Source organism: Lentzea sp. NPDC060358 (assembly GCF_042725365.1).
GTDB lineage: Bacteria > Actinomycetota > Actinomycetes > Mycobacteriales > Pseudonocardiaceae > Lentzea.
Window position 1 is genome coordinate 1 of record NZ_JBHXCW010000043.1, and the last position, 44,142, is coordinate 44,142.

The 44,142-nt window shown below is 71.3% G+C and carries 47 protein-coding genes; 19 read left to right on the forward strand and 28 right to left on the reverse strand.

The genetic code is table 11. The features are described from left to right. Positions 1–34: 34 nt before the first annotated feature. Entirely contained in the window at positions 35–1,261 is a 1,227-nt protein-coding gene (locus ACFWGZ_RS12460) for a cytochrome P450 (RefSeq protein ID WP_382451574.1), read from the reverse strand. Positions 1,262–1,387: 126 nt separating this feature from the next. Here ACFWGZ_RS12460 and ACFWGZ_RS12465 point away from each other — a divergent pair, with 126 nt between their 5' ends. Then, complete coding sequence (locus tag ACFWGZ_RS12465) at positions 1,388–2,515, forward strand: steroid 3-ketoacyl-CoA thiolase (RefSeq protein WP_382451575.1); 1,128 nt, start codon at positions 1,388–1,390, stop codon at positions 2,513–2,515. On the opposite strand, the gene ACFWGZ_RS12470 is transcribed toward ACFWGZ_RS12465, so the two are convergent. The 3 genes from ACFWGZ_RS12470 to ACFWGZ_RS12480 are packed head-to-tail and all read right to left on the reverse strand — an operon-like array spanning position 2,499 to position 5,072. Next, the gene (locus ACFWGZ_RS12470) at positions 2,499–3,449 is read right to left on the reverse strand and encodes a hypothetical protein (protein WP_382451576.1); all 951 of its coding nucleotides are present in this window, start codon (positions 3,447–3,449) and stop codon (positions 2,499–2,501) included. The two genes, ACFWGZ_RS12465 and ACFWGZ_RS12470, sit on opposite strands and share 17 nt — an antisense overlap. 10 nt (positions 3,450–3,459) lie before the next feature. Further along, on the reverse strand, positions 3,460–4,314 hold the full coding sequence (locus tag ACFWGZ_RS12475) for an SDR family oxidoreductase (RefSeq protein WP_382451577.1): 855 nt from the start codon (positions 4,312–4,314) through the stop codon (positions 3,460–3,462). Beyond that, a complete protein-coding gene (locus ACFWGZ_RS12480; protein WP_382451578.1) occupies positions 4,311–5,072 on the reverse strand; it encodes an SDR family oxidoreductase in 762 nt (253 codons plus the stop codon). The genes ACFWGZ_RS12475 and ACFWGZ_RS12480 overlap by 4 nt, the downstream gene beginning before the upstream one ends. A gap of 63 nt (positions 5,073–5,135) precedes the next feature. On the opposite strand from ACFWGZ_RS12480, the gene ACFWGZ_RS12485 reads away from it, so the two are divergent. Genes ACFWGZ_RS12485 through ACFWGZ_RS12500 form a run of 4 tightly spaced genes read left to right on the forward strand, consistent with a single transcriptional unit; the run spans position 5,136 to position 8,431 of the window. After that, entirely contained in the window at positions 5,136–5,903 is a 768-nt protein-coding gene (locus tag ACFWGZ_RS12485) for an enoyl-CoA hydratase family protein (protein ID WP_382451579.1), read from the forward strand. Next, positions 5,878–6,675, forward strand: coding sequence for a CoA transferase subunit A (locus ACFWGZ_RS12490; protein WP_382451580.1), 798 nt, complete (start codon positions 5,878–5,880; stop codon positions 6,673–6,675). Before ACFWGZ_RS12485 ends, ACFWGZ_RS12490 begins: the two co-directional genes overlap by 26 nt. Then, the gene (locus tag ACFWGZ_RS12495) at positions 6,672–7,385 is read left to right on the forward strand and encodes a CoA-transferase subunit beta (protein ID WP_382451581.1); all 714 of its coding nucleotides are present in this window, start codon (positions 6,672–6,674) and stop codon (positions 7,383–7,385) included. Before ACFWGZ_RS12490 ends, ACFWGZ_RS12495 begins: the two co-directional genes overlap by 4 nt. Further along, a complete protein-coding gene (locus tag ACFWGZ_RS12500; RefSeq protein WP_382451582.1) occupies positions 7,382–8,431 on the forward strand; it encodes an NAD(P)H-dependent flavin oxidoreductase in 1,050 nt (349 codons plus the stop codon). Before ACFWGZ_RS12495 ends, ACFWGZ_RS12500 begins: the two co-directional genes overlap by 4 nt. Here the strand turns inward: ACFWGZ_RS12500 and ACFWGZ_RS12505 are convergent. From ACFWGZ_RS12505 to ACFWGZ_RS12520, 4 genes are read right to left on the reverse strand one after another with little or no spacing between them, the layout of a single operon-like run. Further along, the gene (locus ACFWGZ_RS12505; protein ID WP_382451583.1) at positions 8,415–9,560 is read right to left on the reverse strand and encodes an acetyl-CoA C-acetyltransferase; all 1,146 of its coding nucleotides are present in this window, start codon (positions 9,558–9,560) and stop codon (positions 8,415–8,417) included. The two genes, ACFWGZ_RS12500 and ACFWGZ_RS12505, sit on opposite strands and share 17 nt — an antisense overlap. A 14-nt stretch (positions 9,561–9,574) precedes the next feature. Continuing rightward, positions 9,575–10,186 (reverse strand): TetR/AcrR family transcriptional regulator, encoded by a 612-nt coding sequence (locus ACFWGZ_RS12510; protein WP_382451584.1) that lies wholly within the window; start codon positions 10,184–10,186, stop codon positions 9,575–9,577. Then, a complete protein-coding gene (locus tag ACFWGZ_RS12515; protein WP_382451585.1) occupies positions 10,183–10,926 on the reverse strand; it encodes an SDR family oxidoreductase in 744 nt (247 codons plus the stop codon). The genes ACFWGZ_RS12510 and ACFWGZ_RS12515 overlap by 4 nt, the downstream gene beginning before the upstream one ends. Continuing rightward, a complete protein-coding gene (locus ACFWGZ_RS12520) occupies positions 10,923–11,996 on the reverse strand; it encodes an acyl-CoA dehydrogenase family protein (protein ID WP_382451586.1) in 1,074 nt (357 codons plus the stop codon). Before ACFWGZ_RS12520 ends, ACFWGZ_RS12515 begins: the two co-directional genes overlap by 4 nt. 50 nt (positions 11,997–12,046) lie before the next feature. Here ACFWGZ_RS12520 and ACFWGZ_RS12525 point away from each other — a divergent pair, with 50 nt between their 5' ends. Genes ACFWGZ_RS12525 through ACFWGZ_RS12545 form a run of 5 tightly spaced genes read left to right on the forward strand, consistent with a single transcriptional unit; the run spans position 12,047 to position 17,187 of the window. Continuing rightward, a complete protein-coding gene (locus ACFWGZ_RS12525; RefSeq protein WP_382451587.1) occupies positions 12,047–13,516 on the forward strand; it encodes a FadD3 family acyl-CoA ligase in 1,470 nt (489 codons plus the stop codon). After that, a complete protein-coding gene (locus ACFWGZ_RS12530) occupies positions 13,513–14,343 on the forward strand; it encodes an enoyl-CoA hydratase (protein ID WP_382451588.1) in 831 nt (276 codons plus the stop codon). Before ACFWGZ_RS12525 ends, ACFWGZ_RS12530 begins: the two co-directional genes overlap by 4 nt. Then, positions 14,343–15,434, forward strand: coding sequence for an acyl-CoA dehydrogenase family protein (locus ACFWGZ_RS12535; RefSeq protein WP_382451589.1), 1,092 nt, complete (start codon positions 14,343–14,345; stop codon positions 15,432–15,434). The genes ACFWGZ_RS12530 and ACFWGZ_RS12535 overlap by 1 nt, the downstream gene beginning before the upstream one ends. After that, the gene (locus ACFWGZ_RS12540; protein ID WP_382451590.1) at positions 15,431–16,234 is read left to right on the forward strand and encodes an acyl-CoA dehydrogenase family protein; all 804 of its coding nucleotides are present in this window, start codon (positions 15,431–15,433) and stop codon (positions 16,232–16,234) included. The genes ACFWGZ_RS12535 and ACFWGZ_RS12540 overlap by 4 nt, the downstream gene beginning before the upstream one ends. Next, positions 16,231–17,187: an acyl-CoA dehydrogenase family protein gene (locus ACFWGZ_RS12545; protein WP_382451591.1), complete on the forward strand. Its 957-nt coding sequence runs from the start codon at positions 16,231–16,233 to the stop codon at positions 17,185–17,187. The genes ACFWGZ_RS12540 and ACFWGZ_RS12545 overlap by 4 nt, the downstream gene beginning before the upstream one ends. On the opposite strand, the gene ACFWGZ_RS12550 is transcribed toward ACFWGZ_RS12545, so the two are convergent. After that, entirely contained in the window at positions 17,184–17,564 is a 381-nt protein-coding gene (locus tag ACFWGZ_RS12550) for a helix-turn-helix domain-containing protein (protein WP_382451592.1), read from the reverse strand. The genes ACFWGZ_RS12545 and ACFWGZ_RS12550 overlap by 4 nt on opposite strands. A gap of 42 nt (positions 17,565–17,606) precedes the next feature. Here ACFWGZ_RS12550 and ACFWGZ_RS12555 point away from each other — a divergent pair, with 42 nt between their 5' ends. Further along, positions 17,607–18,422, forward strand: coding sequence for a class I SAM-dependent methyltransferase (locus ACFWGZ_RS12555; RefSeq protein WP_382451593.1), 816 nt, complete (start codon positions 17,607–17,609; stop codon positions 18,420–18,422). Here the strand turns inward: ACFWGZ_RS12555 and hsaB are convergent. From hsaB to ACFWGZ_RS12595, 8 genes are read right to left on the reverse strand one after another with little or no spacing between them, the layout of a single operon-like run. Then, complete coding sequence (hsaB, locus tag ACFWGZ_RS12560; RefSeq protein ID WP_382451594.1) at positions 18,408–18,962, reverse strand: 3-hydroxy-9,10-secoandrosta-1,3,5(10)-triene-9,17-dione monooxygenase reductase subunit; 555 nt, start codon at positions 18,960–18,962, stop codon at positions 18,408–18,410. The two genes, ACFWGZ_RS12555 and hsaB, sit on opposite strands and share 15 nt — an antisense overlap. Then, complete coding sequence (gene hsaC, locus ACFWGZ_RS12565; protein ID WP_382451595.1) at positions 18,959–19,861, reverse strand: iron-dependent extradiol dioxygenase HsaC; 903 nt, start codon at positions 19,859–19,861, stop codon at positions 18,959–18,961. Before hsaC ends, hsaB begins: the two co-directional genes overlap by 4 nt. Continuing rightward, positions 19,861–20,670, reverse strand: a complete 810-nt coding sequence (hsaD, locus tag ACFWGZ_RS12570) for a 4,5:9,10-diseco-3-hydroxy-5,9,17-trioxoandrosta-1(10),2-diene-4-oate hydrolase (RefSeq protein WP_382451596.1) — start codon at positions 20,668–20,670, stop codon at positions 19,861–19,863. The genes hsaC and hsaD overlap by 1 nt, the downstream gene beginning before the upstream one ends. Positions 20,671–20,679: 9 nt before the next feature. Beyond that, a complete protein-coding gene (gene hsaA, locus ACFWGZ_RS12575; RefSeq protein WP_382451597.1) occupies positions 20,680–21,846 on the reverse strand; it encodes a 3-hydroxy-9,10-secoandrosta-1,3,5(10)-triene-9,17-dione monooxygenase oxygenase subunit in 1,167 nt (388 codons plus the stop codon). Further along, on the reverse strand, positions 21,843–22,856 hold the full coding sequence (dmpG, locus tag ACFWGZ_RS12580) for a 4-hydroxy-2-oxovalerate aldolase (RefSeq protein WP_382451598.1): 1,014 nt from the start codon (positions 22,854–22,856) through the stop codon (positions 21,843–21,845). Before dmpG ends, hsaA begins: the two co-directional genes overlap by 4 nt. Further along, complete coding sequence (locus ACFWGZ_RS12585; protein ID WP_382451599.1) at positions 22,819–23,700, reverse strand: acetaldehyde dehydrogenase (acetylating); 882 nt, start codon at positions 23,698–23,700, stop codon at positions 22,819–22,821. Before ACFWGZ_RS12585 ends, dmpG begins: the two co-directional genes overlap by 38 nt. A 4-nt stretch (positions 23,701–23,704) precedes the next feature. Next, positions 23,705–24,481 carry a 2-keto-4-pentenoate hydratase gene (locus ACFWGZ_RS12590; RefSeq protein ID WP_382451600.1) on the reverse strand — a complete coding sequence of 259 codons (777 nt, stop codon included), beginning with the start codon at positions 24,479–24,481 and terminating at the stop codon, positions 23,705–23,707. Further along, a complete protein-coding gene (locus ACFWGZ_RS12595) occupies positions 24,475–25,932 on the reverse strand; it encodes an FAD-binding protein (protein ID WP_382451601.1) in 1,458 nt (485 codons plus the stop codon). Before ACFWGZ_RS12595 ends, ACFWGZ_RS12590 begins: the two co-directional genes overlap by 7 nt. Positions 25,933–26,046: 114 nt before the next feature. On the opposite strand from ACFWGZ_RS12595, the gene ACFWGZ_RS12600 reads away from it, so the two are divergent. The 5 genes from ACFWGZ_RS12600 to ACFWGZ_RS12620 are packed head-to-tail and all read left to right on the forward strand — an operon-like array spanning position 26,047 to position 30,843. After that, a complete protein-coding gene (locus tag ACFWGZ_RS12600) occupies positions 26,047–27,618 on the forward strand; it encodes an FAD-dependent oxidoreductase (RefSeq protein ID WP_382451602.1) in 1,572 nt (523 codons plus the stop codon). Further along, on the forward strand, positions 27,615–28,754 hold the full coding sequence (locus tag ACFWGZ_RS12605) for a Rieske 2Fe-2S domain-containing protein (protein WP_382451603.1): 1,140 nt from the start codon (positions 27,615–27,617) through the stop codon (positions 28,752–28,754). Before ACFWGZ_RS12600 ends, ACFWGZ_RS12605 begins: the two co-directional genes overlap by 4 nt. Continuing rightward, positions 28,751–28,990: a hypothetical protein gene (locus ACFWGZ_RS12610; RefSeq protein WP_382451604.1), complete on the forward strand. Its 240-nt coding sequence runs from the start codon at positions 28,751–28,753 to the stop codon at positions 28,988–28,990. Before ACFWGZ_RS12605 ends, ACFWGZ_RS12610 begins: the two co-directional genes overlap by 4 nt. Then, complete coding sequence (locus ACFWGZ_RS12615) at positions 28,983–29,945, forward strand: 2Fe-2S iron-sulfur cluster-binding protein (protein ID WP_382451605.1); 963 nt, start codon at positions 28,983–28,985, stop codon at positions 29,943–29,945. Before ACFWGZ_RS12610 ends, ACFWGZ_RS12615 begins: the two co-directional genes overlap by 8 nt. 10 nt (positions 29,946–29,955) lie before the next feature. Continuing rightward, entirely contained in the window at positions 29,956–30,843 is an 888-nt protein-coding gene (locus ACFWGZ_RS12620; RefSeq protein ID WP_382451606.1) for a MaoC/PaaZ C-terminal domain-containing protein, read from the forward strand. Here the strand turns inward: ACFWGZ_RS12620 and ACFWGZ_RS12625 are convergent. From ACFWGZ_RS12625 to ACFWGZ_RS12650, 6 genes are read right to left on the reverse strand one after another with little or no spacing between them, the layout of a single operon-like run. Next, entirely contained in the window at positions 30,769–31,911 is a 1,143-nt protein-coding gene (locus ACFWGZ_RS12625) for a lipid-transfer protein (protein WP_382451607.1), read from the reverse strand. The genes ACFWGZ_RS12620 and ACFWGZ_RS12625 overlap by 75 nt on opposite strands. Further along, complete coding sequence (locus ACFWGZ_RS12630; RefSeq protein ID WP_382451608.1) at positions 31,908–32,291, reverse strand: MaoC family dehydratase; 384 nt, start codon at positions 32,289–32,291, stop codon at positions 31,908–31,910. Before ACFWGZ_RS12630 ends, ACFWGZ_RS12625 begins: the two co-directional genes overlap by 4 nt. Further along, positions 32,278–33,162 carry a bifunctional MaoC family dehydratase N-terminal/OB-fold nucleic acid binding domain-containing protein gene (locus ACFWGZ_RS12635; RefSeq protein WP_382451619.1) on the reverse strand — a complete coding sequence of 295 codons (885 nt, stop codon included), beginning with the start codon at positions 33,160–33,162 and terminating at the stop codon, positions 32,278–32,280. The genes ACFWGZ_RS12630 and ACFWGZ_RS12635 overlap by 14 nt, the downstream gene beginning before the upstream one ends. Continuing rightward, entirely contained in the window at positions 33,162–34,289 is a 1,128-nt protein-coding gene (locus ACFWGZ_RS12640) for an acyl-CoA dehydrogenase family protein (protein WP_382451609.1), read from the reverse strand. The genes ACFWGZ_RS12635 and ACFWGZ_RS12640 overlap by 1 nt, the downstream gene beginning before the upstream one ends. Beyond that, positions 34,279–35,244, reverse strand: coding sequence for an acyl-CoA dehydrogenase family protein (locus ACFWGZ_RS12645; protein ID WP_382451610.1), 966 nt, complete (start codon positions 35,242–35,244; stop codon positions 34,279–34,281). Before ACFWGZ_RS12645 ends, ACFWGZ_RS12640 begins: the two co-directional genes overlap by 11 nt. Continuing rightward, the gene (locus tag ACFWGZ_RS12650) at positions 35,244–37,136 is read right to left on the reverse strand and encodes an acyl-CoA dehydrogenase family protein (RefSeq protein ID WP_382451611.1); all 1,893 of its coding nucleotides are present in this window, start codon (positions 37,134–37,136) and stop codon (positions 35,244–35,246) included. Before ACFWGZ_RS12650 ends, ACFWGZ_RS12645 begins: the two co-directional genes overlap by 1 nt. Before the next feature lie 159 nt (positions 37,137–37,295). Between ACFWGZ_RS12650 and kstR the strand changes: the two genes are divergently transcribed. The 3 genes from kstR to ACFWGZ_RS12665 all read left to right on the forward strand — a co-directional run bounded on the left by kstR (position 37,296) and on the right by ACFWGZ_RS12665 (position 38,789). Next, positions 37,296–37,871 (forward strand): cholesterol catabolism transcriptional regulator KstR, encoded by a 576-nt coding sequence (gene kstR, locus ACFWGZ_RS12655; protein ID WP_382451620.1) that lies wholly within the window; start codon positions 37,296–37,298, stop codon positions 37,869–37,871. Positions 37,872–38,112: 241 nt separating this feature from the next. Next, positions 38,113–38,328, forward strand: coding sequence for a hypothetical protein (locus ACFWGZ_RS12660; protein ID WP_382451612.1), 216 nt, complete (start codon positions 38,113–38,115; stop codon positions 38,326–38,328). Positions 38,329–38,387: 59 nt separating this feature from the next. Then, positions 38,388–38,789 (forward strand): hypothetical protein, encoded by a 402-nt coding sequence (locus ACFWGZ_RS12665; protein ID WP_382451613.1) that lies wholly within the window; start codon positions 38,388–38,390, stop codon positions 38,787–38,789. Here the strand turns inward: ACFWGZ_RS12665 and ACFWGZ_RS12670 are convergent. The 5 genes from ACFWGZ_RS12670 to ACFWGZ_RS12690 are packed head-to-tail and all read right to left on the reverse strand — an operon-like array spanning position 38,782 to position 44,065. Further along, positions 38,782–39,492, reverse strand: a complete 711-nt coding sequence (locus tag ACFWGZ_RS12670; RefSeq protein WP_382451614.1) for a type 1 glutamine amidotransferase domain-containing protein — start codon at positions 39,490–39,492, stop codon at positions 38,782–38,784. The two genes, ACFWGZ_RS12665 and ACFWGZ_RS12670, sit on opposite strands and share 8 nt — an antisense overlap. A 58-nt stretch (positions 39,493–39,550) precedes the next feature. Beyond that, positions 39,551–40,918, reverse strand: coding sequence for a cellulose binding domain-containing protein (locus ACFWGZ_RS12675; RefSeq protein ID WP_382451615.1), 1,368 nt, complete (start codon positions 40,916–40,918; stop codon positions 39,551–39,553). Next, positions 40,903–42,306: a beta-N-acetylhexosaminidase gene (locus ACFWGZ_RS12680; RefSeq protein WP_382451616.1), complete on the reverse strand. Its 1,404-nt coding sequence runs from the start codon at positions 42,304–42,306 to the stop codon at positions 40,903–40,905. Before ACFWGZ_RS12680 ends, ACFWGZ_RS12675 begins: the two co-directional genes overlap by 16 nt. Further along, a complete protein-coding gene (locus tag ACFWGZ_RS12685) occupies positions 42,303–43,124 on the reverse strand; it encodes a carbohydrate ABC transporter permease (protein WP_382451617.1) in 822 nt (273 codons plus the stop codon). The genes ACFWGZ_RS12680 and ACFWGZ_RS12685 overlap by 4 nt, the downstream gene beginning before the upstream one ends. Beyond that, entirely contained in the window at positions 43,121–44,065 is a 945-nt protein-coding gene (locus ACFWGZ_RS12690) for a carbohydrate ABC transporter permease (protein WP_382451618.1), read from the reverse strand. Before ACFWGZ_RS12690 ends, ACFWGZ_RS12685 begins: the two co-directional genes overlap by 4 nt. Positions 44,066–44,142: the final 77 nt, after the last annotated feature.

Here is a 44,142-nt window from a genome sequence, read left to right on the forward strand (position 1 = left end):
CGCCCTGCATCCGGGCGTGGCGCGGCTGGGTCTTTCAGGCGTACTGGACCTGGAACTCCTTGATGCCGTTCAGCCAGCCCGAGCGCAGGCGGCGCGGTTCGGCCACCTGTTTGATGTTCGGCATGGCGTCCGCGATCGCGTTGAAGATCAGGTCGATCTCCAGCCTCGCCAGGTTCGCGCCGATGCAGAAGTGGGCGCCGCTGCCGCCGAAGCCCAGGTGCGGGTTCGGGTCGCGGGTGATGTCGAAGATCTCCGGGGAGGTGAAGACCTCCTCGTCGAAGTTCGCCGACGAGTAGAACATGCCCACCCGCTGGCCCTGCTTGATCTCCACGCCGCTCAGCACGGTGTCGGCCATGGCCGTGCGCTGGAACGAGACCACCGGGGTGGCCCAGCGGACGATCTCGTCGGCCGTGGTGGCGGGGCGGTCGGACTTGAAGAGCTCCCACTGCTCCGGGTGGTCGAAGAAGGCCTTCATGCCGTGGGTGATGGCGTTGCGCGTGGTCTCGTTTCCGGCGACGGCCAGCAGGAGCACGAAGAAGCCGAACTCCTCCGACGCCAGGCCTGCGCCGTCGACGTCGGCTTGGACCAGCTTCGTCACGATGTCGTGCCGTGGGCACTTGCGGCGGTCTTCCGCCATCGTCCACGAGTAGCCGAGGAGCTCGGTGGCCGCGGCCAGCGGTTCGATCTCGAACTCGGGGTCGTCGTAGGCGATCATCTGGTTGGACCAGTCGAAGATCTTGCGGCGGTCGTCCTGGGGGATGCCGATGAGCTCGGCGATCGCCTGCAGCGGGAGTTCGCAGGCCACGTCGGAGACGAAGTCGCCGGTGCCCTTGGCCAGGGCCTCGGACACGATCTTCTCGGCGCGCACCGTCAGGGCCTCGCGCAGGGCGTTGACCGCCCTCGGGGTGAAGCCGCGGGAGACGATGCCGCGTTGCTTCGTGTGGGTCGGGGGGTCCATGTTGAGCAGCAGCAGGCGTTGCATCTCGATGTTGTCGCGCGGCATGTCGTCCTTGAAGCGGATGATCGCCGTGTTCTCGCGGCTCGAGAACAGCTCGCTGTTGCGTGAGATCTCCTTGACGTCGTGGTGCCTGGTCACCACCCAGTAGCCCTCGTCCGGGAAGCCGCCCTTGCCCAGCGGCTGGGAGTTCCACCAGATCGGCGCGGTCTTGCGCAGCTCCGCGAACTCCTCGTGCGGCAGCCGGCTCGCGTACATGTCGGGGTCGGTGAAGTCGAAGCCTTCCGGGATGCGCGGCGTGCCCACAGTGACCTCCTAGGTAGAACGCGTTCTATCCGATTCAAACACGCTTGCGGCTTGTGTTGAAGCCCCCATGCGGCCAATCTGGTGATGCACAGGAACGTGTTCTAGTTTCCGGCCTAGGAGGCTCGCGTGGGCAGTCCGGTGATCGTGGGAGCGGTGCGCACGCCCATCGGCAGGCGCAACGGCTGGTTGTCCGGCCTGCACGCCGCCGAGCTCCTCGGTGCGGCGCAACGAGGTCTGCTCGACCGCACGGGCGTTGACCCGGCCGCCGTCGAGCAGGCCATCGGCGGCACGGTCACGCAGGCGGGCGAGCAGTCCAACAACATCACGCGCACCTCCTGGCTGCACGCCGGGCTGCCGCAGACCACGGGCTGCACGACGGTGGACGCGCAGTGCGGCTCGGCCCAGCAGTCCACGCACCTGGTCGCGGGCCTGATCGCCACCGGCGCCATCTCGTGCGGCATCGCCTGCGGCGTCGAGGCCATGAGCCGGGTCCCGCTGCGCAGCAACATCGGCGAGACCGGCCTGCCGCGCCCCGACTCGTGGACGATCGACCTGCCCAACCAGTTCGTGGCGGCGGAACGGGTGGCGGCCCGCCGCGGCATCGGCCGCGAGGAGGTGGACCGCTTCGGCGTGCAGTCCCAGAACCGCGCCCGCGCGGCCTGGGCGGCGGGCCGCTTCACCGCCGAGGTCGTGCCCGTGAAGGTGGGCGAGGACCTGGTGGACACCGACCAGGGCCTGCGCGAGACCTCACTGGAGGCGCTGGCCGCGCTGAAGCCCGTCGTGCCGGACGGCGTGCACACCGCGGGCACGTCGTCGCAGATCTCCGACGGCGCCTCGGCGGTGATGGTGGTGGACGAGGACTTCGCCCGCGCCCACGGGTTGCGCCCCAGGGCCCGCATCGTCACGCAGTGCCTGGTCGGCTCGGACCCGTACTACCACCTCGACGGCCCGGTGGACGCCACGGCGCGGCTGCTCGAACGCAGCGGCATGAAGATGGCGGACATCGACCTGTTCGAGGTCAACGAGGCGTTCGCGTCGGTCGTCCTGTCGTGGGCGGCGGTGCACCGGCCGAACTGGGACCGGGTCAACGTCAACGGGGGCGCGATCGCGCTCGGCCACCCGGTGGGCAGCACCGGCACGCGGCTCATCACGACCGCGCTGCACGAACTGGAGCGCCGGGACGCGACGACGGCGCTGATCACGATGTGCGCGGGCGGGGCGCTGGGCACCGGCACGATCATCGAACGGATCTGAGGTCCTCGGCGGGGTACGGGGTTCGCCGGCTTTCGTGCTGGAAGCGCCGGTAGAAGTCCTTCATCACGGCGGCGACGTCGTTGTGGCGGTCGAGGACCGCGGCGATCCGCGGCGGAACCCCTTGCGAGCGCAGGGCGTGGGCGAACCACGCGACCAGGTGCGTCGCGGTGTAGTGGCGGTCGTAGTCCCGGTTCTCGGCGAAGAACGCGATCTCGTCCTCGGACAGGTCGAACCGGGAGGAGATCGCGAGGCCGTAGTCGGCGAAGTAGAGGTGCTCACCGTCGGTCAGGACGTTCTGGAAGTGGCCGTCGAAGTGCAGCAGGCCGCGGGAGTTCATGAACCCCACCCCCGCCTCCAGCTCCCGTTCGACCATCTCACAGGCCGGTTCGAGGTCGTCCTGGAGGGTCAACCAGTCGTGCAGGTTGTGCGGGAAGTGCTCGAGGAACAGCGCGATGCTCGCTCCCGACGCGCGGAGGTCCTCGATCCGGGGACCGATCTCCGGCCCCCAGTAGCCGACTGCGTGGTCCAGCTCGGAGGGCAGCGCCTGGGCCGGATGCGGAAGGACGCGCCAGTGGTGCAGCAGCGGGAAACCGATGTGCTCGCCTTCCAGCACCCAGTTCGTGGTCATGGTGTGCACGGCCAGCTCACGCCACCCGCCGAAGCCCACCGCCCCGACCAGCCCGACGCCGTAGTGCAGGTGCGCCGGCAGGTCGTAGAGGTTCGCGGTCGACCCGACGTTCTCCGGCCGCAGCTCCAGGTCGGTCAGCGGCACCCGCTTCACGAACACCCGCGTGCCCGAGACGTCCAGCAACGCGGTCGGTCCGCCGATCCCCGCTCCGGCCGGCACGGCCCGGTCCAGCAGGTCGCCCAGCTCCCGGTCGCCGAGCCGTGCCAACGCGGCCGAGACGGTGGCGTGGGTGTCGAGACGGGTCACATGATCGACGCTACTCGGCCCCGTAGACCGGCACCGGGTGGTCGTCCGCCACCAGCGCGCGCACGACGTCGCCCAGATCCTCGGGCGACCACCGCGCCCCCTTGTCGACCTCCGGCCCGCGCCGCCACCCGTGCACCACGCACACGCGGCCCCCGTCGACCTCGAACATCCGCCCGGTGACGTCCCCGGCCTCCTCGCTCCCCAGCCACACCACCAGCGGCGAGACGTTCTCCGGAGCCATCGCGTCGAAACCCTCCTCGGGCGCGGCCATCATCGACGCGAACGTCGTCTCGGTCATCCGGGTGCGGGCGGAGGGCGCGATCGCGTTCACCGTCACCCCGTACCGGGCCAGTTCCGCGGCCGCCACCAGCGTCAAGGACGCGATGCCCGCCTTGGCGGCCGAGTAGTTCGCCTGCCCCACGCTCCCGAACAGCCCGGCGCCGGACGACGTGTTGATGACACGGCCGGTCACCGCGCCACCTGCCTTTGCCACCCCACGCCAGTACGCCGCGGCGTGGTGCAGAGGAGCGAAGTGGCCCTTCAGGTGCACACGGACGACCTCGTCCCACTCGTCTTCGCTGCACCCCACGACCATGCGGTCGCGCACGATGCCCGCGTTGTTCACGAGCACGTCCAGCCCGCCGAAAGCCTCGACGGCGGCCTCGACCACCCGCGATGCGCCGGCCCAGGTGCCCACGTCGTCGGTGTTCACGATCGCGCGCGGCCCGATGAGCTCCGCCACCTCGCCCGCCACGGCCTCGGACAGGTCGTTCACCACCACGCGCGCACCGGTTTCGGCGAACGCCAGCGCGTGGGCGCGGCCGAGACCCCGCCCGGCTCCCGTCACGATCACGACCCGGCTCATCGGGATCCCTCCTCGGCAGCGGTCAGGAACGCGGGTGTCTCTCCCCCGCCGTGCACGACCAGCGTCGCGCCGGTCACGTAGGACGCCAGCGGTGAAGCCAGGAACACCGCGCACGCGCCGACCTCGTCCGGCGAGGCGAGGCGCCCCAACGGCACGGTGCGCGCCACGGCCTCGATACCCGCCTCCGAGCCGTAGTGCAGGTGCGACTGCTCGGTCCGCACCATGCCCACGGCCAGTGCGTTCACCCGCACCCGTGGCGCCCATTCGACGGCCAGCGACGCCGTGAGGCTGTCCAGACCTGCCTTGGCGGCGCCGTAAGCGGCGGTGCCGGGAGACGGGCGGCGGCCGGAGATGCTGCTGACGTTCACGATCGCGCCGCCCGCCGGCTGCGTCTGCATCACGGCGTTCGCCGCCTGCGCCACCAGCAGCGGTGCCAGCAGGTTCAGCTCCACGATCTTCGAGTGGAACCGCGGCGACGCCCTGTCCGCCAGTGCGAACGGGGCTCCGCCGGCGTTGTTGACCAGGACGTCCAGCCGCCCGAAGCGGTCCACGACCCCGGACACCAGCGCCGAGACCTGCTCCGCGTCCCGGACGTCGCACCGCGCGAACGACGCGCCGGGCACCTCCGCGGGCCGCCGGGCACAGGTCAGCACCTGCGCCCCGGCCGAGAGGAACGCGCGGGTGATGCCGAGACCGACACCCCGCACCCCGCCCGTCACGAGGACCACTGCTCCGTCGAGGTCCAGTTCCACCAGCACCTACCCCGGTCGCTCCGGCACTGCTAAGTTACCAAGCAATCGCTTGGTTCGGAAGGCGGCGCGATGGGAATCTCCAGCAGCCACACCGAAAACGGCATCATCGAAGTCACCATCGACTATCCCCCGGTCAACGCCCTGCCGGCGCAGGGCTGGTTCGAGCTGGCCGAGGCGATCACGGGTGCCGGGCGGGTGCCGCAGGTGCGGGTCGTCGTCCTGCGGGCCGAGAACCGCGGGTTCTGCGCGGGCGTCGACCTCAAGGAGATCCAGCGCTCGACCGGGTACGAGGCGCTCATCGCCGCGAACCGGGGCTGCGCGAGGGCCTTCGCCGCCGTCTACGACTGCGAGGTGCCGGTCGTCGTGGCGGTGAACGGGTTCTGCCTCGGCGGCGGGGTCGGGCTGGTCGGCAACGCGGACGTCGTCGTCGCCTCCGACGACGCCACGTTCGGGCTGCCCGAGGTCGACCGCGGGGCGCTCGGGGCCGCGACGCACCTGGCCCGGCTGGTGCCGCAGCACCTCATGCGGACGCTCTACTACACGGCCCGCACCGTCAGCGCCCAGACCCTGCACCACCACGGCAGCGTCGTCGAGGTGGTGCCGCGGCAGGAGCTCGACGAGGCGGCGCGCGAGATCGCCCGGGAGATCGCGAAGAAGGACCCCAGGGTGATCCGGGCGGCCAAGGAGGCGATCAACGGCATCGACCCGCAGCGCGTGCACCAGAGCTACCGCTTCGAGCAGGGCTTCACCTTCGAGCTCAACCTCACCGGTGTGTCGGACCACGCCCGGCAGGCCTTCCTGGACGGAGACCATGCGCGACAAGCGAATGACGGCTGACGAGGCCGTCGGTCACATCGAGGGCGGGATGACGGTCGGCATCGGCGGCTGGGGCTCGCGCCGCAAACCGATGGCCCTGGTCAAGGCGCTCCTGCGCAGCCGGGTCACCGACCTGACCGTGGTCACCTACGGCGGCCCGGACGCCGGGTTGCTGTGCGCGGCGGGCAAGGTCCGCAAGCTGGTCTACGGCTTCGTCTCGCTCGACTCGATCCCGTACGACCCGTGGTTCAGGCGGGCCCGCGAGACCGGTGCGATCGAGGTGCTGGAACTGGACGAGGGCATGCTCCAGACCGGGCTGCGGGCGGCGGCGCACCGGTTGCCGTTCCTGCCGATCAGGGCGGGCCTCGGGTCGGACGTGCTCACGTACGCGCCTGAGCTCAAGACGGTCCGCTCCCCCTACGACGACGGCGAGGAGCTGGTCGCCATGCCGGCGTTGCAGCTCGACGTCGCACTGGTGCACCTCAACCGCGCCGACAAGCACGGCAACGCCCAGTACCTCGGGCCCGACCCGTACTTCGACGACCTGTTCTGCCTGGCGGCCGAACGCCGGTACGTCTCGTGCGAGCAGGTCGTGGAGACCTTCGACGGGCCACCGCAGACGTTGCTGCTCAACCGCATGATGGTCGACGGGGTGGTGGAGGCACCGGGTGGCGCGGGGTTCACGAGCTGCGTGCCCGACTACGGCCGCGACGAGGCCTTCCAGCGCGAGTACGCGACCGCGGCCGCCGACCTGGACGAGTGGCCCGGCTTCTACGAGAGGCTGCTGGGATGAGCGACATCACGAGGGCCGAGGTCTGCGTCGCCGCCTGCGCCGACCTGTTCGCCGGTGCCGGGGAGACGCTCGCCAGCCCGATGGGCCTGGTCCCGTCGCTCGGCGCGCGGCTCGCGCGCCTCACCACCGAGCCGGACCTGCTGCTGAGCGACGGCGAGGCGTTCCTGCTCACACCCGAGTCCACAGTGGAGGGATGGCTGCCGTACCGGAAGGTGTTCGACGTCGTCGCGCACGGCCGGCGGCACGTCGTGATGGGCGCGAACCAGGTCGACCGGTTCGGCAACCAGAACATCTCCGCGATCGGCGACCACGCCCGGCCGACCCGGCAGCTGCTCGGGTTCCGCGGCGCGCCCGGCAACACCGTCAACCACCGCACCAGCTACTGGGTGCCGCGCCACAGCCCGCGCGTGTTCGTCGAGGCGGTCGACGTGGTCTCCGGCGTCGGGTACGACAGGGCCGGCGGGCCGTTCCACGACGTCCACCGCGTCGTCACGAACCTCGCCGTGCTCGACTTCGCCACCGACGACCACTCGATGCGCATCGTCTCCGTGCACCCCGGCGTCTCGGTCGACGAGGTGCGGAGGCAGACGTCGTTCCCGCTGACGGCGGTCGGCGTCGCCGAGACGCGGGTGCCGACCGGTGAGGAGCTGGAGCTGATCCGGACCAGGCTCGACCCGGAGGGCAGGCGGGACGGGGAGGTGCCGTCGTGAGGACCGCGCTGACCGACCTGGTGGGCGTGCGGCACCCCGTCGTGCAGACCGGCATGGGCTGGGTCGCCGGACCGCGGCTCGTGTCCGCGACCGCCGAAGCCGGTGGGCTCGGCATCCTCGCCTCGGCCACCATGACCTACCCGGAGCTCGAAGCCGCGATCAGGGAGACCCGCGCCCGGACGACGGCGCCGTTCGGGGTGAACCTCCGCGCCGACGCCCACGACGCTCCCGAGCGGATCGACCTGCTCATCCGCGAGAAGGTCGGAGTCGCGTCCTTCGCGCTGGCCCCGAAACCGGACATGATCGCGAAGCTGACCGACGCCGACATCGTCGTCATCCCGTCGATCGGAGCGGCCCGGCACGCCGAGAAGGTCGCGAAGTGGGGCGCGCACGCGGTGATCGTCCAGGGCGGCGAGGGCGGCGGCCACACCGGCGGCGTCGCGACGACGCTGCTGCTCCCGAGCGTCCTGGACACCGTCGACATCCCGGTGGTCGCGGCCGGCGGCTTCTTCGACGGACGGGGGCTCGCCGCCGCGCTCGCGTACGGCGCGGCGGGCATCGCGATGGGCACGAGGTTCCTGCTCACGCGGGAGAGCACCGTCCCGGACGCGGTGAAGCAGGCCTACCTGCAGCGGGACCTCAACGGCACCGTCGTGACCACGTGCGTCGACGGCCTGCCGCACCGGGTGCTGCGGTCCGACCTCGTCGAGCACCTCGAGAAGACGGGCCGCGTCAGCAGCCTGGTCAGGGCGGTCGCCAACGCGGCCCGGTTCCGCAGGCACACCGGCCTGTCCTGGCCCGCGATCCTCCGCGAGGGCCTCGCGCTCAAGCACGGCAAGGACCTCACCTGGTCGCAGGTGGTCATGGCCGCGAACACGCCCATGCTGCTCAGGGCGGGGCTCGTCGAGGGCAGGACCGACGCCGGCGTGCTCGCGTCCGGTCAGGTCGCCGGGATCCTCGACGACCTGCCGACGTGCGCGGAGCTGATCACCGCGATCGTCTCCGACGCCGAGAAGGCCCTCGACCGGCTCAGAGACGTTCGATGATCGTCACGTTCGCCTGACCCCCGCCCTCGCACATCGTCTGCAACCCGTACCGGCCCCCGGTCCGCTCCAGCTCGTGCAGCAGCGTCGTGAACAGCTTCGTGCCGGTCGCGCCGATCGGGTGGCCGAGCGCGAGCGCTCCCCCGTTCACGTTGACCCGGCCGAGGTCGATCCCGAGCTCCTTGGCCCAGGCCAGCGCGACGGACGCGAACGCCTCGTTGATCTCGAACAGGTCGATGTCGGCGAGCGACATCCCGGCGCGGTGCAGGGCGTGCTTCGTCGCGCGGATCGGCGCGGTGAGCATGTAGATCGGGTCCGAGCCGCGGGCCGACATGTGGTGCACCCGCGCCCTGGGCACGAGGTTCCGCTCGCGCACCGCCCGTTCCGACACCACCAGCACCGCCGACGCGCCGTCGGAGATCTGCGAGGACAGCGCGGCCGTCGTGCGCCCGCCCGGTCGCATCGGCGGCAGCTTCGCCATCTTCTCCGCCGACGTGTCCGGGCGCGGGCACTCGTCGGCCGCGACGCCGTCGACGGGCGCGATCTCGCGGTCGAAGCGGCCCTCCTTGATCGCGGTGATCGCCCGGAGGTGGCTCTGCAGCGCGAAGTCCTCCATCTCGCGCCGCGACAGGTCCCAGCGCACGGCGATCAGGTCGGCCGCGCGGAACTGGCTGACCTCCTCGTCGCCGTAGCGGTGCCGCCAGCCCGCGCAGCCCTCGAACGGGCTGCCGCCCTGCGGACCGGCCGTCATCGCGGACCCGATCGGCACCTGCGACATGTTCTGCACGCCACCGGCGACGACGACGTCCGCGGTGCCGCTCATCACCGCCTGCGCCGCGAAGTGCAGGGCCTGCTGGCTCGACCCGCACTGCCGGTCCACGGTCACGCCCGGCACCTGCTCGGGGAACCCCGCGGCGAGCCACGAGGTGCGCGCGATGTCGCCCGCCTGCGGGCCGATCGCGTCCACGCACCCGAAGATCACGTCGTCCACGTCGGTCGGGTCGACGTCGACCCGGTTGAGCAGCGCCGTGATCACGTGCGCGCCGAGATCGGCCGGGTGGACGTGGCTGAGCTCGCCGCCACGCCTGCCCGCCGGAGTTCGCACAGCCTCGATGATGTACGCCTCGGCCACGAAGGCCCTCCCTGTCAGGTCTTGGTTCTCCGGCGCCCCGTCGCGATGCCGTCGAGCAGGATGGCGAGGTACTGGTCGGCGACGGCCTCCGCCGACAGGCCGCCCTCCGGCCGGTACCAGCGCACGGCCACCCACACCGTGTCGCGGATGAACCGGTAGGTCACGTCCACGTCGAGGCCGGCGCGGAACACGCCCGCGCTCATGCCCTCCTCCAGCAGCACCGTCCACAGCTTGCGGAACTCGACGCTGCGGTCCTCGATGTAGGCGAACCGCGGCAGCGGCGTGAGGTGCTTCGACTCGTTCTGGTAGATCGCGACGGCCGCGTGCCGGGTGTCGATCGCCTCGAACGACGCGACGACCAGCGCCTTGAGCGCCTGCTTCGGCCCGAGGCCCGCCTCCACGATCTCCCGGTAGCGGGTGAACAGCTCGTCCAGGAACGTCCGCAGGATCTCGTCCACCATCGACTCCTTCGAGTCGAAGTGGTGGTAGAGGCTGCCGGACAGGATGCCCGCCGCGTCCGCGATGTCGCGCACCGTCGTCTGCCCGTACCCGCGTTCGGCGAACATCCGCGCCGCCAACGCGAGCAGTTCCTGCCTTCTGCTGCTCACCGGTCGTACCTTCCTCATGGGTGCTGACTGCTCACCGAGACGACCTCGCCCGTCAGGTAGGACGAGTAGTCGCTGGCGAGGAACACGATCACATTCGCGACCTCCCAGGGCTCGGCGGCGCGCCCGAAAGCCTCCCGGGACGCCAGTTCCGTCAGCAACTCCTCACTGGTGACCTTGGCCAAGAACGGGTGCGCCGCCAAGCTCGGCGCGACCGCGTTCACCCGGATGCCGTGCTCGGCGACGTCCATGGCGGCGCACCTCGTGAGCGCCATGACGCCCGCTTTCGCTGCGGCGTAATGGGCTTGACCCCGCTGGGCCCGCCAGCCGATCACACTCGAGTTGTTGACGACGACACCGCTTCGCCGGGCGACCATGTGGCGCAACGCCGCTCGCGTGCAGCGGAACGTGCCGTTCAGCGTCACGTCCAGCACGCGCGCCCACTCGTCGTCGGTCATCTCGGTGATCGGCTTCTCGCCGCCGAGACCCGCGTTGTTGACCATGACGTCGATCCGGCCGTGCCGTTCGACCGTCTCGTCCACGAGCCGCTGGACCTGCTGCTCGTTCGTGACGTCGCACGCGATCGCGTGGTCGGTGCCGAGCGCCTCGTGGGTCTCCTCCAACCGGCGCTCGTGCCAGTCGCTGATGACGACCGTGGCGCCCTCCTCCAGGCAGCGCCGGGCGGTCGCGGAGCCGATGCCGGTGCCCGCCGCGGCCGTGACGACGACGACCTTGTCCCTGAGCAGGTCGTGACCGGTCATCGCGGCAGCCCCAGGATCCGGTGGGCGATGATCTCGCGCTGCACCTCGTCCGAGCCGCCGTAGATCGTCTCCGCGCGGCTGAACAGGAACATCCGCTGCCACTCGGTGTCGTCGAGCATCGACTCCGGGCCGAGCGAGTCCATCGCGAGCTCTCCCAGCCGGCGGTGCCAGCCCGCCCAGAACAGCTTGAGCACGGACGCCTCCGGGCCGGGTTCGTCGTTCAGGGTGCGCAGCGTGTGCGAGCGCATGACGTGCAGCTCGAGCCACGCCCTGGTGAGCCGTTCGTCGCCGGGCGCGGCTTTCCTGATCGCGTCGAGCTGGCGGCGGAAGCTCACCTGGTGGCCGAGCATCGCGGTGCCGCGCTCGAAGCCGAGGGTGGCCATGGCGATCTTCCAGCCCTCACCCGGCTGCCCGACCACGTTCTCCTCCGCGGTGACCGCGCCGTCGAAGAAGACCTCGTTGAACTCGGACGTGCCGGTGAGCTGGCGGATCGGCCGGACCTCGACACCCGGCTGGTCCATCGGCACGAGCAGGTACGACAGGCCGTGGTGGCGCCGCGACCCCGGTTCCGTGCGGCACAGCACGAAGATCCAGTCGGAGTAGTGCGCGTTGGACGTCCAGATCTTCTGGCCGTCGACCACCCACCGGCCGTCCTCGAGCCGCGCCTTCGTCTGGACGGACGCGAGGTCCGAGCCCGCGCCCGGTTCGGAGTAGCCCTGGCACCACAGCTCGTCGAGACTGCGGATCTTCGGCAGGAAGCGCTCTTTCTGGGCGGGCGTGCCGAACGCGAGGAGCGTCGGCCCGAGCAGGCCCTCCCCCACGATGTCGACCTTCGCCGGGGCCCGCGCCTCGGCGTACTCCTCGTGGAAGACCACCTGCTCCTCGACGCTGCGCTCACCGGGCCAGCCGAGGCACGTCCACCCGTGCGCCGCCAGGTGCCGGTGCCAGCGCAGCCGCCCCTCGAACGCCTCGTGCTCGCGGCCGGGCCCACCCAGGCCGCGCAGCTCAGCGAACTCACCGACGAGGTTGGCGGACAACCATTCCCGCACCTCGCGCCGGAAGGACTCCATGCGCCATACTCTAACCTACCAAGCACTTGCTTTGGGGGGGCGTTGTGGCCGTGGATCCAAGCAGGCAAACGGTTTCAGCCGTGCTCGACGGTGCCGCTGCTTCGTACATCGACGCGGAGGCGTTGGTGGACGGGGACGTCCGGCTCACCTACCCGCAGCTCCGCGCGGCCGTGCGCGACGCGGCCCTCGCACTCGCCGGGATGGGTGTGCGGCAAGGTGATCGGGTCGCCCTGTGCGCGCCCAACTCCGCGCGCTGGGTGGTCGCGGCGCTCGGCGTCCTGGACGCGGGCGGGGTGCTGGTGCCGATCAACACCCGGTTCACCGCCACCGAGTCGCTCGACGTCATCCGGCGCAGCGCCGCCCGCGTGCTGATCGTCGAGAGCTCGTTCCTCGGGCGCGACCGGCTGGCCGAGCTGGAGGCGCTGACCCCGGACCTGCCCCCCGCCGTCCGGTTGCCCGCCGAGTGGGTGCCCGCGGACGTGGAACTCCCCGTCGTCACACCGGATCAGCTCTGCGACGTGATGTTCACGTCCGGGACGACCGGGCGCAGCAAGGGCGCGATGAGCGCGCACCGGCAGTCGCTCGGGGTGGCGCGGGCGTGGGCCGCGTGCGCCGAACTGACCCCGGCGGACCGCTACCTGGTCGTCAACCCGTTCTTCCACACCTTCGGCTACAAGGCGGGCATCCTCGCGTGCCTGCTGTCCGGCGCGACGATCGTGCCGCAGCCGGTGTTCGACGTCGCCGAGACCATGCGCCTGGTCGAACGGGAGCGGATCACCGTGCTGCCCGGCCCGCCCACGATCTACCAGGCGCTGCTCGACCACCCCGGCCGCGCGTCGGCCGACCTGTCGAGCCTGCGGATCGCGGTGACCGGTGCCGCCGTGGTGCCCGTGGCGTTGATCGAACGCATGCAGGCGGAGCTCGTCCCCACCGTCCTCACCGCCTACGGGCTGACGGAGGCCGTGGTCGCCACGATGTGCCGGCCGTCGGACTCGCCGTCGACGATCGCGCGCACGTGCGGGGTGCCGATGGCGGACTTCGAGCTGCGCCTGGGCGAGCGCGACGAGGTGCTGCTGCGCGGCCCGAACGTCATGCTCGGCTACCTCGACGACCCCGAGGCCACCGCGGCAGCCGTCGACGCCGACGGCTGGCTGCACACCGGTGACGTCGGCGAGGTCGACGAGCACGGGTACCTGTCGATCACCGACCGGCTCAAGGACATGTACATCTGCGGCGGGTTCAACGTCTACCCGGCCGAGGTCGAGCAGGCGCTCGCGCGGATGCCGGGGATCACCGAGTCCGCCGTCGTCGGGACGGCCGACGCACGGCTCGGCGAGGTGGGCGTCGCCCACGTCGTGACGTCGCCCGGTGCCTCGGTGACCGCCGGCGAGGTGATCGCGTTCTGCCGGGAGCGCCTCGCGAACTACAAGGTGCCGCGCGCGGTCGAGTTCCACCCCGCGCTCCCCCGCAACGCCATGGGCAAGGTCCTCAAAACCCGACTGCGCAAGGAGAACGCGTGACTGTCTCGTACGAGCGGCGGGACGCGGTCGCCGTCGTGACCATGAACCGGCCCGAGTACCGCAACGCGCAGAACTCGGCCATGACCTACGCGCTGGACGAAGCGTTCACCCGCGCGGTCGACGACGACGAGGTCAAGGTGATCGTGCTGGCCGGCGCGGGCGACCACTTCTCCGCCGGGCACGACATCGGCTCGCCCGGCCGCGACGTGGACACGTCGTTCGAGCGCAAGGCCGTGATGTGGTGGGACCACGTGGGCCGCGAGGGCGGCGACCTGCGGTTCGCCCGCGAGATGGAGGTCTACCTCGGCATGTGCCGGCGGTGGCGGGAGATCCCGAAACCGACGATCGCGATGGTGCAGGGCGCGTGCGTCGCCGGTGGCCTGATGCTCGCCTGGGTGTGCGACCTGGTCGTCGCCGCCGAAGACGCGTTCTTCGCCGATCCCGTGGTGCGCATGGGGATTCCGGGCGTCGAGTACTTCGCCCACCCGTGGGTGCTCGGCCCGCGCGCGGCGAAGGAGGTGCTCTTCACCGGCGACCGGTTCTCGGCCCAGCGCGCCTACGAGTGGGGCATGGTGTCACGGGTCGTGCCGCGCTCGTCGCTGGAGCAGACGACGTTCGAGCTGGCGAACCGGATCTCCTCGATGCCGCGGTTCGGGCTGGCGCTCGCGAAGAAGGCCGTCAACCAGTCCGAGGACCTCATGGGGATGCGGGCCGGGATGGACTCCGTCTTCGGGCTGCACCACTTCGCGCACGCGCACAACGCCGAGGTGAGCACCGACGCGCTGGCCGGGATGGACGCCCGCGCGATGAAGAAGGCCTCCGGCTGATGGACCTCTCGCTGGACGCGGAGACCCTGGCGTTCCAGGCCGAGGTGCGGTCCTGGCTGGCCGCGCACGTGCGGCCGCTGGCCTCCCTGGACACCGCCGCCGGCTTCGAGGAGCACCGCGGGTGGGAACGCCTGCTGGCCGCGGAACGGCTCTCGGTGGTGTCGTGGCCCGCTGCCTTCGGCGGCCGGGACGCGTCGCTGTTGCAGTGGCTGGTGTTCGAGGAGGAGTACCACGCCGCCGGGGCGCCCGCCCGCGTCTCCCAGAACGGCATCTTCCTGCTCGCGCCGACGTTGTTCGCGCACGGCACTCCCGAGCAGTGCGACCGCGTCCTGCCGCCGGTGGCGCGTGGTGACGTGGTGTGGGCGCAGGCGTGGTCGGAGCCGGAAGCGGGGTCGGACCTCGCGTCGTTGCGCAGCACCGCCACCCGGTGCGAGGGCGGCTGGCTGCTGCGGGGCCAGAAGACGTGGAGCTCGCGGGCGGCGTTCGCGGACCGGGCGTTCGGGCTGTTCCGCTCCGGTCCCGGCGAACGGCACCGCGGCCTGACGTACGTGATGTTCGGCCTGCGGGCGCCGGGCGTGACCGTGCGGCCGATCGACCAGCTCGACGGCGAGCCGGGGTTCGCCGAGATCTTCCTCGACGACGTGTTCGTGCCGGACGAGGACGTGATCGGCGAGGCCGGTGACGGCTGGCGGGTCGCGATGAGCACCGCCGGCAACGAACGCGGCCTCACCCTGCGCAGCCCCGGCCGGTTCACCGCCGCCGCGGCGCGACTGGTGGAGCTGTACCGCGAGAACCCGGACCCGGCGCTGCGGGACCGGGTCGTCGACGCGTGGATCGGCGCCCAGGCCTACCGGCTGCACACGTTCGGGGCACTGGCCGCGCCGCTGTCGGGCCCCGCCGCCAGCGTGACCAAGGTGTTCTGGTCCGAGCTCGACGTGGCGATCCACGAGACCGCACTGGACCTGCTGGGCGAGGCCGCGCCGGGGTGGCGCGACGGGTGGCTGTTCTCGCTGTCCGGCCCCATCTACGCGGGCACCAACGAGATCCAGCGCAACGTGATCGCCGAACGACTCCTGGGGCTGCCGCGATGATGTTCACGCCGTCCGCCGAGCAGACGGACTTCGCCGGGGTGCTGCACGAGTACCTGGGAGCCGGGAAGCGCGACCTCGCCGCGCTCGGGGTGGACGAGGTGACCGACCCGGTCGACCTCGCCGTGGTGTTCGAGGAGCTGGGGCACCACGCCGTGCGGGGTCCGCTGGTCGAGTCGCTGGCCGTGCTGCCGGCTCTCGGTCTCGGCCCCGGGTCCATCGCGTTCCCGCCGGAAGTGCCCCACGCGGTCGAGGCGGAGCGCTACTTCCTGGTCGAGGGAGACACGGTGCGCGAGGCTTCCCCGGTCTCGGTCGTGTCCTCCGTGGACCCCGGCCGGCGTCTGGTCGAACTCGCCGCGGGCCCGGTGGTCGCCACCGGCGCACCGGCCGGGCGCGCGTTCGACCTCGGTGTCCTCACCTGCTCGGCGCACCTGCTCGGCCTGGGCCGCGCGATGCTGGAGATGACCACCGCGCACGCCGCGGCGCGCACCCAGTTCGGCAAGCCGATCGGCTGGTTCCAGGCGGTGAAGCACCACCTGGCGACCGTGCTGATCGGCCTGGAGATGGCCCGCCCGCTGGTGTTCGGCGCGGCCGTGACGATGACGGCGCGGGACGTCTCGGCCGCGAAGGTCGCCACCTCCGACGCCGCCTGGGCCGCCGCCCGCACCGCGCTGCAGGTCCACGGCGCCATCGGCTACACCGCCGAGCACGACCTGGGCCGGTTCCTGCTGCAGACCAGAGCCCTGCGCACCGCGTGGGGAAGCCCGTCGATGCACCGCGCACGCGTGTGGGAGGCGTTGTGACCCCGGAACGACTCGCGCTCAGGGACGCCGTCCGCAGCCTGCTGGACCGGCACTCGGACGTCCGCGCCGCCATCGAGACCCCGCACGGCCACGACAAGGGCGTGTGGGCCCGCCTGTGCGAGATCGGCGTCCTGCCGATTCCGGAGCGGTACGGCGGTTCCGGCGCCACGCACGACGACACCAGGGTGGCTTTGGAAGAACTGGGCCGCACCCTCACCCCGTCCCCGCTGCTGGGCTCGGCGATCGCGGTGGAGGCCCTGCTGGCGTCCGGCGACGACGAGGCCTGCGCGAGGCTGCTGCCGCGGATCGCCGGGGGTGCGGTGGCCGCACTCGTGTGGCCCTGGGCCGACGAGGAGATCGGGGGCACGGCCCGCTACGTCGTGGACGGCGACCTCGCCGACGTCCTCCTCGTCACCGACGGCACCGACCTGCACGAGGTCGACCTCGCGTCCGTGACCCGCGAACACACCCCCACGATGGACGCGACCCGCCGCCTGGCCACCGTCGACCTGACCGCCGCCGCGACGACCCGCCTGGGCCCGTGGTCACCGCACGTCCGTTCCGTCGCCATCGCCGCCCTCGCGGCGGAACAGGTGGGCGCCGCCGCCAGGGCGCTCGAACTGACCGTCGAGTACACGAAGACCAGGGTCCAGTTCGGCAAGCCCATCGGGTCGTTCCAGGCGCTGAAGCACCGCATGGCCGACCTCCACGTGCTGGTGGAGACCGCCCGCTCCGCCGCCGGCGCGGTGACCGACGAGGTGTCCGCGGCGGTGGCGAAGGTGTACTGCTCGGAGGCGTTCTTCACGGTGGCGGCGGAGATGGTCCAGCTGCACGGCGGAATCGCGATCACGTGGGAGCACGACGCCCACCTCTACTTCAAGCGGGCGCACGGGAGCCGCCAGTTGTTCGGCAGCCCGCAGGTCCACCTGGAGCGCCTGAGCCGGCTCGTCTAGACGCCGAGCACGCGGCGGAACGTCGGGCACTCCAGGTGGGACGGTGCCGGGCACGCCGCCGCGTGCCGCAGGTCGTCGCGCACGACGACGAGCCTGCTGATCGTCGCGTCCAGCTCGTCCGCCTTCGCCGCGAGCATCGCCCGGTCGGGGCTCGGCCTGCCGTCCGGGTCGAACATCAGCGCGATCTCGTCCAGCGAGAACCCGGCGGTGCGGCAGCGGGCGATCAACGCGAGCTGGTGCAGCACGTCCGGCGTGAACACGCGGGTCAGGCCCTGTCTGCGGACCGGGGCGATCAGGCCGCGTTCCTCGTAGTAGCGCACCGTGGAGGCGGGCACGCCCGAGCGGCGCACCACCTCGCCGATTCCGATCTCGTCCACGACACTTGACCTCAAGCCGACTTGAAGCAGGACGGTAGGAGCATGACAGCGGAGACGAACAGCGAGCAGGCGGCCTTCTGGAACACCGCGGGCCACGGGTGGGCGCACGTCCAGGACGTCGTGGCGCGGGTGCTGCGGCCGTACCAGGACCTGCTCGTGGAGGCGGCGACGCGCCGGCCGCGTGAGAGGGTCCTCGACGTGGGGTGCGGCACCGGCGGCACGACCAGGGCGATCGCGGAGGCCACGGGCGCGCGGTGTGTTGGCATCGACATCTCCGAGTCGATGCTGGCCGCCGCGCGCGAGCACGGCCAGGCCGAGTTCCTGCGCGCCGACGCGCAGGTCCACTCCTTCGACCGGACCTTCGACCTGGTCGTGTCCCGGTTCGGGGTGATGTTCTTCGACGACCCGGTCGCCGCGTTCGCCAACCTGCGGCGCGCCACCGCGGCCGGTGGCGAGCTGTGCTTCATCACCTGGCGGACGGCCGGGGAGAACCCGTTCATGACGACCGCGTCCCGGGTCGCCGCCTCGCTGCTGCCCGACGCGCCCGCACCGGACCCGGACGGCCCGGGGCCGTTCTCGTTCGCCGTCCCGCAGCGGACGCGCGAGATCCTCGAGGGCGGCGGCTGGACCGGCGTCGAGATCGAGGCGCAGGACCGGACCTGCACGATGCCGGAGGAGCTGCTGACGCCGTACCTGAGCAACATGGGGCCGGTCGCCCGCGCCCTGCGCGCGGCGCCGGAGGCCGAGCGCGGGCCGTTGCTGGAGTCGGTCCTCGGCGAGTTCCGCGAGTTCGTGCGCGACGGCGAGGTGCACATCCCGGGCGGTGTCTGGAGGGTCACGGCGTCAGCTCCACTCTGACTGCCGCTGCCAGGTCATGAGGTTGTCGAGCACCTCACCGGACCAGCCGCGCGGGTCCAGCTCGGCGTGCACGGCGTAGCGGCCGCGGTAGAACAGCAGCGGCTGCGCGTCGCGCACGGGTCCGAGCTCCACGACCGAGCCGATCACCAGGTGGTGGTCGCCCGCGTCGTGCACGGCCGAGACCTGGCAGTCGACCCACGTGAGGGAGCCGTCGAGCACCGGGGCACCGGTGGCCGACGGCGTCCAGGGCACGCCCGCGAACTTGTCGGCGCCCGCCTTGCCGAACACCGTCGACACCTCGCGCTGGTCCTCGGCCAGCACGTTCACGCAGAACGCACCGGCGCCCGCCATCGCGGCCCAGCTGCGCGACGTCCGTTGCGGGCAGAACAGCACCAGCGGCGGGTCGAGCGACAGCGCCGCGAAGGCCTGGCAGGCGAACCCGACCGGGCCGTCCGGCGACATGCCGGTCACCACGGTCACCCCGGTGCAGAAGTGGCCGAGGACCGACCGGTAGCGGGCCGCTGCTTCCGGCCGCGTCACTTCTGGTGGCCAACGCTGAAGTCGTGTCCCCACAGGCTCACCGCCGTGCTCTCCCGGGCGATCCAGTCCTCGTCGTCCACCTGCCGGCCCTCGCAGCCGAACTCCACGTCGAACCCGCCGGGCGTCTTCATGTAGAACGACAGCATCAGGTCGTTCACGTGCCGGCCCAGAGTCGCCGACATCGGCACCTTGCGCCGGATCGCCCTGTCCAGGGTCAGTCCGACGTCGTCGGTGTTCTCGACCTCGACCATCAGGTGCACGATCCCGCTCGGCGTCGGCATCGGCAGGAACGCGAGGCTGTGGTGGCGCGGGTTGCAGCCGAAGAACCGCAGCCACGCCGGGGGGCCGTCGGCCGGCCTGCCGAGCAGCTGCGGCGGCAGGCGCATCGAGTCGCGCAGCCGGAAGCCGAGCACGTCGCGGTAGAAGTGCAGCGCGGCCTCGTCGTCCGAAGTGGACAGCACGACGTGCCCGAGGCCCTGTTCCTGCGTCACGAACCGGTGCCCGTACGGCGAGACCACCCGCCGGTGCTCCAGCGCGGCGCCGTGGAAGACCTCCAGCGCGTTGCCGGACGGGTCCTCGAACCGGATCAGCCCGGTCACCCGGCGCTCGGCGAGCTCCTGCGCCGTGCCCTCGACGTAGGCGACGCCGGCCGAGGCCAGCCGTTTCGCGACCTCCTCCAGCTCGGCCTCGGTCGCGGCCTCCCAGCCGGAGGCCTGCAACCGGTCCCGCTCGCCCGGCACGATCACGAGCCGCGCCGGGAAGTCGTCCATCCGCAGGTACAGCGCGCCGGGGGTGGACTCCTTGCCCTCCACCATGCCGAGGACCTTCAGCCCGAACTCGCGCCACCGGCCGAGGTCGGTGGCCTCGATCCGCAGGTACCCCAGTGATCGGATGCCCATCACGCCTCCGTCAGGAAATCGAGGGCGAGCCTGTTGAACTCGTCGAACTTCTCGAGCTGCGCCCAGTGCCCGCACCCGCCGAACACGTGCAGCTGCACGCGCGGGATCAGCTTCGTCGCGAGCAACGCGCCGTCGAGCGGGTTCACGCGGTCCTCGCGGCCCCACACCAGCAGCACCCGCTGCCGCAGCCTGTAGGCCTCGCGCCAGAGCATGCCCTGCTCGAAGTCGGGGCCGGAGAACGACCTGCCGAGCGCGGCCATCGCCCGCAGCGACTCCGGCTGCCGCGCCGCCTCGAACCGTTCGTCGATCAACTCCTCGGTGATCAGCGACTGGTCGAACACCATGATCCGCAGGAACTCCTCGATCTTCTCCCGCGTGGGTGTCCTCGCGAACGCGCTGAGCTTGCGCACACCCTCGGTCGGGTCGGGCGCGAACACGTTCACCGACAGCCCGCCCGGTCCCATCAGCACGAGCCGGCCGGCGCGTTTCCCGTTGTCCAGCGCGAACCGGACCGCCGTGCCGCCCCCGAGCGAGTTGCCGAGGACGTGGGCCCGTTCGACCCCCAGCTCGTCGAGCAGGTCCTTCAAAGCCCGTGAGGCGAAGGAGAAGTACTGGTCGTGCTCGGCTGGCTTGTCGGACTGGCCGTAGCCGGGCAGGTCGACGGCGAGGACGCGGAACGACTTGGCGAACACCGGGACGTTCGCACGGAAGTTGCTCATCGCCGACGCGCCGGGCCCGCCGCCGTGCAGCATGACCAGCGTCTCGGCGTTGCCCGCGCCCGCTTCGTGGTAGTGCAGTCGCACGCTCATCAACGCTCCTCAGAAGAGCCCGTCGCGGACCTGGATGCCGAGCTCGTTCTTGCCGTACAGCACGAGAACGCGCTCCGGGTCGTTGCCCGCGTGCACCCGTGCGGCGTGCGCGTCGCGCCAGAACCGGGGCAGCGGCAGGCCCGCGTTGATCGCCTTGCCGCCCGCGCTCTCGAAGAGCAGGTCGATCGCGCCGAGCGCCCGCCCGCTGCCCAGCACCTGGTCGCGCCGGGCCCGCAGGCGCAGGTCGACCGGGATCTTCGTGCCGGCCACGGCGTGCGCCCACTCCTCGGTGATGTCCTTCTCCAGCGTCCACCAGGCGACGTCGATGTCGGCCGCCGCGTTCGCGATCCTGACCTGCGCGAACGGGTCCTCCACCGACTTCTCGCCCAGGTAGGCGGCGCGCACGCGCTCGCGGGTGGCGTCGACGTGCAGGGCGTACGCGCCGGTCGCCATGCCGATGATCGGCGCGGTGACGGCGTACGGGTGGATCGTGCCGTACGGCATGCGGAACAACGGGCCCGGGTTGACCTCCTGGCCGGGGCAGACGCACCGCGCGGTGTGCGCCATGCTCAGCGCCCGGTGCTCGGGCACGAACACGTCGTCCACGACGATGTCGTTGCTGCCCGTGCCGCGCAGCCCGACCGTGTCCCACACGTCGTTGATCGTGTAGTCGGAGATGGGCAGCAGGAACGTGCGGAAGTCGACCGGCTTGCCCTCGTCGTTCATCACGAGGCCGCCGAGCAGCACCCACGTGGCGTGGTCGCAGCCGGAGGAGAAGCTCCACTTGCCGCTGAACCGGAACCCGCCCTCGACCGCCGTCGCACGACCCGTCGGCGCGTAGGAGGAGGAGATCCGGGTGTCCTGGTCCTCGCCGAAGACCTCCCGCTGCGCGCGGTCGTCGAACAGGCCGACGTGCCACGGGTGCACGCCCAGCACGGACGCGACCCAGCCCGTCGACCCGCACGCGCTGCCGATCAGCCGGACCGCGGCGTAGAAGTCGAGCGGGTGCGACTCGAACCCGCCGTACCGGGCGGGTTGCAGCATCCGGAAGAAACCGGTCTCCTGCAACGCCTTCACCGTCTCCGGCGGCACCCTGCGCAGCTCCTCCGCCTCCGGCGCGCGGTCGGCGAGCGCGGGCAGCAGTTCCCGCACCTTGCCGAGGATCTCCTCGCTCATCGGACCTTCTCCCTGCTCAGCTCCAGTGCGATGTCGATCAGCTGGTCCTCCTGGCCGCCGACGAGCTTGCGCTCGCCCGCGCGGACGAGGATCTGCGCGCCGGACACGCCGTAGCGCTCGGCCTGGGTGTAGGCGTGTTTGAGGAAGCTCGAGTAGACGCCCGCGTAACCCATCATCAGCGCCATCCGGTCGAGCAGGCACTCCTCGGGCATGACGGGCCGCACGACGTCCTCGGCCGCGTCCACGATCTTGAAGAAGTCGACGCCGGTGGAGAACCCGAGCTTGTCGCAGACGCCCACGAACGCTTCCAGCGGCGTGTTCCCCGCTCCCGCACCGAACCCGCGCACGCTGCCGTCGATCTGCTTCGCGCCGGCCCGGGCGGCGGCCACGGAGTTCGCGACGCTCAGCCCGAGGTTCTCGTGCCCGTGGAAGCCGACCTGGGCGTCGTCGCCGAGCTCGGCCACCAGCGCGGCGACCCGGTCCGACACCTGTTCCAGGACGAGGGCTCCGGCCGAGTCGACGACGTAGACGCACTGGCAGCCGGCGTCGGCCATGATCCGCGCCTGCTTCGCCAGCGCCTCCGGTGGCTGCGAATGCGCCATCATCAGGAAACCGACGGTTTCCAGGCCGCGGTCCCGTGCCAGCTGGAAGTGCTGCACGGACACGTCGGCCTCGGTGCAGTGCGTGGCGATCCGGACGATCGAGGCGCCGTTGTCCTGCGACACCAGGATGTCGTCCTTCACCCCGACGCCGGGCAGCATCAGCACGGCGATCCTGGCCTGCCGGGCGGTCGCCACCGCGACCTTGATCAGTTCCTGCTCGGGTGTGCGGCTGAAGCCGTAGTTGAACGACGACCCGCCCAGCCCGTCGCCGTGCGTGACCTCGATGACCGGCACCCCGGCGCCGTCGAGCGCCGCGACGATCGAGCGCACGTCCTCGGCCGTGAACTGGTGCCGCTTGTGGTGCGAGCCGTCACGCAGTGACGTGTCGGTCAGCCGCAGCTGCTGCACGGGCGATCTCCTCCCCCACCTTGGTCGCGGCGGCCGTCATGATGTCGAGGTTCCCGGCGTACTCCGGCAGGAAGTCGCCCGCTCCCGCGACCTCCACGAAGATCGCGACCCGGCCGGTGTCGTACTGGGGCTCGCGCAGCAGCCGGAAACCGGGCACGTAGGCCTGGACCTCCGCCTCCATCCGCGCGATCGAGTCGGTGACCGGGTCCGGGTCGATGTGCTCGGGCACGGCGCAGAAGATGGTGTCGCGCATGATCATCGGCGGGTCGGCCGGGTTGAGCACGATGATCGCCTTGCCGCGTTCCGCGCCGCCGATCGCCTCGATGCCGTGGCTGGTCGTGCGGGTGAACTCGTCGATGTTCGCGCGCGTGCCCGGTCCGGCCGACACCGACGCCACGCTCGCGACGATCTCCGCGTACGACACGGGGACGACCCGCGACACCGCGTGCACCATCGGGATCGTGGCCTGGCCGCCGCACGTGATCAGGTTGATGTTGGGCGCGTCCGCGTGCTCGCCGAGGTTGACGGGCGGCACGACGTACGGCCCGACCGCCGCCGGTGTCAGGTCGACCGCCCGGATGCCCGCCTCGGCGTAGCGCGGGGCGTTGGCCCGGTGCACCGCCGCGGACGTCGCCTCGAACACGATGTCGGGCAGTTCGTCCTGGCGCAGCAACCACTCCGCGCCGTCGACCGAGACGTCGAGCCCCGCCGACGCCGCCCGCCGCAGGCCCTCGCTGGCCGGGTCGATGCCCACCATCCAGCGCGGTTCCAGCAGGGACGAGCGCTGGAGCTTGTGGAGCAGATCGGTGCCGATGTTGCCGGAGCCGACGATGGCCGCCTTCACGCAGTCACCCCTGTTCGAACTTCAGGTCTACGACACCGAGTCCGGCGAACTCGGCGTGGAACTCGTCCCCGGGCCTCGCGTCGATGGCGCGCGTGCACGACCCGGGCAGCACGATGTCGCCCGCGAGCAGCCGGACGCCGAAGCCCGCGACCTTCTCCGCGAGCCACGCGACGGCGATCGCCGGGTCACCCAGCACGGCGTCGCCCCGGCCCTCGGCGACCACCTCACCGTTGCGGCGCAACGTGGCCTCCACCGCGCCGATGTCCAGTTCGGACGGACGCACGCGCTCGTGGCCCAGCACGAACCCGGCCGACGAGGCGTTGTCCGCGATGGTGTCCTGCAGGCCGATCCGCCAGTTCTCGATCCGGCTGTCGATCAGCTCGATGGCCGGGGCGACGAAGTCGGTCGCGGCGAGGACGTCCTCGACCGTGCAGCCCTCGCCGGGCAGGTCGTGGGCCAGCACGAACGCGATCTCCACCTCGACCCGCGGGAACAGGTACGCCGAGGCGTCCGCGGTGCCGTGCAGCTGCATGTCGTCGAGCAGGTGGCCGTAGTCGGGTTCGTCGACGCCCATCATCTTCTGCATCGCGAGCGACGACAGGCCGACCTTGTGGCCGATCACGTCGCGGTTGCGGTGCCGGACGTTGAGCAGCTGGATCTCGTACGCGTCGACGACGTCGATCCCGGGGTACAGCTCGACGAGCGGCTTGATCGGCACGCGGTCGCGTTCCGCCGTCCTCAGCAGCTCGGCGGCCGCCTCCCGGTTCTGCGTGGTCAGCACCTCGCCTCCTTCACAACGTGATGTCCTGCCCTGCGGCCGGAGAAGACGCAGTCGGCGAGCGCGAGGCCGCTGACGTAGGACTCCGAGCACACCCCCACCGCGGACCGCCCCGCCGCGTACAGCCCGGGAACGCCGCGCACCCGGCCGGTGTCCTCGTCCACGACGAGTCCTCCGAGCGTGAGCATCGGGCAGGGGTAGCCGAAGCCGGCGCGCACGGACACGTCGATCAACGAGTACGGCGGCACGCCCACCGGTTCGGGCACGCCGATCCCGGCCTTGGCGGCGACCTCCTCGACGGTGGGCGCGGTGACCAGGCCGCGGTGCAGCAGGTGGCGGACCTGCCACCGCTGGAACGGCGCCGTCTGCGACTTCACCTGCGCCCGCGCCACGCGCAGGACGTCGTCGTCGACGAGCAGCCACGCCCTGCCGCCGCGCCGGACGATCTCGTCGCCGATGGCCGCGCCGTACCGGGTCGCGTCGCCGAACGACCTGCCGTCGGCGTCGACCAGGACCCCGCGCTGCAACGCGCTGGGCGGCGTGACGAACCGCCACACCGAGACCTTGTCCATCCGCGCGGTCGTCCCCCCGGCGGCGACGCCGAGCTGGATCCCGGCGCCGTCGTCGCCGGGCGTGCCGAGGGCGAGGCCACCGCGGTGCATCGGCGCGTTCTCGTGCACCAGCGGCCGGTTGGCGATGAAGCCGCCGGCGCAGATGATCACGCCCTTCCGCGCCGTCACCGTCAGCGGGCGGCTGAACCGTTCCACCCGGGCCGCCAGCCCGAACAGCCTCCTGCCGAGCGGCGGGTGGTAGAGCCACGGCTTGGCGCCGGCCCTGGACAGCAGTCCGTGCACGGCCTTCGGCAGCCCGGTGAGCGTGCCGCACCGGACGCCCGTCACCCGGCCGTCCGTCGTGATCAGCCCGGTCGCCCGCGTCTGCGACAGGACTCGCACACCCGCCCTCCGGGTGGCTTCGGCCAGCCGGGCGAAGAAGAGCTTGCCGGACGTGCCCTTCGCCCTGGTCCGGTGCCCGCGCGGGGCCGGGTCGGGCCACGCGTCCTCGCTGCCGGACTGGTAGAGGTAGAAGTCGTCGGTCGGGTAGGAGGTCTTGAACGGCGCCAGGCGGCTGTCGAACGGCACGCCCTGGTCCTCGAGCCAGGCCAGCATCGCCGCGCTGTCCTCGCAGAACCGGCGCAGCGTCGCCGCGGACACCGCGTCGCGCACCTCGGTCCGCAGGTAGGCCTCCATCGCGTCGACCGAGTCGGCGACACCGGCCTCGACCTGCTGCCGCGTCCCGCCGCCCGCGTACACGACACCGCCGGACAGCGCGGTCGCGCCTCCTCCGGCGAACCGGTCCAGCACGACCACGGACGCACCGGCCGCCGCGGCCTCGATGGCGGCGCACGCGCCGGCCGCACCGAAGCCGACGACGACCACGTCCGCGGTGACCTCCACGCAACCCTCCAGAAACAGGTTCTCGGCGTCCTGACTTGCCTGGAACTCCTACACCATAGCGCCAAACCCGCTCGAAACTATAACCTGTTCTAGTCCGAGCATCGGGGAGGTGCGATGTACGACGTGATCGTCGTCGGCAGTGGCGCGGCAGGTATGACAGCCGCACTCTGCACCGCTCAGCACGGCCTGCGGACCCTCGTCGTCGAGAAGGCCGCGCACTACGGCGGGTCGACGGCGCGCTCCGGCGGCGGCATCTGGGTGCCGAACAACGCCGTCGTGGCGGCGAACGGCGTGCCGGACTCGCCGCAGCAGGCCAGCACGTACCTGGCGCACATCGCCCCGGAGGTGCCGGCCGAGCTGCGGGAGGCGTTCCTGCGGGGCGGCCCGGACATGCTCGCGTTCGTCGTCGAGCACACGCCGCTGAAGTTCCGCTGGGTCCGCGAGTACGCCGACTACTACCCCGAGGCGCCGGGCGGGCAGCCGCGCGGCCGCTCGGTCGAACCGCTGCCGTTCAACACGAAGCTGCTGGGCGAGGAGGTCGAGGACCTCGAACCGCCGTACGTGCCCACCCCGGCGGGCATCGTGATCACCCAGACCGACTACCGCTGGCTCACCCTGATCGGCCGCCACCCGCGGGGCCTGCTCACCGCGGCCAAGGTCTTCGCCCGCCGCTTCCTGCCGGGCCGGCGCCTCACCATGGGCCAGGCGCTCGTCGCGGGCCTGCGGGCGGGGCTGAAGGCGTTGCACGTCGAGGTCAGGCTGAACACGCCGATGACCGACCTGCACTTCGAGAACGGCCGGGTCGCGGGAATCGTCGCCGGTGACACGATCATCACGGCGAAGAACGTGGTCCTGGCCGCGGGCGGGTTCGAGAACAACGAGCGGATGCGCAAGCAGCACCAGGACATCGGTACGGAGTGGACGGTCGGCGCGAAGGCCAACACCGGCGACGGCATCGAGGCCGGTGTCCGCGCGGGCGCGGCCGTCGGGCTGATGGACGAGGCGTGGTGGGGACCGTCGGTGCCGTTGCCGCGCGGCCCGTTCTTCCTGCTGGCGGAACGCTCCCTGCCGGGCTGCGTGCTCGTCGACAAGACCGGCCGCCGGTTCGTCAACGAGGCCGCACCCTACATCGACGTGGTCAACGCGATGACCGGCGACACGTGGCTCGTCTTCGACCACGGCTACCGCAGCCGCTACCCGTTCTGCGGCATCCCGCCGCGCCGCCCGCTCCCCCGGCGCTGGAAGGACGCGGTCCTCACCGCGCCCAGCCTGGAGGAGCTGGCCCAGGAGGCCGACCTGCCGGAGCTCACCGAGACCGTCCGGCACTTCAACACCATGACCGTGGACGGCAGGGACACCGACTTCCGCCGCGGCGACAGCGCGTACGACCGCTACTACGGCGACCCGCGCAACCACCCCAACCCCAACCTCGCGCCGCTGACCACCGGGCCGTTCTACGCGGTGAAGATCGTGCCCGGCGACCTCGGCACCAAGGGCGGGCTGCGCACCGACGAACGCGCACGGGTGCTGCGCGAGGACGGCACGGTCGTCGAGGGCCTCTACGCCGCGGGCAACACCAGCGCGTCCGTCATGGGACACACCTACGCGGGCGCGGGCGCGACCCTCGGACCGGCGATGACGTTCGGACACCTCGCCGGACTCGACATCTCTGGAGGAACGTCATGACGCAGGACGCCGTACGCACGATCGACACCGGCGCACCTCCCGCGCGGTTCGCGCGCGGCTGGCACTGCCTCGGCCTCGCTTCCAGCTTCCGCGACGGCAAGCCGCACGCGATCGAGGCGTTCGGCACCAAGCTCGTGGTCTTCGCGACCGAGGACGGCGAGATCAACGTGCTCGACGGCTACTGCCGGCACATGGGCGGCGACCTCACCCAGGGCACGGTCAAGGGCAACACCATCGCCTGCCCGTTCCACGACTGGCGCTGGGCGGGCAACGGCCGGTGCGTCGACATCCCCTACGCCAAGCGGGTCCCGCTGCGCGCCCGCACCCGGTCGTGGACCACGCTGGAGGAGAACAAACAGCTCTTCGTCTGGAACGACCCACAGGGCAACCCTCCGCCGGAGAACGTCACGATCCCGCGCATCGACGCCGCTTTCAGCGACGAGTGGAGCAACTGGACCTGGGACTCGGTCGTGATCGACGGCGCGAACTGCCGCGAGATCATCGACAACGTCGTCGACATGGCCCACTTCTTCTACATCCACTTCGCGTTCCCGACGTACTTCAAGAACGTGCTGGAGGGCCATGTCGCCTCGCAGTTCCTGACCACGCGCGGGCGCCCGGACGTCGCGATGGGCTCGAACTACACCGGTGACGTGGAGGTGCGGTCGGAGGCCGCGTACCACGGACCGTCGTACATGATCGACTACCTGTGGAACGACTACAAGGGCCTGGAGATCGAGACGGTCCTGATCAACTGCCACTACCCGATCTCGCCGAACTCGTTCCGCCTGCAGTGGGGCGCGATCGTGAAGAAGCTGCCCGGTGTCGACGACGAGCACGCCGACAAGATCGCGGCGAAGTTCGCGCGGGGCATCGGCGTGGGGTTCCTGCAGGACGTGGAGATCTGGCAGAACAAGTCGCGCGTCGACAACCCGCTGCTGTGCGAGGAGGACGGGCCGGTCTACCAGCTGCGGCGCTGGTACGAGCAGTTCTACGTCGACGTCGAGGACGTCAGCGACGACATGGTGCGGCGTTTCGAGTTCGAGGTCGACACCAGCCGCGCGGTGGAGGTGTGGGAGAAGGAGGTCGCGGAGAACCTGGCCCGGCAGGAGTCCCAGGAATCGGCTCTGCCGTGAGCGAGCGCGACGAGTTCCTGCGCGGCGGGATGGTCCCGGTCGGGTGCGACTGCGGCAACCAGGTGCTGGTCAGGAAGAACAGCCCGCAGCACACGAGCGTGCAGTGGCTCTCCGACACCCGCGACTGCCCCGAGCTGTGCGGGCGGCGGGCCGCGCTCGTGCGGACCTGCCTGCGGTTGCGCGACAGCATCGAGAAGGCCGTGCGCGACGGGACGCTGGAGGTCGCCGATGGCTGAGGTGCACCGGCTGCGGGTCGACGAGGTGGTCGAGGAGACCGCGGACGCGCGCTCGTTCGTGTTGTCCGGGGCGGACTTCACGCCGCGGCCGGGTCAGTTCCTGACCGTGCGGGCGGGCGAGGTGGCGCGCTGCTACTCGCTGTCCAGCGCGCCGGGCGAGCCGCTGAAGATCACCGTCAAGCGCACGCCGGACGGGTACGGGTCCGCGTGGATGTGTTCCGAGGTGCGGCCCGGCACGGAGCTGGACGTGCTGGCGCCCGCCGGGGTCTTCACGCCGTCGTCACTGGACGGGTCGCTGCTCGCCTTCGCCGCGGGCAGCGGCATCACCCCGGTCATGTCGATCATCCGGGCCGTGCTGTTCGGCGGCACCGGGCGGGTGTTCCTGTTCTACGCCAACCGGGACGAGGACTCGGTGATCTTCGCGCGCGAGCTGGACGCGCTGGCGCGGGCGCACCCGGACCGGCTGACCGTCGTGCACTGGCTGGAGTCGGTGCAGGGACTGCCGCACGGGTTGCGGGCGTTCGCCCGGCCCTGCGACGAGGCGTTCGTGTGCGGACCGGCGCCGTTCATGGAGGCCGTGCGCAAGGCGTTGCACGACGTCCCGGTCCTGCACATCGAGAAGTTCGTCTCGCTGTCCGGCGACCCGTTCACGTCCGTGGAGCCGGTGGCCGGCGACCTCCCGGACGCCGTCGTCGAGGTCTCGCTCGACGGCGAGCAGCACCGGTTCCCGTGGCCCGCGCGGACGAAGCTGCTCGACCTGTTGCTGGACAAGGGGCTCGACGCGCCTTACTCCTGCCGGGAGGGCGCGTGCAGCGCGTGCGCGTGCCGGCTGGTCGAGGGCGAGGTCAAGATGCTCGCCAACGACGTGCTCGACTCCGAGGACATCGCCGACGGCATCGTGCTGGCGTGCCAGTCGGTCCCGGTCACCGACACGGTGAAGATCACCTACGAGTGAGGGGTGCAGGATGCCGATCGACCCGTCCGTCGCGATCGGGGCGGAGCTGCCCGAGGTCGAGTTCGCCTGGACGCACTCCGACGTGCTGCTCTACCACCTCGCGCTGGGCGCCACGGAGCTGCGGTACGTCTACGAGCAGGGGCTGCGGGTGCTGCCGACGTTCGGGGTCGTCGCGCCGCGGTTCCACGAGACCGCGCCGCCCGTCGTGTCGTTCCCCGGTGTGGACGTCGACCTCGCACGGGTGCTGCACGGCACGCAGGAGATCACCGTGCACTCGCCGCTGCCCGCCGAGGGCAAGGCCGTGCTGCGGACGCGGATCTCGGACGTCTGGGACAAGGGCAAGGCGGCGGTGATCGTCCAGGAGGCCACGGCCGTGACCCCGGACGGGACCGCGCTGTTCACGACCCGGTCGAGCATCTTCGCCCGCGGCGAGGGCGGGTTCGGCGGCGACCGCGGGCCGTCGGGCGGGGTCGAGCTGCCCGAGCGCGAGCCGGACTTCGTGATCGAGACGCCGACCCTGCCGCAGCAGGCCCACCTGTACCGGCTGTGCGGCGACCGCAACCCCCTGCACGCCGACCCGGAGTTCGCCCGGCGCGCCGGGTTCGACCGGCCGATCCTGCACGGGCTGTGCACGTACGGGGTCGTGTGCAAGGCCGTGATCGACGCGGTGCTGGACGGGCCGGAGCAGGTGTCGTCGTTCGCGGCGAAGTTCGCGGGTGTGGTGTTCCCGGGCGAAACCCTGACCACACGGGTGTGGCGGGACGGTCGCCAGCTGGTCGTGCTGACCTCGGCCGGCGACCGTCCCGTTCTCGCGGACGCGGTGCTATCCCTGGCCGAGCACCAGCCCGCTGGTCGGGACGCCGGTGCCGGCGGTGACCAGGACGTGCTCGACGCCTGAGACCTGGTTGACCGCGGTGCCCCGGATCTGCCGGACGCCCTCGGCGATGCCGTTCATGCCGTGCAGGTAGGCCTCGCCGAGCTGGCCGCCGTGCGGGTTGAGCGGCAGCGCGCCGTCGAGCTCCAGCGCGCCGGACGCGACGAAGTCCTTGGCCTCGCCCCGCCCGCAGAAGCCCAGTTCCTCCAGCTGGACCAGCACGAACGGCGTGAAGTGGTCGTAGAGCACGGCCACGTCCACGTCGGACGGGCCGATGCCGGACTTCTCCCACAGCCCCCGCGCCACCACGCCCATCTCGGGGAGGCGGGTCAGGTCGTCGCGGTAGTAGCTCGTCATCGTGAACTGGTCGGCGCCGCTGCCCTGGGTCGCCGCCCGGATGTGCGCGGGCTCGGCGGGCAGGTCGCGGGCCCGTTCGGCCGACGTGACGACCAGCGCCACTCCCCCGTCGCTCTCCTGGCAGCAGTCCAGCAGCCGCAACGGTTCCGCGATCCAGCGCGACGCCTGGTGGTCGTCGAGGGTGATCGGCCGGCCGTGGAACCACGCGTGCGGGTTCGTGGCGGCGTGCTTGCGGTCGATCACCGCGATCCGCCCGAAGTCCTCGGACGTCGCGCCGTACTCGTGCATGTACCGGCGGGCGAACATCGCGACCATCGCCGCCGGCGTGCCCAGGCCCATCGGGTACGACCAGCTGTTGTCGATGTTCGCGGCGGCCGCGGTCTGCACCTGCCCGAACCGGTGGCCCGACCGCTCGTTGAACGCGCGGTAGCAGACCACCACCTTCGCCGCGCCGGTCTCGACGGCCATCGCGGCCTGCTGGACGGTCGCGCACGCCGCGCCGCCGCCGTAGTGCACGCGGCTGAAGAACGTCAGCTCCGGGACGCCCAGCTCGCGCGCGACGGCGATCTCGGCGTTGGTGTCCATGGTGAAGCTGACCAGGCCGTCCACATCGGATGGTTGCAGGCCGGCGTCGTCCAACGCGGCCCGGACGGCCTCGGCGGCCAGCTGGAGCTCGCTGCGGCACGAGTCCTTCGAGAAGTCGGTCGCGCCGATCCCGGCGATCACGGCGGTCACGCGGGCACCTCGATCCTCACGGTCCCGGTGACGTGGTCGCCGTGCGCGGTCCTGCCGACGACCTCGACGGTCAGGTCCTGCTCCTCGCGCCCGACGACCTGGCCGAAGAACTTCAGCGTGTCGTAGGCGAAGCAGGGCGCGCCGAGCCGGATGTTCACCTGGCGCACCAACGCCTCCGGGCCCGCCCAGTCCGTGACGTACCGCTGCACGAGCCCGGTCGTGGTGAGGATGTTGACGAAGATGTCCTTGGACCCGCGCCGGATCGCGAGGTCGCGGTCGTGGTGGACGTCCTGGAAGTCGCGCGTGGCCAGCGCGGTGCTGATCACGAACGTCGGTGTGGCCTCGACGTGCCACTCGGGCAGGGAGTCACCGATCCGCACGGGGCCTCCAGCCGAACATCGTCAACTCCTCGTCGACCCTCGTGAACACGACCTCGACCCGTTGCCCGATGGCGGGTTCCCCGTCCAGTTCGCCGAGCATCCGCACGCCCTCGTCCAGCTCGACCAGGGCGATCACGAACGGCGTCTGCCTGCCCGGCACCTGCGGGTGGTGGTGCACGACGTAGCTGTAGATCACGCCGTTGCCGTCCGAGACCAGGTACTTCGGCTTCGTGGCACCGCATTCCGGGCACATCGGGCCCGGCGGGTGGCGCAGCAGGCCGCAGCCGCCGCAGCGCTGGATGCGCAGCTCGCCCTGCCGGGTGCCCTCCCAGAAGTACTCGGTGTCGCGGTTGACCGCCGGGCGGATCGCCTGCGCCTTCGGGGTCTCCGCGACCGGTTCCGGTGTCGCGGCGGGCCGGAACTTGAGCACCCGGAACCGCATCTCCGCCACCGGTTCGTCCCCGACGTACCAGGTGCTGCGGGTCGTGACGAACCAGCCCTCGCCCAGTCCGGTCCTCTTCGGACCGGTCACGTCCTCGAGCCTCGTCGTCACCGACAGGTGCTCGCCGACCTCCAGGTACCGGTGGTAGGTCTGGTCGCTGTTGGTGGCGACGACGGAGGTGTACCCGGCCTCGTCGAGGATCTTCATCATCTGCCCGAGCGGGTCGTCCAGCGTGCGCTGGCCGCGCAGCCCGCCCATCGTCCACACCTGGACCATCGCCGGTGGCGCGACGCCGTCGTAACCGGGGTGCTCGTCGCCGATGGCCTCCAGCCAGTTGTTGATCATCGGCTGGTTGACCGGGTCCCGTGCCAGCCGCGGTGCCGACTCGCCCTGTTCGGCGACGCGCGCGGCCTCCTTCTCGATGTCGATCATCGCACCACCCGTGGCAGTCCCAGTCCGATGTTCGCGATCAGCTCGCGCTGGATCTCCTGCACCCCGCCGCCGAAGGTCAGCACGAGGTTGCGCCGCGCCTGCACGTCGAGCCAGCGCACGAGTTCCTCCGGTGCGCCGTGGCGGCCGACCAGCTCCTCCAGCAGCCTGCCGACGCGCTGGGTCCGGTCGGCGGCGAAGACCTTGGTGGCACTGGCGTCCGCGACCTCCAGCTCCCCGCTCGACACCTGCCAGTTGAGCAGCTCGTTCACCCGCACCACGGCCCGCGCCTCGGCCAGTGCCCTGCGCACGTCCGGTTCGCCGAGGAGCTTCCGCTCGCAAGCCCAGGCGTGGACGCGTTCCACGAGCGCGCCGATCCGCCCGGACGGGCCGAGCATGACGCGTTCGTGGTTGAGCTGGGTGGTGATCAGCCGCCAGCCCCTGTTCTCCTCGCCGACCCGGCGGGTCTCGGGCACCCGCACGTCGTTGTAGTAGGTGGCGTTGACGTGGTGCGCGCCGTCGCAGGTGATGATCGGCGTCCACGAGTAGCCGGGGTCCCGGGTGTCGGCGATGAGGATCGTGATGCCCCTGTGCCGCGAGTCCGGTGTCCCCGTCCGGCAGGCCAGCCAGACGTAGTCCGCGTCGTGGCCGCCCGTGGTGAAGATCTTCTGGCCGTTGACGACGTACTGGTCGCCCTCGCGCACCGCCCTGGTGCGCAACGCCGCCAGGTCGGTGCCCGCCTCCGGTTCGGTGTAGCCGATGGCGAAGTGCAGGTCCCCGCTCAGGATCTTCGGCAGGAAGAAGTCCTTCTGCTCCTGCGTCCCGTAGGTCTGCAGGGTCGGCCCGACGGTCTGCAGCGTCACGTACGGCAGCGGCACGTCGGCGCGCGCGGCCTCGTTGACGAAGATCTGCTGCTCGACCGGCCCGAACCCGAGCCCGCCGAACTCCTTCGGCCAGCCGACGCCGAGCCGGCCGTCGCGGCCGAGCCTGCGGACCAGCTCGCGGTAGGTCTCGCCGTGCCGTTCGGTGAGCATGGCCTCGCGTTCGCCGGCCGTCATGACGCCGGCGAAGTACTCGCGCAGCTCGTCGCGCAGTTTCCGTTGGTCTGCCGTGAGGTCAATGAACATCGATGGCCCCCAAGCGGTGCTCCACTCCGCCGACGAACCGCGTCAGCTCCTTGGCGATGCCGTAGTACCGGTGCATCGGGTAGGTGATGTCGAGGCCGAGCCCGCCGTGCAGGTGGTGGCACGTGTGGACGGCCGGCAGGGCCTCGGCGGCGAGCCAGTAGGCGGCGGTGTCCAGATCGTCGTCGTCGAGGCTCCAGCAGGCCGTGAGGGCGGCCAGGTGCAGCGTGCGGGAGGCGATGTAGACGTCCGCGACCAGGCAGGCCGCGGTCTGGAAGGTCGCGAGCGGCTTGCCGAACTGGTGCCGCGTGCCGACGTGCGCCACCGTCAGCTCCAGCGCTCCCCCCAGCACGCCGTCCGCCACGGCGCAGGCTCCGGCCAGGGCGAAACGGCGCAGGTCGGCGGCCGCACCCTCGCCGAGCGGTTCGCCCCGCGCGTTCTCGAACCGCACGGTCGCACCCTCGACGGACACACCCGGTTGTGCCGGGTCCACGACGAACACCCCGCCGTCGGTGCTGACGAGGATCCGCTGCGCCTCGGCGGCGTACGGGACGTTGATCTTCACGCCGGTGATCCCGTCCGGCCCCGCGGTCGTGCCCGGTGTGCCGGGCAGCGGTGCGGACGGTTCGCTGAGCGCCGCGGTCAGCACGCCGTGCTGCTCGGTCACCAGCGGCAGCACCGCGTCCTGCTGCTCCGGCGTCCCGTGGTGCACGATCGGCAGCACGCCCAGCGCGAGGGTCGCGAAGGCCGGCACGTCCGCCGCTCTGCGCCCGACCTCGGTGAGCAACACGGCCGTCTCCAGGACGCCGAGCCCGTCCCCGCCGAGTCGTTCCGGAACGGCGAGGGCCAGCAACCCCGCCTCCCCCAGGGCCTTCCAGGGCGCGTCGCCCTCCCTGCCCAGCACGCCGGCCGCGAGGGCCGCGATCTCCCGCTGGGTCTCGTCGAGCTCGAAATCCATCAGGGCTCCCTCGGTAGACCCAGAATCCGTTCGCCGGCGAGGTTCATCAGCACCTGCGTCGTCCCGCCCGCGATGCTCAGGCAGCGGGTCAGCAGGAACTCGTGGACCAGGTCGCCGTCCACCGCCGCGTCCGGCCCGAGCAGGTCGACGGCGAGCTCCGCCACGTCCTGCCGCTGCCGCACGCCGACCAGCTTGCGCACGCTCGACTCCGCGCCGGGCTCCTGCCCGTCCAGCACCCGCAGGCTCGCGCGCAGATCGAGCACCGACACCGCGAGCCCCTGCGCCACCAGCGCACCCAGCCGTTCCGGGTGGTCGGACGCGGCGGGCGAAGTCAGAACCTGTTCCAGCGGCTCGCCCAGCGCGGACCCCATCGCGACGCGTTCGTTCGCGAGCGTGGTGCGGGCGAGGCGCCAGCCGTCGTCCACCGCGCCGACCACGCAGTCGTCCGGCACGAACACGTCGTCGAGGAAGACCTCGTTGAACCGCGCGTCGCCGGTGATCTCCCGCAACGGCCGCACGTCGACGCCTGGCGAGCGCATGTCGACCAGGAAGTACGTGATGCCCTTGTGCTTGGGGACATCGGGATTCGTGCGGGCCAGGCAGATCGCCCAGTCGGCCTGGTGCGCGAGCGAGGTCCACACCTTCTGCCCGGTGAGCCGCCAGCCGCCGTCCGCGCGGACGGCCCTGGTGCGCAGCGACGCCAGGTCCGACCCCGCCTCCGGTTCGCTGAAGAGCTGGCACCAGGTGAGCTCGCCGGTCACCGTCGGCCGCACGAACCGTTCCTGCTGCTCGGCGGTCCCGTGCCGCAGGATCGTCGGGCCCGCCCAGCCGCCGATGACCAGGTCGGGCCTGCGCACCCCGGCGCGGGCGAGCTCGCTGTCGATCACGAGCTGGCGCTTCGGGCCGGCGTCCTGCCCGTAGGGCTTCGGCCAGTGCGGCACGAGCAAACCGGTGTCCGCCAGCCGTTCGCGTTGCGCCCCGGCGTCGAGCCCGGCGATCTCCTCGGCGAGGGCCCTGACGCCGGGATCGGACTCGACCCGGACGTGCAGCGACCGGCGCCGTCCCGCCAGCACCAGTTCCGCGACCCGCTGCCGCCACCGCGCGACACCGCCGGCGAGCTGCTGCAACGCCAGCGCCCGGCGCAGGTGGCGGTGCGCGTCGTGCTCCCAGGTGAAGCCGATGCCGCCGAGCACCTGGATGCAGTCCTTGGCGTTGCGGACGGCCGCGTCGAACCCGACCGCGGCCGCGACCGCCGCGGCCAGCGGGTGTTCGTCCTCGCCCACCGAGCGCGCCGCGTCCCACGCGACCGACCCGGCCAGCTCCGCGCGGCACAGCATCTCCACGCAGAGGTGCTTGACCGCCTGGAACGACCCGATGGCACGCCCGAACTGCCGCCGTTGCTTCGCGTACTCCACGGCGGTGTTCAGGCACCACGCCGCCACACCGCTCGCCTCGGCGGCCATCAGCGTGATGGCGAGGTCGGTCGGGTCGTCGACCTCACGGCCCTCTCCCGGGCGCACCGCTCCGAGCGACCGCGAGAGGTCGACAGCCTGCAACGCGGTCACCTCACCGACCGGCGCGAGCACCCACCTGTCCGTCTTGACCAGCACGTGCGTGGCCTCGGTGGCGCCGACCACGTGCCGGGGCGAGAACCCGAACCCGGCCACGCCGTCGAAGTCCGGCACCAGCACCGACACCAGCGCCGTGGGGAGCAGGGGCCCCGGCACGAGGTTCTCGGCCGCTCTCTCCAGCATCACCGCGAGATCGGCGACCGTGCCGCCCTCCCGCGTCACCTCGAAGAACCCGACCCGGACGAGATCGGCCCACTCGCCCTTGGCCGCGTCCACGCTGTCCCGCAACGCTCGCTGTTCCCCGGTCGTGGCGATCGGCACGCTGCCTCCTCCAGTACATGAAGAAGTTTATAGAACGTGTTCTATTTCCAGCAACAGATCATGCCCGAGAAACCGATCGAGTACTATGGGAAGGCTGCTGCAACACGTTCCAGGAGGATCATCTCCGTGTCACCTTCGAAGTCGCGCACGGACGCGCTGATGGCGGGCGAGGAGCTCAGCTCCGTGGCCCAGCGCGAGCGGCGCAAGCGGATCGTCGACGCGACCATCGCGCTGGCGTCCAAGGGCGGGTTCGACGCCGTCCAGATGCGCGCCGTGGCGGACCGCGCCGACGTCGCGCTGGGCACGTTGTACCGCTACTTCCCGTCGAAGGTCCACCTGCTCGTGTCGAGCCTCGCGGTCGAGCTGGAGCGCGCCCAGGAGAAGATGGACCGCACCACGGTCCCCGGCGACTCCCCGTACGAGCGCGTCCTGTTCGTCCTGGGCCGGATCACCCGCGGCCTGCAGCGCAACCCGCACCTCACCGAGGCGATGACGCGCGCGTTCACCTTCGCCGACGCCTCCGCCGGCGCCGAGATCGACCGCGTGTCGTGGCTGATGGAGAGCATGTTCACGAAGGCGATGAGCTCCGAGCCGCCCACGGACGAGCAGAAGGCCATCGCCCGCGTGATCGGCGACGTGTGGCTGTCGAACCTGGTCGCGTGGGTGACGCGGCGGGCAACGGCGACGGACGTGGCGAACCGCCTCGAACTGACGGTGCGCCTGCTGCTCAAGTAGCCCCGGCGCGTGGGTGTGCCGGTGCCGGCCTCGCGTGAGACGGCGGGCATCGGCCTGCGCGCACCGGACCGACTCCGCCAGGCACATGCCGCACACACCTGCCAGCGCAACGCCACGCCGTGCGCGCCACACCCCGCCCTCCACTTCACACCGTCCCGCGCGCACGCCATCTCTGGGCGCCACTACGGGGTCGACGGTCATCGTCCGGCCGCGGCACCACATCACCTGGAACAACTGCCTCGTGGAGAACAGCTCCGAGGTGGGCCACAACGTCTGCCTGCCGACCTTCGGCCACGGCGAGAACGCCGACCTCGCCGTGATCGACGACTCGGTGGAACGGCTCTGGACCGGTCTCGGTTTCACCGTCCACCGGCTCGCGGACTTCTCCGCCTTCGCGAGCAGGCAGGGCGTGGTCCACTGCATCGAGAAGTACCTGGCGCATGGTACTTCCGGATGACCCCCGGTTCACACCTCCGAACGATGCCGGTGCACCCGTCTGCCTCTACGGTCGGTCCTGTGAAGACAACGCTCGTGGTCCTCGTCGTGCTGGCCGTGGTGGGAGGCGGAACCGTCGCTCTGGTGAACCACTTCGGGGGCTGGACGACGCTGATCGGCAAGGGCTGGGCCATCACCTACGAGGTGTCCGCGCAGCCCGCGGAGACGGCTGTGGACGTGAGCTACACCGAGTCCCCCGACCGCTACCGCAAGGAGGTCCCGCGTTCCGCCGCGCTGTCCGCGCCACTGCCGTGGACGACCGACGTGGTGATCAACGCGGGCGAGAAGGCCCGGGTGAGCGCCACGCCGAAGGGCGAGCAGGTGCTGTCGTGCCGGATCCTGCTGGACGGCGTCGAGCAACTGGCCGCGGTCACCGGTGCGCCGGGCGAGAAGGTGACCTGCGAGACCGTCCTGGCTAGCTGAGCAGGCCCTCGAACGTCCTCGCGAACAGGTAGGCGTCACCGGGCCAGCGCCCCGACACGTAGTTGCCGTCGGTCACGACGAACGCCGGGCCGTCGTCGGTCGCGGTGCCGCGCCGGGAGAGCTCGACCGGCCCGCGTTCGAACACCGCCCCGGCCGCCAGCACCTCGTCCTGCACGTAGTCCGGGTAGGTGCGGTAGTACCGCCCGCGCCGCCAGGCCGTGAGGTAGAAGGCCGAGCGCTCCAGGTACTTCGGCAGGCACGTGGTGCGCCGGCCCGACAGCACACCGGCCCGCGCGAGCACGAGCGGGCCGTGGCAGATCGCGCCGACCGGGCGGTCCAGCGCCCAGAACTCCGCGACCTTGTCCTGCACCACCGTCGAACCGAGGTACTGCCGCATTCCCGGCGCGTGGCCGCCGGGCAGGACGAGCCCGTCGTAGTCCGCCGACTCGACGGCCTCCCAGGCGATCGGTGCCCGGTAGGCCGCTGATTCGAGCAGCTGGGCGTAGAACCGCCTGGGCTCGTCCTCCGCGCCGAGCTGTCCGAAGAGGACACCGGTGAGCAGCAGGGGGTCGGCCTGGGCCGGGGTGCCGCCGCGTTCGGTCGCGAAGACCACCTCGTGGCCCGCGTCGGTCAGCAGGCGCCACGGGACGGCGACCTCGGTGACGTCGAAGTCGTGGTCGGGCAGGGGCATCAGCACGCGCACGCGGTGCATCCTGCCAGGCCGGGAACGGGCCACCGCCCGCTCCCGGCCGTTCAGCGGATCAGACGTTGTCGACGTGCGTGACGCCCGCCGTCCGGTAGTCCTGCACCGCCGTCTTCACCTGGGCGGGGCTCAGCACCTGGTCCTTCGCGAAGTACACGTAGTCCACGTCCTGCTGGTAGGCCCGCTCGGCCGACGAGCCCTGCAGGCCGCCGGAGATGAACCACAGGTTGAAGTTGATCGACATCGGCGTCTCGGGGTAGTACTTGTCGCCGTGGTCGGCGACGAGGTTGCCGTCGATGTAGTACTTCACCCGGCCGTTGGCGACCTGGAAGACCAGGTCGTGCCAGCCGTTGTAGCTCTGGCGCTGCTCGTTGTGGATGTTGTCCGCGACCCAGGGCTCGTTCTGGTAGGTCTCCCAGGTCGTCTCGTACATGATGTTGCCCTGCTCGCCCCAGCCGCCGTTGGGCAGGTACTCGAAGTCGATCTCCCCGTAGTTCGGGGCCATCGGCGCGTCGAGCGGGGTGATGGTGAAGAACGTCTGCACGACGTGGTCGCCGTCCGGGCCGAAGACCGGGGCGTCGGCGAACTTCACCCGCGCCGCGTAGGTGCCCTCGAAGAACTTGCGCTGGTGGTACAGCTCGGTCTGCCGGGCGGCGGAGCCGTTGTTCCACGAGTCCAGGCGCAGGACCTTCTGGCCGTCGACGGTCGGGAACGTCACGCGCGACGCGTCCCACTCGGCACCGGGGACGCCGGGGCCGCCGCCACCCGAGCGGACGGTCCAGCCGCGCTGGCTGATCCGCGAGTCACTCGAGTTGTTGTAGGCGAAGTCGTCGAACATCTTGGGGCCGTTGGGGTTCGGCGGCGTCGACGACGTGGTCGTCGTGGTCGGGCCGGTGCCGCCGGGCGCGGTGCCCCACAGCAGCGTGCCGCCGCGGTGGACGGTGATCTTGTTCCAGGCCGAGTAGCCGCTGTCGGCGCGGAACGAGTAGTCGTCGGTCTGGGTGATGGTGCTCCAGTTGGTGCGGTAGAACCGCAGCTGCAGGTCACCCGTGTCGGCGCCGGGGTTCAGCGTGCCGGCGCCGGAGGTGAAGCCGACCTCCAGGTAGCGGTCGGCGGGGCCGCCGGTCAGGGTGCCGAACTGGCCGGTGACGTTGCCGCAGCCGCGGGTCGCCCACGAGCAGGCGAAGCGGTAGCCCACGTCCGGGGTCTCGCTCTTGAAGTAGTAGCGGACCTTCAGGTCGGACAGCGGCACGCTGGTGGTGCCGTTGTTGACCAGCTTGAGCCACGGCTCGACCTGGTCGGCGGTGGCTCCGGACGCGCTGGTCCGGTACTGGGCGGTGACGGCGTCGGCGGCGAAGGCACTGGGTGCCACGGCCAACGCGATCACGGAGACGGCCGCGCAGGACGCGGCTATGAGCGCTCGCAAGATTCTCTCCTCAGATCGGCAGGGACGGACAGTTCGGCGAGCCTGGACGAGTGGAGGCGCATCCGGGTGGTGAAGCCCTCCCACTCGGGGCGCTGGGACCAGAGGGTGTCGGCCAGCGCGATGAGACGGGGAAAAGCCAGGTACTCCAGGTGTTCTCTCGTGCGGACGTGCTCGGTCCACAGCTGGCACTGGGCACCGAGCACGCCGTCGGGCAGCGGCACGGCGTAGACGTCGCGGGTGGTCACGACGAACCCGGGCTGGCCGGGTGGTTCGTGCGCGCCGTCCGACCTCGGGTAGTCGAGGTAGGTAGAGGTGTGCGGGGCCATCACCACCGGCTGGCCCCGGTGCAGCGCCGCGGCGGCCTGGGTCTCGTCCTTCCACGGCATCACGACGGAGCGGAGGTCGCCCGTCGGTTCCCACGCCACCGGGATCCGCCCGCGGTCGAGCAGGTACCTGCCCGCCCGGCGGAGGAACTTGCCGTGCACGTCCGACGGCAGCAGGCACTCGTCGCCGCCGAGGTGGACGTGCTCGCCGGGGAAGATCTCCAGCACCTCGGCCAGCACCTCGTGGACGAACCCGAGGGCGTGCAGGCCGAACGCGGCATCGCTGATGCCCCAGCGGGTCCACACGGGCAGCGGCTCCGGTGCGACGCCGAGGTCCGGGTAGGCGGCGAGCGCGGCGCGGGCGTGACCGGGCATCTCGATCTCCGGCATGACCCGGATGCCGCGCTCGGCCGCGTACGCGACCAGCGTTTCCAGTTCGGCGCGCGTGTAGGTGCCGCCGTGCGGGGTGCCGTCGCCGTTGGTCTCGGCGCGCCAGCCGCCGACCGAGGTCAGCAGCGGGTGGCTCGGCACCGGCATCCGCCAGCCCTGGTCGTCGGTCAGGTGCAGGTGCAGGACGTTGAGCTTGTGCAGGGCCATCAGGTCGATGAACCGCCGCACCACGGGCGCCGGCTGGAAGTGGCGGGCGACGTCGAGCATGAACCCGCGCCACGGCAGCCGCGGCACGTCCCGGATGTCGGCGCCCGGCACCGTCCAGTCCACACCGGACACCCGGCTCGGCCGGAAGACCTCCGCCGGCAGCAGCTGGCGGATCGTCTGCACGCCGTGCGCGAGACCGGCCGCCGTCGCGGCGCGGAGCATGACGCCGTGCTCGTTCACGGTCAGCGCGTAGCCCTCCGCGCCGAGCCCGACGAGCTTGGCGTCGAGCGCCATCAGCACCTGGCCGTGGTCGGAGATCGGCAGCGGCAGCCCGGTGGCCGGCCGCAGCAGGCTCCTGAGCAGCCGCGCCGCCTTCTCCGCACCGGGCGTGACCCGCACGGCCGTGTCCGCGTCGAACGTGAACCCCCGGCTGCGCCGCACCACCCTGCTCGGCAGCGGAACGATCATCCCTTCACCGCCCCTCCGACGATGCCGGTCGTCACCCGGCCCTGCAGCACGACGAAGATCAGCAGCACCGGCAGCATGAACAGCGTGGAGGCGGCCATCGTGGCGCCCCAGTCGGTGCCGAAGGTGTTGTTGAACGACGACAGCCAGACCGGCAGCGTGCGGTCGTCCTGGTTCTTGATGATCAGCACGTTGGCGAACGCGAACTCGTTCCAGGCCGTGATGAACCCGAAGAGCGACGTCGCCAGCAAGCCCGGAGCGAGCAGCGGGAACACGACCTTGCGGAACGCCTCCCCGCGCGAGCAGCCGTCGACCTGCGCCGCCTCCTCCAGGTCGACCGGGATCGCCGCGAGGAACCCGCGCAGCGTCACGATCGTGAACGGCAGCGTCATCATGAAGTAGACGAGCGTGAGCATCCAGAGCGTGTCGAGCATGCCCGTGTCCCTGGCGATCACGTAGATCGGGATGAGCAGCGCCTCCCACGGCGTCATCTGCGCGATGAACACCATGAGAATGAAGCCCTTGCACCCCTTCCACCTCAGCCGCGCGACCGCGAACGCCGCGAGCAGCGCGACGAGCAGGGCGAGCAGCACCGCTCCCCCGGCGACCACGAGGCTGTTGCGCCAGAACGAGAAGAACCCCTTGGCCGCGACCGCCGTGCCGAAGTGGTCGAACGTGATCGAGGCCGGGAAGAACGTGGGCGTAGCGCTCTGGATGTCCTTCGTGGGCTTGAAAGCCGTGAGGACCATCCAGTACACGGGGAACACCGAGACGGCGAAGATGACGAGCGCCGCCGTCGTGCGGGAGATCCGGCCGATCACGCGTCCTGCTCCTGCCGGTAGAGCTGGCGGAAGTACGCCAGCAGCGCGAGCACGAGCAGCAGCACCATGAGCATCGACACCGCGGCGCCGAGGTCGTAGCGCTGCAACGACTGCGCGACCTGGAACGCGTAGACCGGCAACGTCGTCGTGGCCTGTCCCGGACCGCCCTGGCTGATCACCCAGATCTGCACGAACGCCTTGACCACCCAGATCACCTCCAGGCAGGTGATCAGGCCGAACATGGCCCGCAACATCGGGAACGTGATGGTCGAGAACACCCGCCACGCGCCGGCGCCGTCGATGCGCGCGGCCTCGTACAGCTCCTGCGGCACGGTGATCATCGCCGCGTACAGCGACAGCGCCGCGAACGGGATCGACTGCCACACGATGAGCGTGACGAGGATGCCGAACGTCGCCTCGCCGTCGGCGAACCACGTGTAGTCGCGGTACTCCTCGAAACCGAGCGCGACCAGCGCCCAGTTCACGACGCCGAGCCGCGACTGGAAGAGCCACTGGAACACGGTGGTGGCGGCGATGATCGGCGTCGCCCAGACGAGCACCAGCCCGCCCATCACCAGGAACCGCAGCCACTTCCCGAGGCGCACCAGCAGCAGGGCGACCAGCGTGGACAGCACCATGATCAGCACGACGTTGATCGCGGTGAACCACAGCGTCCTGCGCACCACCGACCAGAACTCCGGGTCGGACAGCACCCGCACGTAGTTCGCGAGCCCCACGAACTTCGCGTCGCCGCGCACGAGCTGCGGCAGCCCGAACTCCTGCAGCGAGATGATCACGTTGCGCACCAGCGGGTACAGCAGCAGGTACGCGGTCGCGAGCAGCGTGGGCGCGATCAGCAGGTACGGCAGGACCGGCCGCCGGCGGCGCTTCGGGGCGGCCGGCGCGGTCTCCCGCACCGGCCTCTCGGCCACGAGCGTCATTTGCCGGAGTTCAGCGCTTGGGTGATGACCTCGTCGGCCTTCGCCGCCGCGGTCCCCGGGTCGGCACCGGTGAGGAC

What these genes read in the sequence shown, in the direction of transcription:
- ACFWGZ_RS12475 (WP_382451577.1), bottom strand. Translation starts at nt 4,314, where the DNA reads ATGAGCCGGGTCGTGATCGTGACGGGAGCCGGGCGGGGTCTCGGCCGC.
- ACFWGZ_RS12485 (WP_382451579.1), top strand. Translation starts at nt 5,136, where the DNA reads ATGGGAATCTCCAGCAGCCACACCGAAAACGGCATCATCGAAGTCACC.
- ACFWGZ_RS12490 (WP_382451580.1), top strand. Translation starts at nt 5,878, where the DNA reads ATGCGCGACAAGCGAATGACGGCTGACGAGGCCGTCGGTCACATCGAG.
- ACFWGZ_RS12495 (WP_382451581.1), top strand. Translation starts at nt 6,672, where the DNA reads ATGAGCGACATCACGAGGGCCGAGGTCTGCGTCGCCGCCTGCGCCGAC.
- ACFWGZ_RS12510 (WP_382451584.1), bottom strand. Translation starts at nt 10,186, where the DNA reads ATGAGGAAGGTACGACCGGTGAGCAGCAGAAGGCAGGAACTGCTCGCG.
- ACFWGZ_RS12515 (WP_382451585.1), bottom strand. Translation starts at nt 10,926, where the DNA reads ATGACCGGTCACGACCTGCTCAGGGACAAGGTCGTCGTCGTCACGGCC.
- ACFWGZ_RS12520 (WP_382451586.1), bottom strand. Translation starts at nt 11,996, where the DNA reads ATGGAGTCCTTCCGGCGCGAGGTGCGGGAATGGTTGTCCGCCAACCTC.
- ACFWGZ_RS12535 (WP_382451589.1), top strand. Translation starts at nt 14,343, where the DNA reads ATGGACCTCTCGCTGGACGCGGAGACCCTGGCGTTCCAGGCCGAGGTG.
- ACFWGZ_RS12540 (WP_382451590.1), top strand. Translation starts at nt 15,431, where the DNA reads ATGATGTTCACGCCGTCCGCCGAGCAGACGGACTTCGCCGGGGTGCTG.
- ACFWGZ_RS12555 (WP_382451593.1), top strand. Translation starts at nt 17,607, where the DNA reads ATGACAGCGGAGACGAACAGCGAGCAGGCGGCCTTCTGGAACACCGCG.
- hsaC (WP_382451595.1), bottom strand. Translation starts at nt 19,861, where the DNA reads ATGGGCATCCGATCACTGGGGTACCTGCGGATCGAGGCCACCGACCTC.
- hsaD (WP_382451596.1), bottom strand. Translation starts at nt 20,670, where the DNA reads ATGAGCGTGCGACTGCACTACCACGAAGCGGGCGCGGGCAACGCCGAG.
- hsaA (WP_382451597.1), bottom strand. Translation starts at nt 21,846, where the DNA reads ATGAGCGAGGAGATCCTCGGCAAGGTGCGGGAACTGCTGCCCGCGCTC.
- ACFWGZ_RS12600 (WP_382451602.1), top strand. Translation starts at nt 26,047, where the DNA reads ATGTACGACGTGATCGTCGTCGGCAGTGGCGCGGCAGGTATGACAGCC.
- ACFWGZ_RS12605 (WP_382451603.1), top strand. Translation starts at nt 27,615, where the DNA reads ATGACGCAGGACGCCGTACGCACGATCGACACCGGCGCACCTCCCGCG.
- ACFWGZ_RS12615 (WP_382451605.1), top strand. Translation starts at nt 28,983, where the DNA reads ATGGCTGAGGTGCACCGGCTGCGGGTCGACGAGGTGGTCGAGGAGACC.
- ACFWGZ_RS12620 (WP_382451606.1), top strand. Translation starts at nt 29,956, where the DNA reads ATGCCGATCGACCCGTCCGTCGCGATCGGGGCGGAGCTGCCCGAGGTC.
- ACFWGZ_RS12640 (WP_382451609.1), bottom strand. Translation starts at nt 34,289, where the DNA reads ATGTTCATTGACCTCACGGCAGACCAACGGAAACTGCGCGACGAGCTG.
- ACFWGZ_RS12645 (WP_382451610.1), bottom strand. Translation starts at nt 35,244, where the DNA reads ATGGATTTCGAGCTCGACGAGACCCAGCGGGAGATCGCGGCCCTCGCG.
- kstR (WP_382451620.1), top strand. Translation starts at nt 37,296, where the DNA reads ATGGCGGGCGAGGAGCTCAGCTCCGTGGCCCAGCGCGAGCGGCGCAAG.
- ACFWGZ_RS12680 (WP_382451616.1), bottom strand. Translation starts at nt 42,306, where the DNA reads ATGATCGTTCCGCTGCCGAGCAGGGTGGTGCGGCGCAGCCGGGGGTTC.
- ACFWGZ_RS12690 (WP_382451618.1), bottom strand. Translation starts at nt 44,065, where the DNA reads ATGACGCTCGTGGCCGAGAGGCCGGTGCGGGAGACCGCGCCGGCCGCC.